The organism is Halobacillus sp. Marseille-P3879 (genome assembly GCF_900240285.1).
GTDB lineage: Bacteria > Bacillota > Bacilli > Bacillales > Halobacillaceae > Halobacillus_A.
In genome coordinates this window covers 1-49,806 of sequence record NZ_OESS01000006.1, presented here as the reverse complement: position 1 = coordinate 49,806, position 49,806 = coordinate 1, and the positions used below count along the sequence as shown (strand labels likewise).

The window sequence follows — 49,806 nt, the reverse complement described above, 5'->3', positions numbered from 1 at the left end:
GTGGTGGCGACAGCGAAGAGGTCACACCTGTTCCCATGCCGAACACAGCAGTTAAGCTCTTCAGCGCCGATGGTAGTCGGGTTTACCCCCGTGAGAGTAGGACGCTGCCACGTTAATATTAAACCTTGGAAGATTAGTTTCTTCTAAGGTTTTTTTATATTATTTTTCTTTCCTGCTTTCTAGAAAACTTTTAAAACCTCGTATAGAATTCATAGATTTGGAGATACTATGGATAAAGTCAGCTTGTCTTATTAAAGACAGCATAAGGAGGCAGAGAAATGGAAAATAAAGAATGCTGTAGTATCTGTTCGAAGCAGGCAGCCGATGGGATTTATTTATTCCGCATTTATATTTGTTCCTCTTGTGAAAAAGAAATGATTCAAACATCGGTAGACGATCCGAAGTATAAATTCTACGTTGAGCAAATGAATAAAGCTCATCGCGCGATGATTCATTCATAGATTGATATGATACCATTCCTATTAAAACAGGGGTGGTCTTTTTTTGCTGTTTTCGTGTAGCATTTAACATAGATAACGATTGGAGAAGGTGATGGTATGGAAGAGCGTAAAGCCCCGTTATACGATCGATTAATTCAACATCAAAAGGAAGAACCTATTTCTTTTCATGTGCCTGGACATAAGTTTGGTGATATTTTTCCAGCAGAAGGGAAAGAGATCTTCCAGCACATTCTTTCCATAGATGCTACGGAGGTAGAGGGGCTGGACGATTTACATGCAGCGGAGGAAGTGATAAAAGAAGCTCAATACCTGGCTTCACGTTTTTTTGGGGCTGAGGATACCTATTTTCTAGTAAACGGGTCGACTTCCGGAAACATAGCAGCAATTTTAGCCGTATGCCGTCCTGGTGATGAGGTGCTTGTGCAGCGAAATTGTCATAAGTCTGTGCTTCATGGTTTGGAACTCGCAGGAGCTAAACCGGTATTTTTTACACCAGAGTATGAAACTCGCACCCACCGTTATTCTCTGATACACAAGGAATTGATTGATGAGGCGTTGGAACACTATCCAAACACGGTTGCTGTTATTTTAACTTATCCTGATTACTTTGGAAGGGCTTATCCTATAAAAGAGGTAGTTCAGGCCATCCATCATCATGATCTTCCCGTCATTGTGGACGAGGCTCATGGGGTACATTTTTCCTTAGGAAGTCCTTTCCCCGTCTCCTCGCTTAATGCGGATGCTGACCTTGTCATTCAGTCTGCTCATAAAACTGCCCCTGCGATGACGATGGCGTCATATCTCCATAGGAAAGGGTCGAGGATCGACACTTCACGCCTTGCTTACTATCTGCAGATGCTTCAATCCAGCAGTCCTTCTTATCCTTTGATGGCCAGTCTGGATTTAGCGAGATTATTTTTAAGTACGTTCACAGAAAGCGATAAAGAGTCTCTGCTTTCCTATATAACGGCAGTTAGAGAGGCTTTTAAAGAAACGGATTATCTATATGAAGTCCTCGCTGTAGATGAAATGGACGACCCTTTAAAAATTACACTAAAAGCAAAAGAAGGTTATACTGGTTTCCAAATTGCTGAACAGTTGGAATCAGCAGGAATTTATCCAGAGCTTGCTACTTCATCTCAAGTTTTATTGGTGGCAGGACTTAAGCCAAACCTGGAGATAGAGACCTTAAAGAAACGGCTGAGACGAGTGAATTGGCGATTAAAAAGTTGCGGGGAGCATGGTACAATAAAGATAGAAATATTGAACTATCCAAAGGTCCAGTCTTTGGCTGTAAGTTATCAAGAGATGCAGCAGGAAACCCCTGAATTTGTGAACTGGTCACATGCTGTTGGAAGAATTTGTGCTGAATCCGTCATCCCTTATCCTCCGGGTATTCCTTTAATCGTAAAAGGGGAGCGGATGACTGAAGAACAAGTTAGAAGCGTGCAAGCCTTGAATAAACAGGGTGCAAGCTTTCACAACACGGCAATTAAACAGGGGACTTGGGTGTTTTAAAGGAGAATGTTTTTGTGAAGGGACTTTTTGTTACATTCGAAGGCGGCGATGGTGCCGGCAAATCTTCTATGTTAAAACTGATTGGCGAAGAGCTGAGAAGCCGAGGGTACTCTGTTCTTGAAACGAGAGAACCAGGCGGCATTGATATCGCTGAGCGGATACGCCAGGTTATTTTAGATAAAACCCATACAACAATGGATGGTCGTACCGAAGCGTTGTTATATGCAGCGGCGAGAAGGCAGCATCTTGTGGAAAAGGTGATCCCTGCTCTGCAGGAAGGCAAAATCGTATTATGCGATCGGTTCGTCGATTCGAGCCTGGCCTATCAGGGTCATGCCCGAGGATTAGGAATGGATGAAGTATACAAAATAAATAAATTTGCGATTGAGGATTGTATGCCGGAAGTAACGTTGTTCTTTAATATAGAACCTTCCAAAGGGCTTCAGCGTATTGCAGGCAATGAAGAAAGAGAAAAAAACCGGCTGGATTTAGAGGCCCTCGATTTTCATGAAAAGGTTTATGAAGCATACTTGCATTTGCTTCAACAGCATCCGGAGCGTATGAGATCGATCAACGCGGATCAACCTATTGAAGACGTGAGAGAAGCCGCTATGACTATTATACAGTCATTTATACCAAATGATTGAATTTGGTATAATAGTAAAAAAATCCTACAGGAGGTTTTTTCCTCATGAAGATGATCATTGCAATTGTTCAAGATAAAGATAGCAACCGGCTGACAGATGCCCTGGCTGAAAATAATTTAAAAACAACCAAATTATCAACTACCGGCGGTTTTCTAAGAGAGGGTAATACGACGTTTATGATCGGTTGTAATGATGATGAGGTCGATGATGCGCTGGGGATTATTCGGAAAAACTGCAGCCAGCGTGATCAGATGGTGGCTCCGATTTCCCCTATGGGCGGTAATGCGGATTCTTATATTCCAAAGCCCGTTAAAGTTGAAGTGGGCGGAGCTACAGTGTTCGTACTGCCTATTGATTCATTCTTTCAGTTTTAATAAAGGAGTCAGCTTATGAAAATCACCCAGGATGTGCGTACCCAGGTTGAAGGAACCAGGCAGCAGTCCCAATTAAATAGCAGAGGACAAAAAAACTTTGATGCCATGGTACAGTCGCAGACGAAGCAGCTCCAGGAAAATCAGCTGCATCAGTTGATGGACAGCATCACAACCCAGGGGGAAAAGGTGGCTCGTTTCCGTTCGTTTCGTGATTTGGCCAAGTATAAACGTCTTATTAAAGATTTTCTTGAGGAAGCGGTACAGTACGGCTATAACGTCAAGCAGAGTCACAGCTTTGATCTCAATGGACGTGGAAGAAAGTTAACAATCGTTGAATCCCTTGATGAGCAGTTGACCGAATTAACAGAAGCTGTAATGGATCAAGAAAAAAGGTCGATCGATCTGCTCGGAATAATTGGAGAAATTAAAGGTTTGTTAATCAACTTATACACTTAAGGACGGAAAGCTTATGCCCACATGGAAGGAAATAAAAGAAATACAGCCTTTAGTAGCCCAAATGCTTACCAATAGTTTTAAAAAGGACCGCATTTCACATGCGTACCTGTTTCAAGGGGATCGCGGGACGGGCAAGCGTGAAATGAGCACCCTGTTTGCGAAAAGTATTTTCTGCAAGAACAGAGACGGTGTTGAACCTTGTCAGCAGTGTCTTGAATGCAGAAGAATTGACTCAGGAAATCATCCTGACCTTCATTGGGTTGCTCCTGATGGACAATCAATAAAGAAAGAACAAATTCTTAACCTGCAAAAGGAATTTACCTATACCGGCCTAGAGTCTAATCGAAAAGTTTATATTATTGTCGATGCTGATAAAATGACGACAAACGCTTCAAATCGTCTGCTTAAATTTCTAGAGGAGCCGAGTCAGCAGACGACTGCGATTCTTTTAACAGAAAACAGCCAGACCATGTTAAATACAATTCGGTCGAGGTGTCAGCTGCTTGCTTTTCAACCATTAAACCCCCAAAGAGTGGAAGAGCAGCTTGAACAGGAAGGTGTAGCGCAGTCAAACGCTAAAATACTAGCTTCTTTGACAAATAATTTAGCAGAGGCGCAGGAGTTAAATAACGATGAGTGGTTTGCTAATGTAAGAAAAATAGTGATACAATTAGTTGAAGTGCTTCTTAATAAACCAAATGAAGGACTTTTATTTATCAACCATCAGTGGATGCCCCACTTTAAAGAAAGAAAGCAATTACAGATTGGCTTAGATGTCCTGATGCTTTGGTTCCATGATTTGATTCATTATAATTTGGACCGGGAACAATCCATCGTTTTTCAGCAAGAGAGAGAAAAAAGGGAACAAGCCTCGTTATACTGGTCACGTCAATCTGCTGCTCAATCTTTATCTTTAATTCTGGAGGCGAAACGAAAAATAAATCAGAACGTCCATCCGACACTCGTGATGGAGCAGCTTACACTTCAACTGCAGAGGTGATTATATAGTGATCGAAGTTGTAGGTGTCCGATTCAAACAGGCGGGAAAAATTTATTATTTTGATCCGGGCGAAAGGAACTTAACCACCGACGATTATGTTATCGTAGAAACTGTTCGCGGGATTGAATTTGGGAAAGTAGTTATTGCTAATCGACAGGTCGGAGAAGAAGATGTCGTTTTACCGTTGAAAAAAGTAATGCGTAAAGCGGATGAGAAAGACAAACTGTCTGTCGACGAAAATAAAGAAATTTCTGAAGAAGCCTATCGAGTTTGTGGAAGTAAAATTCGTGAACATAAATTGGACATGAACTTAGTTGATGTAGAATATACGTTTGATCGCAAGAAAGTTATTTTTTACTTTACGGCAGACGGACGTGTGGATTTCAGAACCCTCGTTAAAGATTTAGCATCTGTGTTCAAAACGCGAATTGAATTACGGCAGATCGGGGTACGGGATGAAGCTAAAATGCTTGGCGGCATTGGTCCCTGCGGTCGTATGCTTTGCTGTTCGACCTTCTTAGGAGATTTTGAACCTGTATCCATAAAAATGGCAAAAGATCAAAATTTATCATTAAATCCAGCTAAAATTTCCGGGTTATGCGGAAGACTTATGTGTTGCCTGAAATATGAGAACGATGAATATGAATCCGCTAAAAAAGATCTTCCTGATATTGGCGAAGCAATCGCTACTTCTTATGGTAAAGGTAAGGTGGTAGGTCTGAATATGCTGGAGCGTCTTGTTCAAGTTGAATTTCGTGAACAGGAGCGTACGCTGGAGTATTCCTTACAGGAGCTGATCGATGAAGGTATCGTTCAAACCGAAGCCACAGAATGACGGGGTGGAATCAAGCGTGAACAAGAAAGCTATATTTGAACAAGTATCTCATTTAGAAACGCAGATTGGCGAGCTTTATGAACAACTAGGTGATTTAAAGAAGCAGCTTGCTTATTTATTAGAAGAAAACCAGCACTTGTCGCTTGAGAATCATCATCTGCGTCAACGTTTAGACCATGAAAATGAAAATGCAGGGAAGGAAGATTCTAAATCGAAAAGTGAAAAGGGAGCAGTTGTCGGAGAAGGTTACGACAATTTAGCTCGCTTATACGAAGAAGGCTTTCATATATGTAACTTGCATTTTGGCAGTCCACGTGATGAAGATTGTTTGTTTTGCCTCTCCTTTTTAAACAAGAAATAAATTCAACGGGTCCAGGCCTTTCCTTTATACACTTGAGGAAAGGCTCTCTTTTTATAAAAAGGTAAAGTTATTTAATTAATTAAAGCCTTCTTTACATGTTCATAGAGAGAGCATTTGGGAAGTTTCTACAATGGAGATTTGAGCGATTTTTTTATGTTGCTCAAATAGAATTGAACTTAAATAATCGTGAAGCTTAATACATAAAGAGAGTTGGGGAATGGGGAGACCCGCAAAGCAATGTCCGGGAAGGTTCCGAGAGTTGTTCTCAATACGCCCCTTCTCCACACGAACGTAACAAAAATCAGGCTCAAAAATCCTGCCTGATTACGTTAAGTAACAAAATAGAAGACCGTTAAAATTAAAGGAAGTGCAGATTTATGGTGAAGTTGAAAGGCGATGAGCGGATCGACTTTTTATTAGCAGAAGAGAACATGAGAATTATTCAAAGCGATGAAGTATTTGCGTTTTCCATTGATGCCGTACTTTTGGCTCGATTCACCTCTGTGCCGCGCACCCGCGGGAGAATCCTTGACCTTTGCACCGGGAATGGAGTCGTCCCCCTCTTCTTGTCTAGAAGGTCTCAGGTACCTATTACCGGAGTTGAGCTTCAAGAGCGTCTTTATGATATGGCTGTACGTAATGTTCATCTCAATCAGTTAGAAGAGCAGCTCGATATGATTCACGGGGACCTTAAGGACATGGTAAAAACTTTGGGCAACGGGAAGTATGATCTCGTCACCTGTAATCCCCCTTATTTCCCAACGCCGGCAGATGATAAAAGAAACATCAACAAGCATTTAGCGATTGCCCGTCATGAAATCTATTGCTCGCTCGAAGATGTCGTAAAGGCATGCAGCCGTCTGACTAAATCAGGAGGTAAAGTATCTATGGTCCATCGTCCCGGGCGGCTAGCAGATATTATTACTTTATTCCGAAAGTATCAGCTCGAGCCAAAACGTATTCAAATGGTTCATCCTAAACGCGGAAAAGAAGCCAATGTTCTTTTAATTGAAGGTGCCCGCGATGGAAAGCCTGACTTAAAAATCCTGCCTCCTCTGTTTACCCACAAGGATAACGGAGAGTATAGTGAAGAGTTTAGGGAGATTCTATATCATGGCAAATAATCATTATGTGTATATCATCCGCTGCAGTGATCAATCGTTATATACCGGGTACACGAATGATTTACAAACCCGCCTGCAAAAACATGCGAGCGGCAAAGGTGCGAAATATACGAGAGGTCGAGGTCCGTTTATTCTTGAATACTGCCAGGTGTATGAATCAAAGACAGAAGCCATGCGTCAGGAGTACCAAATTAAGCAGTGGCCTCGCTGGAAAAAAGAGTCCTGGATTGAAGAAAAGGAAGGAGGGCTGAGACGTGAATATTCAAAAGAGCTTCTCAAATCATGAAGGAAAAGGCACTCTCTTTATCGTACCTACACCGATAGGAAATTTAGAGGATATGACTTATCGGGCGGTGTCTGTGTTAAATGGGGCCGCCGCGATCGCAGCGGAGGATACACGCAATACAAAAAAACTGCTCCATTATTTTGAGATAACAACTCCATTGGTTAGTTATCATGAACATAACAAACAAACAAGAGGTCCACAATTGATCCAGAGGCTGCAGGCAGGGGAAGATTTAGCCTTAGTGAGTGATGCAGGGATGCCGGGTATTTCAGACCCAGGGGAAGATCTTGTGCAGATGGCAGCAGGTGAAGAATTGCCGGTCGTTGTGCTTCCCGGTGCAAATGCAGCCCTTCCTGCTCTAGTTGGTTCAGGACTTCCAACAGATGAATTTCATTTTTGTGGCTTTTTGCCACGCAAGAAAAAAGACAGACTGACTGTTCTGGAAGTTTTAAAGAATGAGGAAGCCACGCTCATTTTTTATGAATCACCTCATCGATTGAAAGAGATGCTTCACCATGTCCAACAGGAGCTGGGAAACCGTCGTGCGGCTCTTGTTCGGGAACTGACGAAAAAATATGAGGAGTATGTACGGGGTACGCTTGAAGAGTTGCTTGAGTGGGTAAACGAAGAAGAAATCAGAGGAGAGTTTTGCGTTGTTGTGGAAGGGACAAGTGAGTCAGTGACAAGTGATGCCTTCTGGTGGACTCATTTATCAATCATTGATCATGTTGACTTTTATGTAAATGAAAAGGGGCTAAAGTCGAAGGAAGCTATTAAACAGACAGCGGTAGATCGGAAGATGCAGAAAAGAGAAGTGTACCAGGCTTATCATGTAAATGAAGAATAAAAAAAGCAGCCCTTACTGTTTGGAACAGTAAGGGCTTTTTGTCCGAGCATATGTCAAAGTCATTTCATTATTAATTAACCAGTTGTAAATTTATCTCTATTTATTATTTGTTGTTTAATTGACCCTGAATTTCCTGAAGCAGCATTTGTGCTCCTTCTTTGCTTAGTACAAGGTTCCCATTGGCGAGCTTCATATTCTCTTCAGACACTTCCCCGGTGACGTGACAAGTCATGTTCGGTTTATATTTCTTTAGAACAATGCGGTCATCGTCGACATAAATCTCTAATGCGTCTTTTTCGTTAATTCCTAACGTGCGTCGAAGTTCAATTGGGATGACTACGCGCCCCAACTCGTCCACTTTACGTACAATACCTGTAGATTTCATGTTTTTTTGTCTCCCCTCAATCAAAAGTTATTCGCCAAATATCGACATATGTCTCGCACTATATAGTACCAACGTTTCCCAATGCTGTCAATTCGTTAAATTTCCAAAATCTCCGCTTCAAATATACAGGTGGAGGTATAGGAAAATCGGGCGATTTAAAGGTGGAGATAGCGGGCCCGGTCAATTGACAAATTCATACTTACCAAAATTGGTTGATATATCCAACGGGGTATGTGTGTAGTTTACCAGATAATAACTGATCATGGTACAGATTTATACTGTAATTTGGCAGAATTTTTGACATTTTCGTAAACGGTTCGGTATATTTTAGAGTTAGATATGGATATACAGAAATTAAGCGAAAAGAATGGTACAATACACTGTATGAATGTTTGAAATCGAGGAGGGCACATGATGTCAGAAGAAAAAAAGACATTTTACATTACTACACCTATTTATTACCCCAGCGGTAACTTGCACATAGGCCACGCATATACGACAGTGGCAGGAGACGCTATGGCGCGTTATAAACGGCTTCGAGGCTACGACGTCATGTATCTGACAGGGACGGACGAGCATGGTCAGAAGATTCAGCGGAAAGCAGAAGATGCCGGCGTCACCCCGCAGGCTTATGTAGACGATATTGTATCCGGCATTAAAAACCTATGGGATAAGCTGGATATTTCATATGATGACTTTATTCGTACCACACAGGACCGTCATAAAAAAGTGGTAGCAAAAATCTTCGACTATTTGTTAAAAAAAGGCGACATCTACCTCGACGAGTATGAAGGATGGTACTGCACCCCTTGTGAATCATTCTTTACGGAAAGACAGCTTAATGAGGGACACTGCCCCGACTGTGGCGGTCCTGTCGAGAAAGTAAAAGAGGAATCGTATTTCTTTAAAATGAGCAAGTACGTAGATCAGCTGCTTGAATTCTATGAAAATAATCCGACATTCATTCAGCCGGAAAGCCGTAAGAATGAGATGATCAATAACTTTATCAAACCAGGACTTGAGGACTTAGCTGTGTCCAGAACCACCTTTGACTGGGGAGTAAGAGTTCCTTCAAATGAAAAGCATGTGGTGTATGTATGGATTGATGCGTTAAGCAACTACATTTCTGCATTGGGCTATGACAGTGAGAACGATGAGCTTTACCAAAAATACTGGCCCGCTGATGTACACCTTGTAGGTAAAGAGATTGTACGTTTCCATACGATTTACTGGCCGATTATGCTGATGGCGCTTGATCTGCCCTTACCTAAAAAAGTATTTGCTCATGGGTGGATTCTCATGAAAGACGGCAAAATGTCTAAATCCAAAGGGAATGTGGTGGATCCTGTTCAATTAAGCGACCGCTATGGGCTTGACGCGCTGCGCTATTACCTGCTGCGCGAAGTACCGTTTGGTTCTGATGGTGTCTTTACACCGGAAGCCTTTGTGGAGCGTACAAATTATGATTTAGCGAATGATTTAGGAAACCTTCTAAACCGTACAGTCGCTATGATTAGTAAATATTTTGACGGAAACATCCCGGAGCTTACTTTGTCCGAAGATGAATATGATCAGAACCTTGAGACCCTTGCGAAGGAGACGAAAGCTGCCGTCGAAGAATCGCTTGAAAACATGGAGTTCTCCGTGGCTCTTGCTGATTTGTGGAAGTTTGTCAGTCGTACAAATAAATATATTGATGAGACGCAGCCATGGGTATTAGCCAAAGATGAAGCTAAAAAGGATCGTTTAGGTAACGTAATGGCGCACCTGGCCGAGTCCTTACGCCATATTGCTGTAATGCTGCAGCCGTTCCTGACTGAAACACCGGAGAAGATCTTTAAACAGCTGGGAATAGCGAATGAACAAGATAAAGAGTGGGGCAGTATCGCTGAGTTTAAAGGGCTGCCAACTACTGTGCAGAAGGATGATCCTATCTTCCCTCGTCTAGACGCAGAAGATGAAGTGCAAATCATCAAAAACATGATGAAGAAGCCTGCTGCACCTGCTCAAGAGAAAAAAGAAGAAGCAAAGCAGGATCAGCCGCAGGAAGTTACGATTGATGACTTTATGAAGCTTGATTTCCGTGTTGCTGAAGTGACAAAGGTTGAAAAAATTAAAAAAGCAGATAAACTTCTAAAGCTCCAGCTTGACCTTGGAGAAGAGAAGCGCCAGGTCGTTTCAGGAATAGCGGAGCACTACGGAGTTGAAGAGCTTACAGGCAAAAAAGTGATTTGTGTCACGAACTTAAAACCTGTGAAGCTGAGAGGAGAACTGTCTCAGGGCATGATTTTAGCCGGGGAAGACGATCAGGGTAAACTGGCTTTAGCGTCCATTGACCAAACGCTTCCTAATGGAGCCAAAGTAAAATAAATTACAAACTGGGGAAAAGCGGAAATAAGCTTTTCCCTTTTTCTTATCAGAGTAAGGAGGAGTAAGATGTTATTTGATACACATGTTCATTTAAACGCTGACCAGTTCACAGAAGATTTAGAGGAAACCATTTCAAGAGCGCATGAGGCTGGTGTTCGATATATGACGGTCGTAGGCTTTGACCGAAAAACCATTCCTCTGGCCCTTCAGATTGCAGAGGACCATGAGCATATTTATGCAGCCGTAGGGTGGCACCCTGTAGATGCGGTTGATATGACGGATGAGGATTTAAATTGGATTGAGGAGCTTTCTTCTCACCCTAAAGTGGTAGCAATTGGAGAAATGGGTCTCGATTATCACTGGGACAAGTCTCCTGCAGATGTACAGAAAGACGTATTTCGACAGCAGATCCGTTTAGCGAAAAAAGTAAAAATGCCGATCATTATTCATAACCGGGAAGCCACTGACGATATTGTAGATATTTTAAAAGAAGAAAATGCGGCTGAAGTTGGAGGTATTATGCATTGTTACAGCGGTCCAGTTGAGACCGCACAGGAATGTATTGATATGAACTTCATGATTTCTCTGGGAGGGCCTGTTACATTCAAAAATGCCAAACTGCCAAAGGAAGTAGCCCAGGCTGTAGATTTAGAACATTTACTTGTCGAAACAGACTGTCCATTCCTGGCTCCTCATCCAAACCGCGGAAAGAGAAATGAACCCGCATATGTAAAGCTTGTGGCAGAACAGGTAGCGGAACTTAAGGGAGTATCTTATGAAGAAGTCAGCAGGCGAACGACAGAAAATGCGCTCAAGTTCTTTCGAATTCAGTCATAATTTCGATGACTTTTGCACTAATATTACAGGGTAGTTAACAATCTGTATAGGAAATGTAACATGCTTGTTATGTTATTTAACTAGGTAAAAGTGCATAATAAAAAGAGTCAGCAGGATGAATGCTGACTTTTTTTTAAGTGCTAGGCTATTTTAAGAGAAACGCGGACGAAGGAAAGGAGGAAGAAACGATGAAATTTATGAAAAGCGCAAAAGCAGTAATGAGTTCTGTGTTAATGTGGACTCTCATAATTTCACTGTTTACTATTACTTTTCTGGGATTCGTTACATATGAAGCCACGAAAGCTTCAGTGAAAGTGACACAGAACGGGGAAACTCAAGTGATTCGCACTCATTCCCAAACTTTTGAAGATTTATTACATGAACTTGAGATTAACCCAAAAGAAAATGATCGACTTTCCCATGATTTATCCGAGCCGATTGAATACGGCATGGATGTTGAATACATATCATCTAAATCAATCGATGTAACAATAAATGATGACACGAAACAATTTCATACAACAGCTTCCACTGTCGGGGAATTCTTTGATGAACAGGAATTTAAGTGGAAGGAGCAGGATGAAATCTCACACGACTCCGGTGATCCTATCGAAGAAGACATGGGAATCTCCATTAACAAAGCCATTCAAGTAACACTAAATGATGGAGGTAAAGAGGAAGAAGTGTGGACGACAGCTGCTACTGTGGACGAATTTTTAGAGGAAGAGAACGTTAATTTGAATGAACACGATGAGTTAAATATGGAGAAAGGTGACCATCTGCGCCAAAGTGATCTTATAGACATCACCCGAATAGAGAAAGAGACAGAAACCGTTGAAGAAGACGTAGAGTATACAGTGGTTACAGAGAAAGATGATACCCTTCCTAGTGGTGAAGAAAAAGTAGTAACCTCTGGAGAAAACGGGCAGGTAATCAAGGAGTATGAAGTCATAATAAAAAACGGGAAGGAATCTTCTCGTGAATTAGTGAACGAAGAGGTAGAGAAAGAAAGTGTCGACGAGGTTGTAGCCTTAGGGACGAAAGAGGAAACAGCAGAACCTGAGGAGGAGCAGTCTGAACCTGCAGAGAAATCTAATTCCTCTGAACCTGAGTTAGTGTCTGCCTCTGCATCAGAATCATCTAAGGAAAAAGCGCCGAAACAAGAAAGCAGTTCAAAAACAATGGAAGTAAAAGCAACAGCCTATACAGCGGATTGTGCAGGCTGTACAGGGAAAACCACGACAGGTATTGATTTAAATAAAAATCCTGACAAAAAAGTAATCGCCGTGGATCCAGCCGTCATTCCTCTTGGCAGTGAAGTGTGGGTAGAAGGATACGGAACCGCAGTGGCTGGAGATACCGGCGGTGCAATAAAAGGGAAGAAGATTGACGTCCATGTTTCTTCTGCTAGTGAAGCACAAAGCTTTGGAAGAAAAACCGTAGAAGTAAAAGTAATGGATTAGCCGTTTGTAAGCAGAGGAATGCCGTTTCCTCTGCTTTTTTTGTATGCTATGATATGGAAGATTATATGAACGACTGATGGAGGATATACGATTGAAAATTAAAGAAGTAATTGTGGTTGAAGGCCGTGATGATACGGTGAAAATTCGGCAGGCTGTCGAAGCTGATACAATTGAAACCCATGGATCAGCTATTGATAAAGATGTACTGGAACAAATTGCCCTGGCTCAGCAAAAACGGGGCGTCATTATATTTACCGATCCTGATTATCCAGGAGAGCGCATCCGCCATATTGTCACAGAGCATGTACCTGGCTGCAAGCATGCCTTCCTGCCTAAGGAGTCTGCGCGAGCGAAGCGGGACAAAGGCATAGGTGTAGAGCATGCAGCTGTAGAAGATATAAGAGAAGCTCTGAGCGGCGTTTATGAGTTGACTGAGCAGGGACCGGGAACGATAAATAAAGAAGATCTCGTAGCCTCTGGATTAATTGGCGGACCGATGTCAGGAAAGCGCCGAGAGAGGCTGGGCGTCATTCTTCGTATTGGAAAAACAAACGGAAAACAGCTGTTGAAGCGTTTGAATATGTTCCAGATCTCGCAGGAACAATTAGAGGAAGCAATGAAACAAATTGTTCAGGAGGAAAAAGATGAGAAATAAAGCGGTTGCCACACCAACTCGTACGAAAGAAATTCTTGAAACGTATGGTTTTGCTTTTAAGAAAAGCCTCGGGCAGAACTTCTTAATTGATGTAAATATCTTAACGAATATTATTGAGTATGCCGGTATTGATAGAAAGGCTTGTGCCATTGAGATCGGCCCTGGAATTGGAGCGTTAACCGAACAACTGGCTCTTCATGCCGACCGTGTGGCTGCCTTTGAAATTGACCAGCGGCTCCTTCCGATTTTAGAAGATACGTTGGGAGAGTATAACAATGTTACTGTCATTAACCAGGATATTTTACAGGCGGACGTAAGGAAGGTCATTACCGATCAGTTTAAAGAGGGCCAGCCTGTTAAGGTAGTAGCCAACCTGCCTTATTACATTACCACCCCGATATTAATGAAGCTGCTTATGGACAGGCTCCCTGTTGAGAGCATTACCGTAATGATTCAAAAAGAAGTGGCAGAACGAATGGCAGCTTCACCGAATTCTAAGAGTTACGGATCCTTGTCTATTGCTGTTCAATACTATACAGAAGCCGAAGTAGCCATGACGGTGCCTAAGACAGTGTTCATGCCGCAGCCGAATGTAGATTCCTCAGTGTTACATTTGAAAATGCGTGAAGTCCCTCCTGTACAAGTAGAAAATGAAGAATTTTTCTTCGACCTCGTACAAGCTACCTTTGGACAGAGAAGAAAGACATTGATGAATAACTTAGCCCGACACTTTAAAGAGACGATGGATAAACAGCAGATCAGGGAACGGCTTGCCTCTGCAGATATCGATCCAGGACGACGCGGAGAGTCTTTATCGATGGAAGAATTCGCTGTATTAGCCCGCAGTTTTTATGAAAAGTAACAGGTGAGCAACTCACACATAGACTAATGTAGTGCTTGTTGTGAGGTGGGATGCGGGTGTTAACACATGGAGACCTGGTAACGAGAAAATCATATAACCACGATGTTTTATTTAGGGTCTATTCTATTGAAGGAACAACGGTTAAATTAATTGGTGAACATGTCCGCCTGTCAGCGGATGCTCCACTTGAAGATTTAAAAAAAGTGACAGGGTCTGAATACGAAGAGAGAAAAACACATATAAATAAACAAGAGGCTTGTTCTTATCGTCTCTTCCGTCAGGACTACCGCCTGCTTAAGGAAAAAAGGGAGGTGGAGGCTGGCGGCGGTTATGAAGATCTGGAAGAGAAAAATAATTATTTCCAAATTTCCCCAAGAATCCTTCATATTGACGGTGATCCATTATTCTTAAAGAAATGCGTTCAATTGTATGAGCAGCTCGGTCTTCAAGTTCACGGTCAATATATTCAAGAAAAGAATATGCCTTCTGAGGTGACCGCCCTCGTAAAGAAGATCCAGCCTGAAATTGTCGTATTGACCGGCCACGACGCGTATTCGAAAGCGAAGGGGTCAGCTAGAGAATTGGAGTCTTACCGCAATTCCAAGTATTTCGTTGAAGCTGTCCGGAATTTAAGGCAGGATTATCCTCACTTTGACCACTTAGTTATATTTGCAGGAGCTTGCCAATCTCATTTTGAATCAATAATAAAAGCAGGAGCGAATTTTGCCAGCTCACCGGCACGGGTCAATATCCATGCTATTGATCCAGTATATGTAGCGGCACGGGTAGCTTATACGTCTTTTATGGATCATATTAATATTTGGGAAGTTGTACGCAACACGATTAGTGGAGAAAAAGGGTTAGGCGGACTTCAAACGAGAGGGTTATTAAGAATAGGAATGCCTTACTCCGAAGATGTCGAAAATTAGCACATTATGGCGGACTGTACAGGGATATAACGACGATTGTCTACTGAGTAAAAAAATTTTCATAAAAATTACAGAATAACCACTAAACCACGTATTATTATATTGACATTGAATTTAGCATACTGTTATAATTAAATATTTTATTTGACTTTGTCCGAGAAAAATGATATATTTATCATTAGTGAGGTGGAGTATAGTGGCTAAAACGTTAGTAGAAATCAAACAATCCCTTGAGGGACAAATTGGAAAACGTTTAACATTAAAAGCGAACGGCGGGCGCCGTAAGACCATTGAACGATCCGGGGTTCTTGCTGAAACTTATCCAGCCGTTTTTATTGTTGAATTGGACCAAGACGAGAATGCTTTCGAACGTGTATCATATAGTTATGCAGATGTACTCACAGAGACCGTCGAATTAAGTTTCGATGACTTATCGACAATGGCGATGGAGCAGTAAACCCAAGGGTTGCTGCTTTTTCCTTTTTCTACATGGCATTAATATTCCATTACTCCACATACTAACCGTGTCGTAGCTAAGTGATGGCGAAAGGAGCTGAAGACGATGGGACGCAGAAGCATGATGTCCGATTCGTTGAAAGAAGAAATCGCAAAAGAGCTTGGGTTTTACGACAAGGTCGAGAAAGATGGCTGGGGCGGTATTACAACCCGTGATGCCGGTAATATGGTGAAGCGTGCCATTCAGATGGCAGAAGAGCAAATGATGAAAAATCAACAGTAACAAAAGCAGCTCAGTGTGAAATATTCACTGAGCTGCTGTCTTTATATAGAGCCGAAACAATAGGTCCCTACCTCTCTTTATTTATAATGTGGTACAATGCTGAAAGAGATTATGACTTAAGGAGGTGGGCATGTGGTTGTTTTAGAGAAGGCACCGGCCAAAATCAATTTGTCACTTGATGTGTTACATAAAAGAAATGATGGATTTCATGAAGTGGAAATGGTGATGACTACTGTCGATCTTGCCGACCGCATTGAGCTGACACTGCTCGATAACGATCAGATTAAAGTAGTATCTGAAAGCCGCTTTGTTCCAAATGATGAGAGAAATTTAGCTTATCGAGCGGCAAAGCTTATGAAGGATTACTTTAACATAAGAAAAGGTGTACGCATATTTATTGAAAAGAATATCCCTGTAGCAGCCGGGCTTGCGGGGGGAAGCAGTGATGCTGCGGCGGTCCTTCGTGGAGTTAATAAGCTGTGGAACATCGATGCTGATCACGATAAACTTGCGGAGATGGGAGCACAGATAGGATCAGATGTCTCGTTCTGCGTGTATGGCGGAACCGCTCTTGCCAAAGGACGGGGAGAGAAGATTAAAGCTCTGCCTTCACCACCTCCGTGCTGGGTTGTGCTTGCGAAACCATCTATCGGGGTTTCTACTCAAACCGTTTATCAAAAGCTTAATACAAATAAAGCGGAGCACCCAAATACCCAGGCAATGATTGAGGCCCTGGAAAATAAAGATTTTGAAGCAATTTGTGCCAACGTTTCGAACACGCTTGAAGGCGTAACCACAAAGCTGCACCCCGAGGTAAACCAAATCAAAGAAAAAATGAGTGAGGCTGGAGCTGACGCAGTTTTAATGAGCGGAAGCGGTCCTACTGTGTTCGCGCTGGTCTCCCAGGATGCTCGAGTACACCGCATTTATAACTCCTTAAAAGGATTCTGTCCAGAAGTTCATATTGTGAGAATGTTGGGAAATCGAGAAACCACTTGCTAAAATCCGTACAAATCTGATATATTTAATAATAATATTCGGATTTTGGGGTGTCTTTTTCTATGAAAAGAAGTGAACGATTAGTCGCCATGACCCATTATGTTCTCGATCGCCCGCGTGAATTAATATCTCTTCCTTTTCTCTCAGAGAATTATAAAGCGGCTAAGTCCTCGATAAGTGAGGACTTAGGCATTGTGAACAAAATTTTTACTCAAGAAGGAATTGGCTATTTAGAAACAGTGTCCGGGGCTGCGGGTGGAGTGAAATATATCCCTGCCTTTTCTCATGCTTACAGTGAACAAGTTGTTTTGGAGCTTTGCCGGCGATTGGAGGACCCAGAACGTCTGCTGCCCGGCGGCTATCTGTTTATGAGTGATTTGCTGGGGGAGCCTGATACTATTCGAAACATCGGGCGCCTGTTAGCTTCAGCCTTCGCTGACAAAGAGATTGACGCGGTCATGACAGTAGCAACGAAAGGGATTCCATTAGCGTATGCTGTAGCTTCCTACTTAAATGTTCCGGTCGTGATTGTAAGACGTGATCCAAAGGTTACTGAAGGATCAACAGTAAGCATTAACTATGTGTCCGGCTCAACGAGAAAGATTCAAACGATGGTATTGACGAAACGTTCCTTACAAGAAGGAGCAAGAGTATGTATCATCGACGATTTCATGAAGGCGGGCGGAACGATTAACGGTATGAAAAGTCTGCTTAAAGAATTTAACGCCGAAGTAGCTGGTATCGGGGTTTTAGCTGAGGCGGAAGACGAAGAAGAAGATCGTATTGTTGATGATCACGTATCACTCGTCCAGATCATGAACGTTGATGATCGCAAGTCAAAGATCGAAGTCCATCCTGGAAACTTTCTGGAGGGGACCAGCAAAAAAAATAAATAATTTTTTTATTAAAGAGAAAGCCTGGAAGTATTGATGTAAAGGCTTTCTTTTTGTGTATCTAAAGGCTTGCAAAAAAATTAATAAATCCGTTGATAAATTTTTTTAGAAAATAAGCAGGATTTTCTGGTGGTTTGTGGAATTTGTTTAGTAAGTTCTTTTTGGGAAAAGGTGGTGAACTTAATGGAAGTAACTGACGTAAGACTGCGACGCGTAAATACCGAAGGAAGAATGCGAGCAATTGCTTCTATTACCTTGGATCAGGAGTTTGTTGTTCATGACATTAGGGTGATTGATGGCAACAATGGTTTATTTGTAGCTATGCCTAGCAAACGAACTCCTGACGGGGAATTCCGTGACATTGCCCACCCGATCAATTCGGGCACGCGTGGTAAAATCCAAGATGCTGTTCTTGAGGAGTACCATAATGCTGGAGATACGGAATCAGGAGTTGAATATGAAGAAGCGGGTGCCTCTTAAAGACCTGTAAAAAAGAAGTCTGACCTTTCAAGGGGGGTCTGGCTTCTTTTTTTATGCATTTCTGCCCGTTTTTCTGCCAATAAAATGTGAGAAGATACCCCTTTTGAAAGGTGTTTTTCGTTATGCTCCTCAGTCTGCTCGTTTAAAAGGAATGTTTGTTGAAATCATGCTGGTTTTAAGATATTATTCATAGTGGATAAATAGGATGGAGGTTGCTTCATGACCCAAAAATATGCAGTTGTATTAGCCGCTGGCCAGGGAACCCGTATGAAGTCTAAACTATATAAGGTGTTGCACCCTGTATGCGGGAAACCAATGGTTCAGCATGTGGTTGATCAATTAAATAAACTAGATTTAAAGGAATTAATTACAGTAGTAGGTTTTGGCGCGGAAAATGTGCAGGATCAGCTGGGAGATAAAAGCCACTATGTGATTCAAAAGGAGCAGTTAGGAACAGGGCATGCTGTTCAGCAGGCAGAAGACATTCTGGCTGATAAAGAAGGTGTAACGATCGTTGCTTGTGGCGATACTCCTTTATTAACAGAAGAAACATTACAAAATATGGTCGATCACCATGTGGATACGGATGCGAAAGCCACCATTTTAACGGCTCATGCAGAGGATCCGTCCGGCTATGGCCGGGTAATCCGTGGAGGTAATGGCCAGGTAGAGCGTATTGTAGAGCAGAAAGATGCTTCTAAAGATGAGCAGGCTGTGCAGGAGATTAACACAGGAACGTACTGCTTTGACAACAAGCTTCTTTTTGAATCCCTTCGGAACGTGTCTAATGACAATGCTCAGGGGGAATACTATCTTCCGGATGTTATTGAGATTCTAAAAGGCCAGGGAGAAGTCATCAGTGCTTATCAAACTTCGGATTTCTCAGAATCGTTAGGCGTCAATGATCGTGTTGCTCTATCAAAGGCCGAGAAAATGATGAAACAGCGTATCAATGAAGGACATATGCGCAACGGGGTTTCTATCATTGATCCTGATCATACGTATATCGGCCCGGATGTTACGTTTGGACAGGATGTAATTGTCTACCCTGGCTCCGTGATTGACGGCTCCTCTCACATCGGAGATGACGCCGTGGTAGGACCGCATTCAACGATTACAGACTGCCTTGTTGGAGAAGCAAGTGTACTTAAACAAAGTGTAGCTGCAAACAGCAAAATCGGAGCCCGTGTTCAAGTTGGGCCGTTTGCTCACATTCGTCCGGCCTCAACTCTTGGCGATGATGTAAAAATTGGTAATTTTGTTGAAGTCAAAAAGGCTGAATTCGGCAGCGGAAGTAAGGCTTCTCATTTAAGTTATATCGGAGACGCAGACGTGGGAACAGGTGTGAATATTGGTTGTGGTACAATAACAGTGAACTATGATGGCCATAATAAGTTTTTAACGACAATTGAGGATGATGCCTTTATTGGATGTAATTCAAACTTAGTAGCCCCGGTTACTGTTGGTAAAGGAGCGTATGTTGCAGCAGGGTCTACAATTAACCAGGATGTACCTGCAGAGGCTTTGTCCATTGCCCGCTCCCGCCAAACGAATAAAGAAGGCTACGCTGCAAAGATCCAATCGAATAAAAAAGATTAACGGAGGGTTTAAATCCATGGCAACTGGCTATAAGGATTCAGCATTGAAGGTATTTTCTCTTAACTCAAACCCTGAGCTTGCAAAAGAGATTGCTGAGAATATCGGGACAGATTTAGGAAAGTGTACAGTCACCAGCTTCAGTGACGGGGAAATTCAGATCAATATCGATGAAAGTATTCGCGGGTGCGACGTCTATGTCGTTCAATCAACATGTGCTCCAGTTAATCAGCACATTATGGAACTGTTAATTATGATTGATGCGCTTAAACGTGCTTCGGCAAGAACGATCAATATTGTTATGCCTTACTATGGTTATGCAAGACAGGATCGGAAAGCGAGAGCGCGTGAGCCGATTACAGCCAAGCTTGTAGCGAATTTACTTGAAACGGCTGGAGCGTCCCGAGTTATTATGCTGGATCTGCATGCACCGCAAATCCAGGGATTTTTCGATATTCCAATCGATCATCTGGTAGGAGTGCCGATTCTGTCTGATTACTTCGATTCGAAGAACTTTGATGATGTCGTCATCGTCTCTCCTGACCACGGCGGTGTGACCAGGGCACGGAAGATGGCCGATCGGTTAAAAGCACCGATTGCGATCATCGATAAGCGCCGTCCTAAACCTAATGTGGCTGAAGTAATGAATATCGTTGGTAACGTAGAAGGAAAAACAGCGATTATGATTGACGATATTATCGATACAGCGGGAACGATTACGCTGGCAGCCAACGCATTAGTGGAAAATGGAGCCAAGAACGTGTATGCTTGTTGTACGCACCCTGTTTTATCAGGCCCGGCGCTCGAGCGGATCGAAAACTCCAAGATTAAAGAGCTGGTTGTGACCAACACAATTCCGCTTGGAGAAGACAAAACGATCGACAAAATCACGCCACTCTCCGTTGCCCCGCTGATCAGCGAGGCTATCATCCGTGTACACGAGCGTCAATCTGTAAGCATCTTGTTTGATTAGTCCTGACTTTTGTAATGAAAAATGTTTAACTTCTGTTAGAAAAGGGAACCTGAAAATAATGAATGGTTAATTTAACTGGAGGAGATTATTTTGGCAATTACATTAAAAGCAAATCAAAGAAAAGAATTAAAGCAATCAGTGACACGTGAACTGCGGAACGAGGGAAATGTTCCAGGTGTTGTATATGGTAAAGATAAAGAGCCTGTTAACGTTTCTGTTAACAGCCTTGAGCTATTAAAAACCGTACGTGATGAAGGTAAAAATGCGATTATCTCATTAGATATTGATGAAGGATCAACAGTGAATGTTATGCTGCATGAATATCAGATCGATCCGTTAAAGGACGAGCTGATCCATGCCGACTTCTATATCGTGAACATGTCTGAAGAAATGGATGTAGAAGTTCCCGTGCATCTTGACGGTGAAGCAGCAGGAGCGAAAGAAGGCGGTGTCGTTCAGCAGCCGTTGTATGACTTATCAATCCGTGCGAAGCCAGGTGACATTCCTGATGAGATCTTAGTTGATATTTCCGAGTTGAACATTGGCGACTCCATTATGGTTAGTGATCTTAAAGCGTCTCGTAAATACGAGATTACAGAAGATGAGAATACGACCATTGTTTCTGTTACTCCACCGGAAGAAATGCCGGAAGAGCCAGACTTGGATAACGCAGATGCTGAGCCTGAACGCGTTGGGGAAGACAACGATGGCGAGGAATCGGAAGAGAATGAAAAGAACGAAGATAACTAATACTAAATATAGAACATGGGCGTAGCCGGCGGTTGCGCTCTTTTTTTACGTATACAGCATTCTGACATTTTTTTTATCATAGATTTGTTATAATAAAGCGGATATGAATGACTGAATAAAAGGAAGATTGTATATGAAGTGTATTGTTGGATTAGGGAATCCAGGTAAGAAATATGAGAAAACACGCCATAATATAGGCTTTATGATTCTCGATGAATTAGCGGAACAGAACCAGTGGACGATCTCTCAAGAGAAATTTAGAGGTCACTATACGGTAGAGCATGTAGGCGGTGAGAAGATCCTGCTTCTTAAGCCGCAGACTTACATGAATTTATCCGGTGAATCACTTCGCTTGTTCATGGATTATTATGATATAGAGGAAGAAGATATTCTTGTCATTTATGATGATTTAGATCTGCCTCCGGGTAAAATAAGACTTCGTCAAAAAGGAGGACATGGCGGTCACAATGGCATTCGCAATATAATCGATCACTTAGGCACGAAGGACTTTAATCGTTTACGTGTGGGAGTAGGACGGCCTGTAGGATCGACCACCGTGGTGGACTATGTACTCAGCTCGTTTAGTAAAGAACAGCAGGAAGCCGTTAGGGAAGCAGTTATCCAGTCAGTTAAAGCTTGTGAATCATGGATGGAGCTCCCTTTTAACGAAGTGATGAATGAATTTAACATAAAATAAGAACTGTATAAGGTTGTAGGAAGCCGGCAACAATAGTGACATGTACTGCTAACAAGGAGAGTGTATGTATGCGAATCAACTATATATGCCGGCACTGTCAACGCCAAGTAGGAAAACTGGATCGGGAAAGGATCGAGGTTTCTGAGCTTGGCTTAGAGTGTTTGTCGGAAAATGACCATCGAGAAATGATTACGTATGATTGGGAAGGGAATATGAACATAAAAACGATTTGTGATTCATGTGAAAGATCCCTTCAACAGCATCCTCATTATCATGAGTTAGACTTTTTTATTCATTAAACCGAAACGACTCCACTGGCGAGCGTTTCTGGTGGTGGAGGAGTATGTTATGGACGGTATAAAAGAGTATTTGTATCCTCAAGACGATATTCATTCCGTGGTAGAAGGCTTTCAATCGGGAATGAATGAGCAATTGGTGGCTGGATTATCTGGAGCATCGCGTAGTTTAATGATTTCATTGCTTCATGAATCGTTAGAACGACCTGTATTAGTAGTAACCCATCAGCTCATACAGGCTCAGCAGCTGTATGATGATCTAGCAGAGCTGAGCGATAAAGAAAGCGTTCATCTCTATCCGGTTAACGAACTGATTGCTTCGGAAATTGCGGTGGCAAGTCCTGAATTAAGGAGTCAGCGAATCGAAGCGCTCAGTCAATGGCTGACGCAGAAATCGGGCATTTTAATTGCCCCTGTAGCGGCACTTAAACGGATTATGCCGCCTAAATATTACTGGGAGCACAATATGCTCCCTTTTCGTGTTGGTGAAGATATTGATTTAGATGATTATTTAAAACACTTCATTCAAATGGGCTATGAGCGAACTGAAATGGTGGCAAGTCCCGGTGAATTCTCCCTTCGCGGGGGGATTATCGATATTTATCCGTTAACCTCAGAATATCCTTATCGTATCGAGCTTTTTGATACAGAGGTAGATTCTATTCGTACGTTTGATTCGGAAACTCAGCGCTCAAAAGATAAATATGATTCCGCCCATATCGGCCCGGCGACAGAAATGCTGCTCACCGAGGAAGACTTTACAAGGGCTTCCCACAAGCTTGAGGAAGCTTTGAGTCACTCATTAAAGAAATTAACCAAATCTGAAGATAAAGAGACGCTCACTTCATATATTGAACGTGATATTGAGCAGCTGCGGCAGCGTGAGCGTTTTCAGGAAATGTATAAGTATATTGGTTATTACTATGAAGAACCCGTAAGTTTATTAGATTATCTGCCGGACAATGGACTTATTGTGATGGATGAAGTCAGTCGAATTCAAGAGACAGCTGGCCGCTTAGATGAGGAGGAAGCGGAATGGCATAACAGTCTGCTTGAAGTTAATCAGATGGTCCGCGATTTGCGAATTTCATTTGACTGGCATGACACATGGGCTGCCATGAAGCAGACAAAGCTTTATTTGTCGGTTTTTATGCGGCATATTCCAAATACCCATCCACAAAATATCGTGAACATTTCCAGCCGCCAAATGCAGCAATTTCATGGACAGATGAATTTGTTGAAAACTGAAATGGACCGCTGGATGAAGCAGAACTATAGTGTGATTATCTTAGCTCCTGATGAGACAAGGGCTGAGAAGATCCACTCTGTACTGCTGGATTATCAAATGGAAGCTGTCGTGGCAAAGCAAGCTCCTAAGCTTCCCGTTAATACCCCCACCATTGTTAAAGGGAACATAAGCAGCGGCTTTGAGTGGCCCATGCATAAGCTTGCAGTCCTGACTGAGAATGAACTGTTTAAGAAGCGTACCGCTAAACCGAAGCGCCGGCAGAAAATTTCAAATGCAGAGAGAATAAAGAATTACCAGGAGCTTAAGGTTGGCGATTACGTTGTCCATGCGAATCACGGCATAGGAAAGTATATTGGGATTGAAACTTTAAAAGTCGGCGATAGTCATAAAGACTTTTTAATGGTGAAATACTCAGGCAATGACAAGCTGTTTGTTCCGATTGACCAAATTGATTTAATTCAAAAATATGTAGGATCTGAAGGCAAAGAGCCAAAAGTGTATAAACTCGGCGGCAGCGAGTGGACGAAGGTAAAAAAACGCGTCCAGTCGTCTGTCGAAGATATTGCGGATGATCTTATTCAGCTTTATGCCGAGCGGGAAGCGTCGCGCGGGCATGCTTTTGAGGAAGATGGCGAAATGCAGCGTGATTTTGAAGCAGCTTTTCCTTATGAGGAAACAGAAGACCAGGTTCGCTGTATTGAAGAGATTAAAGAGGATATGCAGAGAATCCGACCTATGGACCGCCTGCTTTGCGGGGATGTGGGCTATGGTAAAACGGAAGTTGCGATACGAGCTGCCTTTAAAGCTATTGAAAACGGAAAACAGGTCGCACTGCTTGTACCTACAACTATCCTCGCCCAGCAGCACTACGAAACCATGCAGGAAAGGTTCCAGGATTTTGGAATAAATATCGGCCTGCTCAGCCGTTTCCGGACGAAGAAGCAGCAAAAAGAGACGACTGACCGATTGAGAAAAGGGCTGATCGATATTGTTGTCGGTACTCATCGAATTCTATCAAAAGATATTCAATTTAAAGATCTGGGTCTGCTGATTGTTGATGAAGAGCAGCGTTTCGGAGTTAAGCATAAGGAAAAAATTAAGCAGCTTAAGGCCAATGTTGACGTCTTAACGTTAACAGCTACACCTATTCCTCGAACATTGCATATGTCCATGCTGGGCGTCCGGGATTTGTCAGTCATTGAAACCCCGCCCGAGAACCGTTTTCCAATTCAGACCTATGTGCTGGAATACAATCCTGTATTTATGAGAGAGGCTGTCGAGCGGGAGATGGCACGCGACGGCCAAGTTTTCTTCTTATTTAACCGGGTCGAAAATATTGAGAGGATGGCACAGGAAATTTCCGCTCTTGTTCCTGAAGCACGTGTGGCGTTTGCTCATGGACAAATGAACGAAACTGAACTTGAAAATGTCATGTTCTCATTCTTAGAAGGGGAATTTGACGTACTTGTGAGCACTACGATAATTGAAACAGGGGTAGACATTCCGAACGTTAACACGCTGATTGTATTTGATGCTGACCGTATGGGGCTCAGCCAGCTGTACCAGCTTCGGGGAAGAGTAGGGCGTTCCAACCGCGTGGCGTATGCTTATTTCACCTACCAAAAAGATAAAGTGTTAACCGAAGTGGCTGAAAAACGACTGCAGGCCATTAAGGAATTTACCGAATTAGGCTCAGGGTTTAAGATTGCTATGCGGGATTTATCCATCCGCGGGGCCGGGAATTTGCTCGGAGCCCAGCAGCATGGCTTTATAGATTCCGTAGGGTTCGACATGTACAGCCAGATGCTTAAAGATGCTATTGAAGCGAAGCGTCAAGGCAAGGAACCAGAAGCGATTCAGCCTTTCCAGACAGAGCTCGACTTAAATATTGATGCATATATTCCAGAGGATTATATAGCTGATGAGAAGCAAAAAATTGACATGTATAAGCAGTTCCAGGCTATTGAATCCGTAGAAGACATTCATGACCTGCGTGATGAATTGATAGATCGTTTTGGTGATTACCCTGATGAGGTAGAGAACTTATTCCGCGTTTCATCAATCAAGTATTATGCTAAACAAGCGCGTATCGTATCTATTTCAGAGAAGAAACGTAAGATTGAAATGATGATGGAAGCCGGACAAAGCCAGCAAATTGATGGGGCTAAATTGTTTGAAGTTGCGAATGAATTTGGCCGCATGATTCAACTTGGCACAGAGGACGGCCAGTTAAAAGTAACCATAACATGGGACCGTCAGGCTCAAGCGAAACGCTATGACGTGGTCGAAGAATTTTTGGCGAAACTTCCTCGGTTAACAAGGGAAGCAACAAGTGCATAACTTTAAGGGCGCCTTTATTAAATAGTTTAAAGGCGTCTATTTTATATAACGAGATTAAGGTTTAACGAAGCCCGCCCTAAGTACAATACACCTTAAGTGATTCTAAATTGTTAACTCGTCCAATCGATGATCCAGTAAACGAATTAAAAGTAAGACCATAAATTTAGGGAAACGCTGGTATTTCTACTGCTTCAACTGCTTTTCTATTTTTTATGCATAGGTTTTTTATGGTGTATCATACTATATTTATCACCCATTTATTCTGTATGGAAATTTTGTCAGGATAATGAAGGTTGTAGCATCATGAAAGGGAGGCAGCATTAGAATGAAAGCAACTGGTATTGTTCGTCGTATCGATGACTTAGGTCGGGTTGTTATACCTAAAGAAATTCGTCGCACATTACGCATTAGAGAAGGGGATCCACTAGAGATCTTCGTTGATCGTGAAGGTGAAGTTATTTTGAAAAAATATTCGCCGATCAGTGAGCTTGGCGACTTCGCTAAAGAATATGCGGAGGCGTTGCACGATTCATTAAAGGTTCCTGTCCTTATTTGTGATCGTGATGAATTTATTGCCGTCGCCGGCGAATCGAAGAAATCTTATTTAAACAGGCAGATTGGATCTCTTGTTGAACAGGTCCTGGACAAGCGGTCTTCAGAGTCAGAGAAGCACCCACAGCCTGTTGAGATCGTGCGTGATCAGGAAGAGGACGTTATTTCTTATATTATTTATCCTATCATTGCGCAGGGTGATCCCATTGGCTGTGTAGCCATATTTAACAAAGAAGGTTCACCGATTGAAGAAGGAGCAAAAATGGCTGTAGAGACGGCCGCTCATTTCTTAGCGAAGCAGATGGAATAAGACGAGAGCCAGGTCTACGACGAGATCTGGCTTGTTTTATGCTATAATGGAAGACAATTCTAATGTTAGACGGAAAGGGTAAACCATGGAACAAACCAATGCATCGCACCGGCTGGTAAAAGGGGCACTTTTACTTACAATGGCCGGACTGATAGGCAAAATTCTAAGCGCAGCTTACCGGATTCCGCTGCAAAACATTGCGGGCGATGTCGGCTTTTATATTTTTCAGCAAATTTATCCAGTGCTCGGTATGGCCCTTATGCTTTCACTATATGGGTTTCCGGTAGCTGTTTCTAAACTTGTATCTGAGTTGAATGATCAAGGGTATAAACTTACCCTTCGATCTTTTTACATACCAGCGTTTACCTGGTTATTTATTATATGCGGCAGTTTCTTTCTTCTGGGATTTACACAGGCCGAGCGAATTGCTTCCATAATGGGGGATGAGAAGCTCACTGCTTCGTTGAAAGCTGCCTTTTTTGTATTTCTGATACTTCCATTTGCTTCTTTGCTCCGAGGGGTTTTTCAAGGGAAAGGTATTATGGAGCCGACAGCCGTCTCGCAGGTAAGTGAGCAGGTTATCCGGGTCGTCGTCATTATTGGTACCGCAATATACGTATCGAACGCTGGAGATCTTTATCAAATCGGAATAGGAGGGGCCTGGTCTTCTATCGCGGGGGCTGTAACGGCAGCTGTCGTTCTCTTTGCTCTCTGGATTCAAAGGGAGAGGCCGGCTGTGGGTGAAAGGGCATACCCACCTTTCTATTTTGCCAGAACCATCCTTTTCTATGGGCTGTTTATTTCATTAAATTATATGCTGCTCTTATTTCTTCAACTAATTGACGCTCTTACTCTTGTACCTGGTCTGCAAACGGCGGGCTTTGCCTTAGAAGAAGCCAAAGCAGCAAAAGGAGTATTTGACAGGGGGCAGCCATTAATTCAATTAGGGACAGTACTCTCCTCTTCTCTGGCTCTGGCGTTAGTCCCGTCGGTTACAAAAGAGCGGAAATTGAAGGAGCCGTACCAGGTGGAAGGCTTCATATTCGGCGGGGTGAAATACTGCCTGTTACTCGCTGCGGCAGCAACCGCTGGACTGGTCATACTCTTTCCTTATGTGAATGAAGTATTCTTTCAGGATTCAAAAGGTACGGCTCCACTTCAGCTTCTGATGATTGTTATCCTGTTTAGTTCGTTGTCGATTACTTTTTCCTCTCTTCTGCAAGGGCTGGGGAAAGTAGCTCATACAGCAATCGTCACGGCGCTTGCTTTATTCGTAAAGTGGGGACTGAATTTATGGTGGATTCCTCAGCATGAGGAGATGGGAGCGGCAGCTGCTTCAGTTGTTACGGTCGGTTTTGTAGTAGTGTGTCATCTATTTTTATTACATAATGAATATAAGGCCGTAAATTGGGTAAGTCTTCCATGGCTCTCTATTACAGGAGCGCTTACAGGTATGGCTGTGTTTTTAGTTATCGTAAAGCCTTCGATGGCGGGAATCGATAATCGGCTTGCTTTATTGGTTTATCTACTGATTATCATAGCGTTTGGGGCAGCTGTTTATCTTTATCTGCTGATCCGCTTCAAGGCGCTTAAACGTAGGGAGTTAGAGCTGCTCCCTTTTTCAGAAGTGCTGGTTAAATTATTACCGAAAGGAAGAGAATGATGAATAGAGTTTCAGTGATCGGTCTTGGGGCTGGGGATCTGGACCAGCTGCCTTTAGGAGTATATCGACAATTGCAGCAGGTGGAGGGTGTCATTTATGCACGAACCCTGGATCATCCTGTAGTTGCAGATTTACAAAAAGACGGACTTGTCTTTAAGAGTTTTGATGAGGTTTATGAGAGTTCGAATGACTTTAACGAAGTGTATGAAAAGATTGTTTATCAGCTGGCTGAAGCGGCGCAAAAAGAGGATATTACGTATGTGGTTCCAGGGCATCCGATGGTTGCTGAACGTACGGTCCAGCTGCTGATTGAGCACTCTGAGCTGGAGGTCGATGTAAAAGGCGGGCAAAGCTATTTGGATGCTGTATTTACGGCTTTGCATATCGACCCAATTGACGGACTTCTGTTTGTGGATGCGACGTCGTTTGTACGGGATGAGCTGCAGCTTCAGCATCATGTTGTATTTTGTCAGGTATATGACTCCATGATAGCCTCCGAGGTAAAATTAATTCTGCTTGAGGATTTGCCTCCTGATTATGAGGTAACAGTGGTAACCGCTGCAGGAAGCAGCAGCGAAAAGCTGACGACCGTGTTTTTGGAAGACTTAGACCGTTCTGTTGAGGTGAATAATTTAACAAGTGTCTATGTTCCGCCTGTCGATAAAGCTCACTTAAACCATCAATTTTTCCGTCTGCGGGAGGTGATTCGGGATCTCCGTGGACCTGGAGGATGTCCATGGGATAGAAAACAGACCCATGAATCATTGAAAAAGTACTTGATTGAAGAAGCTTATGAATTCATTGATGCAGTCAATCGCCAGGATGATGACCATATGGTTGAAGAACTGGGGGATGTACTCCTGCAGGTTATGCTTCACAGTCAGATTGGAGAGGATGAGGGTTACTTTACAGTGGATGACGTCATTTCTTCGGTAACAGATAAAATGATCCGCCGTCATCCTCATGTGTTTGGCGATGCTCATGTAAATGATGCTGAGGATGTGCTCAGCAATTGGGATGAAATTAAAAAAACAGAAAAAGGAAAACAGCCGGAATCTTTACTTGGCAGTGTACCTGGTAGTTTTCCTGCTTTGCTTCAGGCTGAAGAATTGCAGAAGAAAGCCTCAAAGGTAGGATTTGACTGGGACGATGTCGAATTAGTATTAGCAAAGGTTGAAGAAGAATGGCAGGAATTTATTGAAGCGAAGCAGGCGGGTGACCGGGAAGAGATGGAGAAAGAGTTCGGAGACTGGTTATTTGCAATTGCGAACGCAGCACGTCATTATAAAATTAACGGGGAGACCGCATTACAACGGACGAACCAAAAATTTCGTGACCGTTTTTCCTCGATGGAAAGGCAAGCTGGTAAGTTAAATCGAACGTTAGATGATTATTCATTAGAGGAAATGGAGCAATTATGGGTTCAGGCGAAACAAGAAAGGGAGGAAGATAAAGCATGAGGTTGGACAAGTTCCTTAAGCTCTCAAGACTGATTAAACGTCGTACGCTTGCTAAAGAAGTGGCAGATCAAGGACGGATCAATATTAACGGTACACCGAGCAAGGCAGCGACCAAAGTGGCGGTTGGAGATGAACTGACGATTCAATTCGGCCAGAAAATATTAACCATTGAAGTGAAATCGTTACGCGAAAATGTAAAGAAAGATGAAGCCGCTTCGCTTTACGAAATTAAAAAAGAAGAACCTGTTAAACAGTAATGAAAAAGGCCCTTTAAAGCAGGGTCTTTTTGTTTTTTACAGGGCGCAGCTGATGGATTTTTACAGGTTCTAATTCCGTCCTTTATTTCATAGCTTGTACTAGAGAAGGAGGCTGTGAAAATGGAAGGGTATGATAAGAATATAAGTGGACGCAGTCATGTTCACCAGGCTGAACATAATGTAAAGGTGTGGAACCGCCGCAACCTTGAGATATCTGGCGTAAAAGAAGTGGACAGCTTTGATAGTGAAGAGTTTCTTTTGCAGACCTCAATGGGCTACCTCGTTATCCGTGGAGAAAACCTCCAAATGAAAAATTTAAATGTAGATGAAGGTGAAGTTGCTATTAAAGGACGAGTCTATGAAATGACCTATCTGGATGAAAACCATGGGGAGAAAGCTAAAGGTCTGTTTAGCAAGCTGTTCAAATGACGCTGACGACACAATTTATGACGATGATCTCTATGATCGCAGGCGGAATTTACGTAGGGGCAGCCATTGATACTTTTGAACGGCTGTTTCGTAAAAGAAACAAGAGGAGCTGGCTTGAATTCGTGTGGCAGTCTGCGTTTTGGATGACTCAGGCTGCTTTTCTTTTTTTTATATTGTATTCTGTAAACTATGGTGAAATCCGAATGTATATCTTTGTCGCCTTGTTCTGTGGGTATGCGGGTTACAGGGCATTGGTTCAGAAACTTTACAATCGCGTCCTGGAAGTAGCGATTCATATTGTTACGAGCATTTTCCGCTTTCTAAAGCGGTTATTTGACATCTTTATCGTATGGCCCCTCACAACACTAGTCATTATATCGAAAAATGTAGTAATATGGGTTTATAGAATTTTACTCAAGGGTATATTTATAGTGGTTACTGTCGCATTTTATCCTGTTTTGTTGATTTCTCGTGTCATTTGGAAGCTGTTACCGGAAAAAATAAAAAAATATTTACTCCAGTTAGCAGGATTTTACGTTACAATAAAGAATATTATAGTTAATAAATGGAATGGGAATAACAAAGACGAATAAGACAAAGATGCGTAGTAAGAACATGGACTGGAGTTCTGCACATTTATAAAGGGGGTCCAACGGAAATGGCAAATAAGTCTTCAGTTACTCGCATGGAATCTACATACGTGAAGAACTATGATGCTCAGTTGGAACGTCATGTCAGGAAAAAGAAACGTTTGATGCGAAGGATCCTGCTGTTCAGCCTTTTAATGATGATTGTTGCAGGCTCGATGGTTGTCTATCATTTCCAACAGCGGGCACTCCATGCCGAGAAAGTTGAAGAGTACAAGCAGTTACAAGCTGAGATGGACGAGCTGGAAAAAGAGGAAAAGAATTTAAACGAAGAAATTGAACTGCTAAACAATGAGGATTACGTATTGCAGATTGCAAGATCGAACTATTTCTTCTCTAAAGACGATGAAATTATCTTTAAAATGCCAAATGATGATCCATCTTATTGACACTCTTTTCAAAGCTTATATATAATAGTAAAGAAGGATATTTTTATCGAAATCTAAGGAGGAGCATTTTTTTTATGTCAATTGAAGTAGGCAGCAAGCTACAGGGTAAGGTAACGGGTATCACTAATTTCGGAGCTTTTGTAGAGCTTCCAGATGGGAAGACGGGGCTCGTTCACATTAGTGAAGTTGCCGATAACTATGTTAAAGACATTAACGAGCACCTTAGCCAGGGTGATGAGGTTGAGGTTAAAGTGATTAATGTCGGAGATGATGGAAAGATTGGTTTATCCATCAAGAAAGCAAAAGAGAATTATGGTCGCCGTGCGCCTAAGAAGCCTCGTAAACCTGCCGAGTCTTTCGAGCAGAAGATGAGTAACTTTCTTAAGGATAGCGAAGACCGCTTAGCATCACTGAAGAAGCAAACTGAGACCAAACGTGGAGGTCGAGGTGCTAAAAGAGGATAGCTTGCTGTCTAGGACAATAAGTAAAAGATGCGCGTTTATATAAAAGCAGGCCTGCTTATCAGTAGGCCTGCTTTTTCTATTATAGTAAATAAAGTGAGGTGGCTGACATGTCTGCGTTCCTATTATTTTTATTAGCAGGCTTAGCGGAGATTGGTGGAGGCTACTTAATATGGCTGTGGCTGAGAGAAGGGAAACCTTTTTATTTCGGAATCTCCGGGGCCATCCTGCTGGCTTCATATGGTGTGATTGCTACCTTTCAATCTTTTCCTGCGTTTGGAAGGGTGTACGCGGCGTATGGAGGGATATTTATCATATTGTCTGTCCTCTGGGGCTGGGGAATTGATCGTAAGATGCCTGATGTATATGACTGGACAGGAGCTGCAATATGTCTGCTCGGCGTGGCTGTAATGCTGTTAGGCCCGAGAGGTTAATTGTAATCAGCTTTTAGAAAGTTTAAAAACAATAAAAACAGTGGTGGATACAGCTTGAAGAAGCATACACTAATATATAAGGTAGAATCGGGATGAATTGATGGAGGTGGGCGCCATCGCTTCCTGGAGGAAGAACGTCTGGATTATGACAGGTGTTGTGTTAAGTGTGGGGCTTCCTCTTGTGATTTACTTTCTTATGAATTTAACGGATAGCGAAAACAACAGTGAATGGATCGGATTCTTCGGAAGTTATGCGGGGGCGATTGTTGGAGCTTTCGTTGCTTTAACTGTCAGCCGGATGCAGACAAAGAGTTCAAGAGATGACTTAAAGATTCAAATTGAAAAACAAGAACGACTCGCTGCTGAGCAGTTGGCCCAGGAAAAGCATTTACAAAGAATCGACAACAGAACATTTCTCGATTACACCATGTTCCAGGCACCTCTTTTAATGGAAGAGAGGCCTAAAGAAACTTCACGTATCTTGCTTCACGACCGCCTGCAGCTTTTTATTAACCATCATTCCAATCAGTGGCTGCGCGAGCAAATAGCTTTATTTATTAAGTTGGATTACTACGGAAGAGCACCTTGTATCCTGGATGTAACAATAAGGATGAACTTAGCATCTCCAGAGGAAAACTATACAGTAACGGTTTATAAAAATGGAATGAATAAAGAAGATCACCTCTATATACCGATAAGTATTGGGGAAGAAACAGAGCAGTTGACTAAGCTGGAAGTAACTTATACGACGTTATTTAAAGAAAAATTGAAATTTGTTAGTGATTTGATTCATAAAGTAGAACGTTACTATTCTATTAATGCTCAGAATGAAACACTTATCTATGAAAGGGAATTTAAAAATGAATCGTATATGTTCCCTGGTAATACGGAACTCACGTAATGAAAGTATGTAGTAGTACTTAATTGGCTCCTACTCCGGCATTATCAGGTATCTTTTTTCATTTATGATCCGCCTGCTTCTCAATGCTCTGCCGCTGCAAAAAAAGTAATTTCCTCTATTGGCTTTTAAAGAAATGCGCTGATACTTGCCAGATGCCAAAAAAACCGTCTTCCTCTATAAGGAAGACGGTTTTCATCGTGATGACCCGTACGGGATTCGAACCCGTGATACCGCCGTGAAAGGGCGGTGTCTTAACCACTTGACCAACGGGCCTGGTTAGTATGTAATTTTCTATGCATCCGGGCTTGTCTTATGCGAGTCGCATCTATCAAAGCCATTCAGCACTTGGTAGTAGCGGCGGAGGGGATCGAACCCCCGACCTCACGGGTATGAACCGTACGCTCTAGCCAGCTGAGCTACACCGCCATGTGGGTAGTGCTTTTAGGCACAAGAGTTATAGTACACTATGAAAAAAAACATGTCAATATAAAATAAAATTGTGAGACTAGTCTGTCAATTTCGATAAAGAATCTTGGATTATTTTGGATAAGTAACGAATCCCGTGGGTTTTATTTTGTAGAAATGACTTCCGTTTGTTGGAATTCAATCGAAGTTTTTGTTGTTGCACCTCTGTTGTTTTGACAAAATGATCCGCTTTGTTGTGTTTTAATGGGCATAACAAAAAGGAGTGGTGAATATTATGTTGGGGACGGTTATGAAACGAGCAGGTCGCGAAGCTATGTGGAGGGAGTCTTCGTTAAATCGGGGAATGGAGAAAATGGCGTTAACGGTATTTACTTTTCTATCGAATAAGGGTGTCTTCCATATGGCTCTCAGTTTGTTACTTGGACGGGCTGTCATCTTATCGTCGATGGCTCCGTTCGGTGTTGCTTTCTTAGCAGTGATCTGGTGGTTCAAGCGTCCGCTTATTCTGCCGGCAACTATGATGATGGCCATCGGTGCAGCTACATATAGTTATGGACATGCTGGATTTATTGCCGGGGCTGCAGCTTCGATTCTTCTATTAACAGGCTTGTTAAATAAACTTCACCAACCGCAGAAGTGGCTGCCGGTGATGGCGGCTCTGGCAAGCATGATCCCGCGTACGATCAGTCTCGCCTTTCTGGACCGGTGGCATCTGTACGAGCTCTTTCTTCTTATCTCAGAGGGAGTCTTAACTTTTACTCTTGTACTAATCTTTATGCAGAGTCTCCCGCTTTTATCACCGCAGCGCTATCATCCTACTTTAAAAAATGAGGAGATTGTTTGCTTCATTATATTATTAGCCTCCGTATTAACCGGGATGATCGGGTTTGAATATGAAGGTGTGGCGATGGTGGACGTGTTTTCTCGTTATTTAGTTATTTTACTGGCTTATATTGCTGGAGCAGCGATAGGGTCTACCGTGGGGGTGGTGACGGGACTTGTATTAAGCCTGTCTAATGTAGATCACCTTTATCAAATGAGCTTGCTTGCCTTCTCAGGTTTACTAGGAGGCTTATTAAAAGAAGGAAATAAACTGGGAGTAGGTGCAGGACTTTTTGTAAGTACCATATTAATGGGGTTTTATACAGGGGATGGATTGACTGCTTCATTATGGGCATCCTTCTTCGCGATCCTTCTGTTCTTTATGACGCCTGAACGATGGGTGAAGCGATTATCACGGTTCGTTCCTGGAACTGATGAACATCGACAGGAGCAACAGAAGTATTTACAAAAGGTCAGGGATGTTACGGCTGTTCGAGTGGGAAAGTTTTCTGATGTGTTCGAAGCTCTATCTAAGAGCTTTCATCATATAGAACGAAAGGAAAAGGAGGAGGATACCACCCAGGAAGTCGATTATTTTTTAAGTCATGTCACAGAAAAAACATGCCAGGCCTGTTTTAAAAAGGAGAAGTGCTGGATTAATCAGTTTGATGAGACGCACAACCTTATGACGGATCTAATGGAGGAGATCGATGAAAAAGAAGAAGTAAGCCGCATGATGCGGAAAAACGTGGATCAATATTGTGTAAAGTCCCAGAAGCTGATCGATACGATGAAGCACGAGTTATCTTTTTATCATGCTAATAAGCAGCTGAAGCAGCAGGTGCAGGAAAGCCGCAAGTTTGTCGCAGAACAGCTGCATGGTGTGTCGGAAGTGATGAACAATTTTGCGAAGGAGATTGTGAAAGAGCGAGAGCATCACGAGCAAAAAGAACACATTATTCATGAGGCCTTAGAGAGGCTCGGATTAAACGTAGCAAAGCTTGAGATCTATACGCTTGATACCGGCAATATAGATTTAGAGGTTATTTTGGAAATTGATCAATATCGGGGGGAAGGAGAAAAATTAATCGCACCGCTGCTTTCTGACATTCTTCAAGAGACCATTGTGGTTACAATGGAGGACATATCTCCATATCCCAATGGGCGGTGTTTGTTAACATTTGGTTCAGCTAAGCATTATACAATTGAATCGGGAGTCGCTCATGCTGCAAAAGGGGGAGGATTTATATCAGGAGACAGCTATTCAATGATGGAATTAGGAAGGGGGAAGTATGCCTTAGCGATTAGTGACGGCATGGGAAATGGAGAAAGGGCGCATGAGGAAAGTGTTGAAACCTTAAGACTGCTAAAGCAGATCTTACAGTCGGGTATTCAGGAATCGGTAGCTATTCAATCGATCAATTCCATATTATCTTTAAGGAGCAACGATGAGATCTTCTCCACCCTGGACTTGGCGGTCATTGATCTTCATTTAGCTACTTCGAAGTTTATTAAAATAGGAAGTACCCCGAGTTTTATAAAAAGAGGCGATCAAATCTTTTCAGTGGAATCGGGTAATCTGCCTATGGGTATCATTCGTGAAGTAGATGTAGATACGACAAGTGAGCAGCTAAAAGCAGGAGATCTGTTAATTATGGTAAGTGATGGAATCTTAGAGGGACCAAAACACGTCGAAAACGTGGAGTTGTGGTTGAAGAGGAAAATTCGCGAAATTAGACAGGAAGATCCGCAGGAAATAGCGGATATTTTATTAGAAGAAGTCATTCGTGCACAATCTGGAGGAATTGATGACGATATGACCGTATTAGTCGCACGGATTGATCATTACATGCCTGAATGGTCGGCCATCCCTTTTCAGAAAAAACAAGCATAGGGATACGTATATTCTTCCTCAGTTTCGGCGAAAATGGTCGTAACAAATGAGGAGGGAAGTTCGATGAACGCAGGTCGATTAAAGCAAATTCTGTTGTTAACCGATGGATGCTCAAACTATGGGGAGGACCCTGTGGCTGTAGCTGCACTGGCGAGGAATCAGGGGGTAACGGTCAATGTCATCGGCGTGCTCGATGACCTTCAGGCAGACGAACCGCAGGGCCTTAAAGAAGTAGAGTCGATTGCAGAAGCCGGGGGCGGGGTTAGTCAAATTGTTTATCAGAAGAATTTATCTGAGACTGTGCAGATGGTAACAAAGCAGGCAATGACTCAAACCATTCAAGGGGTGGTCAATAAGGAACTTCAGCACATACTAGGTGAAAGTAAAACGATTGAAGAACTGCCTCCAGAACAAAGAGGAGAAGTAGTGGAAATCGTAGATGATCTTGGGGAAACATGCCAGCTTGAAGTCCTCGTGCTTGTGGATTCAAGTGCCAGTATGCATCACAAGCTTCCTACGGTTAAAGAGGCCCTTGCTGATTTATCGTTAAGTCTTAATGCGAGAAGCGGATCGAACCAGTTCAGTATCTACTCATTCCCTGACCCGAAACATACCATCAAGCAAAGGGTAGAGTGGACGTCAGAATTGAGCGCGATGCATAATCTTTTTACAAGGTTGTCTAGTGGAGGCTATACTCCAACAGGGCCAGCTCTTAAAGAAGCCCTTTATGCATTTACGAATAAGTCAATTTTAAGAGATGAAGGCAGGGTGGATCCATATGAAGAAACCGGTTTTTAATGTAACCAATGGCACTCTTGTGCGCGGGAAATGGAACCATCATGCTTATCATGTCGTAAAGAAGCTTGGAGAAGGAGCTTGCGGGGCTGTGTACCTGTGTCAGAAGAATGGAATTATGTATGCGCTGAAAGTAGGGACCGAGAGCTCAAGGCTCATGCTTGAAGTGAATATGCTTAAGAAATTCAGCAAGGTCCAAGGAGTAAAGCTTGGGCCTTCTTTTGTTGATGTTGATGATTGGGCTGCTTCCAATGGCCAGACGTATCCTTTTTACGTTATGGAGTATATTAAAGGTGACTCCTTTGCCACTTTTCTTCGTGGAAAGAAAAAGGAATGGGTCGGCATTTGTGCGATGCAGCTGCTGAGTGATCTAGAGCATCTTCACCAGGCCGGCTACGTTTTCGGGGACTTAAAAACAGATAATTTATTGATTTCAGACTCTAAAGTCCAATGGATCGATGTAGGCGGCGTTACCGGCATAGGACGGGCCATTAAAGAGTACACAGAGTTTTATGACCGCGGCTACTGGGGATATGGTTCACGTAAGGCAGAGCCGGGGTATGACTTATTTGCTGTCACAATGATTATGCTTGAAACGGTATATCCTCAGCGGTTTACAGCTGAAAAGGACCCTAAAAAAACACTGCAGGATAAGCTAAAGCGCGCCCCTTTACCAAGTGAATACAAACGGGTAATTACTGCCTGCTGGCAAGGGAAATACCATTCGGCAAAAGAAATGAAAGAAGCGTTAGGCCAGATTTTAATGAAAAGAGTCCAGCCTCCTAAACAAATAACACGAAAAAGTCTCCATCACGAGGCATCGGAATGGGGAGAAATGCTTGGTGTCAGCTTTATTGCTGTCGTATTTTACGGCATCTCCGCTTGGAATTTATGGATGTAAAGGAAAGCTTTGCAGGAGGAGACTCTGGGGTGGTACGATGAGAGGAGATGTGATGGGAGGTACGCAGCAGGTGAAAGACGTGGAGAAATTTATTAACAAACATGAATTGCTTCATATGAATGACCGGGTGGTACTTGCTGTATCTGGCGGTCCAGATTCTCTCGCCCTTCTTCAATATTTCCAGCAAATTAAGCATGACTACAATCTGTCGCTTTACGTCGCTTCTGTTGATCATGGTTTGCGCGGGGAAGAATCGAGGCAGGATTTAGAATATGTCCGCTCCCTTGCCGGGAACCTGGGGGTACCGTTCTTTGGCACAAGTGTAGATGTTCCTGCATATAAGCAGGAAACCGGGATGGGGACTCAGGAAGCAGCAAGATTATTACGCTATCGTTACTTTAAAGAAGTGATGGATGAGGTGCAAGCAGATAAGCTGGCTTTTGGGCATCATGGTGATGACCAGGCTGAGACGATGCTTATGCAAATTACCCGGAGTGCGATGCCTGAAGCCATTCATGGGATGCCTGTAAAACGTCCGTTTGCTCGAGGCTCTATTATACGTCCCTTCCTCTGTTTAGAAAAAAAGCAGCTGGTGAAGTATTGTGAGCAGTATCAGATCAAACCACGTTATGATCCTTCTAATGAAGAAACGGATTACACCCGGAATGCGGTACGTAAGCATATCCTCCCTTTTATGAAAGAGGCCAACCCTAAGCTCCACCGCCACATGCAGCGGTTAAGTGAGCGTTTCACTGAAGAGAGAACCTTCATTCAAGAACAAGCGCTGCAAGTTTTAAAGAAGGTGAAAATGGAAGGTGGAAAAGGCGGGTTCACACAATTTTCAAAAACTGAGTTTCAAAAGCATCCGCTTGCTTTACAAAGAAGTGCCTTTCATCTAATATTAAACTATCTGTATGGTAATCAATTTGAAGAAATCTCCTACTTACATGAGGAGATGTTTTTTCACCTTTTAGATGAACAGAAACCTAATGCGAGTCTGGATTTTCCCAAAGGTTTAAAAATAATTCGAGCTTATGATGAGCTGACATTTACTTTTAGATCTGAAAAGGAAAATTCTCCGTTTTTTCAAACTTTATACATAGGAGAACAAGTGTCACTTCCGGATGGATCAACCATCTCGCTTACAGCGGGAGAAGACTCCCGGGAGCAGGGAAGCTGTGAATACGTTTGTGATTCTCATCACGTATCCCTGCCATTAATCGTGCGTAATCGTATGCCTGGAGATCGAATGGTACTTAGAGGAATGAATGGGTCTAAGAAGGTAAAGGATATTTTTATCGACCAAAAGATCCCTGCTCAGCTTCGCGATAACTGGCCGCTTGTCACGGATCATGATGGTCAAATCCTATGGCTGGTTGGTTTAAAAAAAGGTGAGGGATGTACCAGAGACTCTTCCGGTACATGGCTTCGATTACAATATAAAAAATAACTGAGAACGTAGGAGGAGCTTTCATGCACAACGAAATTGAGAAAATCTTAATTTCTGAAGAAGAGATTCAAAATAAGTGTAAAGAACTTGGAGCGCAGCTCACTGATGAATACGAAGGGAAATTTCCTTTGGCGATTGGTGTCCTTAAGGGAGCGATGCCATTCATGGCGGATCTTCTTAAACGAATAGAAACCCATTTGGAAATGGACTTCATGGATGTTTCCAGCTATGACGGAGGAATGCGTTCTACAGGAGAAGTTAAAATCGTAAAGGATTTAGACACTCAAGTAGAGGGCAGAGACCTGATTATTGTGGAAGATATTATTGACAGCGGCTTAACGTTAAGCTATCTTGTGGACTTATTTAAATATCGTAAAGCGAAATCAATAAAAATTGTAACGCTGCTTGATAAACCGGCAGGCCGAACATCTCATATTAAAGCCGATACCATTGGGTTTGAAGTGCCTGATGAATTCGTTGTAGGATATGGATTGGATTACAATGAAAAATATCGGAACCTCCCTTATATCGGTATTCTGAAACCAGAAGTGTATGGTGGATAATGAGATTGAATTTATATCTGCACTCAAACGTATTGGACGTAAGGGCAATTAGTTGTGTGTTTCGTTTTTTGTGTGATAACATTTACTATAGTTTTTCTCGCTTGGGAGGAGGTAGGAAATGAACCGGATATTTCGTAATACAATCTTTTACTTACTAATCTTCCTCGTAGTAATCGGCATAGTCGGTCTATTTAGAGGTCAAGGTGAGCCAGAACAAACATTAAATGTGAACGAATTTTACGATAGATTAAATAATGGTGAAATCGAAGAAATGACGATGCAGCCCACTAATGGTGTCATTCGTATCACAGGTTCAGTAGCAGGAAGTGAAGAAGGTGAAACGTTCACCGCAAACATTCCAGCTAACGAAGAAATCGTTTCTAATGTAACAGAAGAAGCTCAACAGCAAAGTATTTTAACCGTTGAAGAAGAAGAACAACCGAGTGTATGGGTGACGGTATTAACATCTATCATTCCGTTTGTGATTATATTTATCTTGTTTATCTTCTTGCTTAATCAGGCTCAGGGCGGCGGAAGCCGGGTCATGAACTTTGGTAAGAGTAAGGCGAAGATGTACAGTGAAGACAAGAAAAAGGTACGTTTTAAAGACGTTGCCGGGGCAGATGAAGAGAAGCAGGAGCTTGTTGAGGTCGTTGACTTCTTAAAAGATCCTCGTAAATTCTCAGCAGTAGGTGCACGTATTCCTAAGGGTGTTCTGCTGGTAGGACCGCCTGGGACAGGTAAAACATTGCTGGCGAGAGCCGTAGCCGGTGAAGCGGGCGTACCATTCTTCTCGATTAGTGGTTCCGACTTCGTAGAAATGTTTGTCGGTGTCGGTGCTTCCCGTGTACGTGACTTGTTTGAGAACGCGAAGAAAAATGCGCCATGTATCATTTTTATCGATGAGATTGACGCAGTCGGCCGTCAGCGTGGAGCCGGTTTAGGCGGCGGGCATGATGAACGTGAGCAAACGCTGAACCAGCTGCTTGTTGAAATGGATGGCTTTGGAGCCAACGAAGGAATCATAATGGTTGCCGCTACCAACCGTCCGGATATTCTTGACCCTGCCTTGCTGCGCCCGGGACGTTTTGACCGTCAAATTACGGTTGACCGACCGGATGTTAAAGGCCGTCAAGCAGTGCTAGGAGTTCACGCACGTGATAAGCCTCTAGCAGATAACGTTGATTTAAAAACTATTGCTCTTCGTACGCCAGGGTTCTCTGGTGCCGACTTAGAGAACTTATTAAACGAAGCGGCCCTTGTGGCAGCTCGTTCAGATAGTAAAGAAATTGACATGGTCCATGTGGATGAAGCAATTGACCGTGTTATTGCTGGTCCGGCTAAGAAGAGCCGTGTAATTTCTAAGAAAGAGCGCAATATTGTAGCTCACCACGAAAGTGGACATACTGTTATCGGTATGGTATTAGACGATGCGGATATGGTTCATAAAGTAACTATCGTTCCTCGCGGGCAGGCTGGCGGTTATGCAGTCATGCTTCCAAAGGAAGATCGATACTTCATGACGAAGCCTGAATTACTTGATAAGATTACCGGGTTACTTGGCGGACGGGTGGCTGAAGAAATTATGTTCGGAGAAGTATCAACAGGTGCTCATAATGACTTTCAGCGTGCCACCTCCATTGCCCGTAAGATGGTAACCGAGTATGGTATGAGTGAGAAGCTTGGCCCGCTTCAATTCGGCCAGAATTCAGGCGGGCAGGTATTCCTCGGCCGTGACATTCAAAATGAACAGAACTATAGTGATCAAATTGCTTATGATATTGATACTGAAGTTCAAAGGTTTATTACGGATAGTTATGATCGTGCTAAGACGATTCTCACGGAAAATAAAGATAAGCTCGAGCTTATTGCCGGCACTTTACTGGAAGTAGAAACGCTGGATGCCACTCAAATCGAGTCCTTATTTAAGAAAGGACGTCTTCCAACAGATGAAGAGCTTGAAGAAATTGCTGTCAAAAACAATAAGCAGCTTCGAGCGAATCAGGAAGAGCAGAAAGAGATTGATGAGCGTCAAGCAAATAATGAGAACGTACGAGTAAACTTGAAGTCTAAAGAAGACGAGCAGGAAACAACTGAGGATCAGGATTCATCATCTCAATCAACCACAGATGAGAGCTCCGATGACCAACAGGATAACAAGGATCGTAACGATCGCTCTTAATGAACAGAAAAGTCACATTTCCATAAAAGGGAATGTGACTTTTTCCTGTCTATACTTCTAAAGTCTTCATCACAATCCAATCTTTAATTGTGATATGATGGAAGCCGAAGGAAAAGAAACGGGAGGCTTTGCATATGATTTTCGTGCTTGATGTAGGGAATACGAATACTGTTCTCGGTGTATTCGAAAACAAGCAGTTGAACTATCAATGGCGTATTAAGACGGATCGTTACAAAACTGAAGATGAATACGGCATGCTGATTAAGTCGTTGTTTGACCATGAAGGTCTTACTTTTGAAGATATAGATGGAGTCATTATTTCTTCCGTAGTCCCGCCTATAATGTTTGCGTTGGAGCGGATGTCTCGATATTATTTTAAAAAAACACCGATGATTATCGGTGATTCGGCAATTGATCCCGGGTTACTAATGAAATACCCTAACCCACATGAAATAGGAGCTGACCGTATTGTTAATGCGGTAGGAGCGATTGAAGAGTATAAAACTCCACTCATTATTATTGACTTTGGGACTGCTACTACGTATTGCTATGTCAGCGGAAAAGGGGAGTACGTTGGCGGGGCCATTGCACCGGGTATTAATATTTCCATGGAAGCACTGTATGCAAAAGCCGCAAAGCTGCCGAAAATTGAAATTAAGAGTCCAGAACAGGTAGTAGGGTCTTCTACCGTTGAAGCGATGCAGTCTGGTGTCTTTTACGGTTATGTCGGTCAAGTGGATGAAGTGGTGCGCAGGATGAAGGAAACAGCTGAAGCGACACCAACCGTAGTGGCAACTGGCGGGCTGGCTACGCTGATTGGCGATGAATCGAGAACGATTGACGTGATCGATCCTTATTTAACATTAAAAGGGTTGAATAAAATTTATCAAAACAACAAAGATAATAAAGCATTCAAAGGAGAAGGATGATTTATGTCAGATTATTTAGTACGAGCTATTGGGTTTAACGGTCAAGTGCGCGCATACGCCGTGCAATCAACGGATACCGTTGAAGAAGCGCGCCGTCGTCAGGATTCCTGGGCAACAGCTTCAGCGGCGTTAGGTCGTACACTAACCATTAGTGCAATGATGGGAGCTATGCTTAAAGGCGAAGATAAACTTACTGCAAAGCTTGAGGGCAACGGTCCGGTTGGTGCAATTATTGCAGATGCCAACTCCAAAGGTGAAGTTCGAGGTTATTTAAAAAATCCTCACGTTGATTTTGATTTAAATAGTGTAGGTAAGCTTGATGTAGCCAGAGCCGTAGGAACGGATGGAACTCTCAGCATAGTAAAAGACCTCGGCATGAAGGATCATTTTACAGGTCAAGTCCCGATTGTTTCCGGAGAGGTTAGTGAGGACTTCACTTATTACTTTGCGAACTCTGAGCAGGTGCCTTCCGCTGTCGGAGCCGGAGTGCTTGTAGATACCGATCATTCCATATTGGCTGCAGGCGGGTTTATCGTGCAGATGATGCCTGGAGCTGACGAGGAGACGACTTCTGCCGTTGAGAAGCGGTTAAGTGAGATTGCGCCGATCTCTACGATGGTCCGTGAAGGGAAAACACCGGAAGAAATTCTTGAAGCTATAATTGGGCAGGATCAACTGCAGGTGCTTGATACCATGCCGGTACAATTTAAGTGCCACTGTTCCAGAGAACGAGTGGAAATTGCGATATCGAGTTTAGGCGATGAAGAAATTCAGCGTATGATTGATGAAGATGAAGGGGCAGAGGCGAAATGTCACTTCTGTAACGAAGCCTACAACTTTAATGAGAAAGAGTTAAAAGAATTGCAATCGAACCCTTCTTAAGCAATAGAATGAGCGAGCGAGACGAGAGATTATCGTTTCGCTCGTTTTTATTTAGGGAACAATTTTAACGAAATTGAGAGAAATGTTTGACAACAGCCTATGGATTGCGTACATTAGTATTAAATCCTATTAAAATACTTGGTTTTAGGAGTGAAATGATGAGAATTGCAAACAGTGTAAGTGAATTAGTGGGGCAGACCCCTTTAGTAAAACTGAACAACAGTGCTGATGAAAACAGCGCAGATATTTATTTAAAGCTTGAATACATGAACCCGGGCAGCTCGGTTAAAGATCGTATTGCTCTTTCTATGATCGAAGCGGCTGAAGAGTCTGGAGATTTGAAAGAGGATGACACGATCGTTGAACCTACAAGTGGTAATACAGGGATCGGTCTTGCTATGATCGCAGCTGCGAAAGGGTATCGCACGGTTCTTGTTATGCCTGATACTATGAGCCAGGAGCGTCGCAACCTTTTGCGTGCTTACGGAGCTGAATTAGTACTGACTCCTGGAGCTGATGGAATGAAAGGGGCTATCAAAAAGGCTTCTGAACTTCATGAAGAGTTCGGATATTTCATGCCTCAGCAATTTAATAACCAGGCGAATGTGAAGGTCCATGAGGAAACGACAGGCCCTGAAATTGTAGAACAAATGGGAGACCAGCTGGACGCATTCATTTCAGGTATTGGAACGGGTGGAACCATTACTGGTGCTGGGAAAGTATTAAAAGAGAAGTACCCGGAAGTGAAGATTCATGCCGTTGAACCAGAAGGCTCCCCGGTATTATCTGGCGGGCAGCCTGGACCTCACAAGATCCAGGGAATCGGAGCAGGGTTTGTTCCTGGAATTTTAAACACAGACATATATGATGAAGTCCATCAGGTAACCACTGAGGAAGCCTATGATTCTGCAAGAGAGGCAGCTAGAAAAGACGGAATTTTGGGCGGCGTTTCTTCAGGAGCTGCCATTCACGTTGCTAAGAAGGTTGCCAAACAACTTGGAAAAGGAAAGAAAGTAGTAGCTATTATTCCTAGTAACGGCGAACGTTACCTTTCTACACCTCTTTATCAATTCGACGAAGAATAATGACTCGAGCTGTGCACCTCTATAAAGGTGCACAGCTTTTTTGTTTTTAAAAGGGAGAATGGTGTAAAATAGAGAAAGAATTTATGTGCGAAAAGAGGAGTTTAAATGAGTTTTCAGCTAGTGACAGAGAGTCGAAGCTTTTCTCTGGAAGAGCAGACCCTGGTGATGGGCATTTTAAATATTACGCCTGACTCATTCTCAGATGGGGGACGTTTCAATCAATTGGACACAGCAGTCAAGCATGCTGTTCAAATGGAGGAAGATGGGGCTCATATTATTGATATAGGTGGCGAGTCAACAAGACCGGGCCATCAGCCGGTATCGGACCAGGAAGAAATCGAGCGAGTCGTTCCTGTTATTAAAGCAGTGAAGGAGCGTATTTCAATCCCGATTTCCATAGATACTTATAAAGAAGAAGTAGCAAGGCAAGCTGTCCGGGCTGGAGCAGAAATCATTAATGATGTATGGGGAGCAAAGAAGGAACCTGGAATTGCTGAAGTTGCTGCAGAACATGATATCCCCATTATTTTAATGCATAACCGGGAAGATAAAAATTATCGATCGCTAATTGAAGATATGAAAGAAGACCTGCAGAAAAGTATTAAGATTGCCAAAGAAGCCGGAGTGAAGGATCATCATATTATTCTTGACCCGGGAGTTGGCTTCGCGAAGACGATGGAAGATAATCTAGAAGTGATGAGGAAACTGGATCACTTTCATGAGCTGGGCTACCCATTGCTTTTAGGAACTTCAAGGAAGTCATTTATTGGACATGTTCTGGATCTGCCGGCAAACGAGCGGATGGAAGGAACAGGCGCCACTGTATGTTTAGGTATTTCAAAAGGAGTGCAAATAGTCAGAGTGCATGACGTTAAAGAAATCGTGCGGATGGCTAAAATGATGGATGCGATGACGAGGAGGTCAGGCTGATGGATCAAATTCAACTCAACGGTATGGAATTTTGGGGCTACCACGGACTTTTTCCTGAAGAAAATAAACTAGGCCAGCGTTTCTATGTCGATTTAGAATTAGAAATGGATTTAAAGCCGGCGGGGCATTCCGATGATATGGACCTCTCAATTGATTACGGTGAAGTATATGAAGTTACCAAAAATATTGTGGAAGGAAAAGCGCGATATTTAGTAGAAACTGTAGCCGAAAATTTAGCGGGTGAACTTCTTCATCACTTTAGTCAATTGGAAGCATGCCGGGTGAAGGTGACAAAGCCGGATCCTCCGATTCCTGGTCACTATCGCTCGGTGGCCATTGATATTTACAGGAGAAAAGAGGATGAATAAAGCTTATATTGCATTAGGCTCTAATCTTCAGGAGCGTGAACAGTTTTTAACAGAGGCCATTGACCTGATTAAGGGTCACGAACAAATCAATCTTAAAAACACTTCAAGCATTTATGAAACAGAGCCTGTTGGATATACAGACCAAAACTGTTTTTTAAATGCTGTAATAGAAGTTGACACCAGCTTGGAACCATTAGTCCTGCTTGATTACTGCCAACAGATTGAGGAAGAGCTGGGCCGAAAAAGAGTAATAAAATGGGGGCCGCGTACAATAGATCTTGACATTTTGCTCTATAATCAAGAGAATATGAAAGATGAACGTTTAACGATACCCCATCCTCATATGCATGAACGAGCCTTTGTAATGGTCCCTTTGGCTGAATTAAACCCGGGGATCTATATTCCTGCTTCAGGTGAGCGGGCTTTTGAAGTAGTCAGAGCATTTCCGGCAAGTGAACTTAATGGGATAAAACTTTGGAAGAAATAATTTTCGATAGAATATTGGCTGATACAAATACGAGGCAGCTTTGCACAGCCGTACCCGGGATTAAATGTAGGAAGGTGTAGCGGCTGGGAAATCGTATGGAAGTTCCAAAAATGGTGAACACACCTGTTATCGGCAATAGAGATGTCAATTCTTCTCGATTGTGCCTTAAAAGGGAAAAGCAGTGATAATAGAAATGCGCAAACATGCTTTCTTGTATTTAAAAGGTCTGAAAGGAAATGGAAGAGCACGCAACCGAAGCTTTAGGGATTTGCTGCTGACATTGGAGAAGCATGAAGGTTTCTTAACTGGTTGTGCGTTGACACTTTTCAAGGACTTTTCTATACTGAATCATAGTTAGAATACTGCCAGTCGCTTGCTGGCAGTTTTTATTTGTGAAATCGTTAGAAGTTTATATAAACCTTTAGAAGAATGGAGTGATGATCATGTCCGAAGAGCTCAATGACCAAATGCAGGTGAGACGGGAGAAGTTGAACTCATATAAAGAGCAAGGGCTGGACCCTTTTGGAAGCAAGTTTGAACGTACAGCACTTGCTAGTGATTTGCAGTCCCAGTATGACGAGTATACGAAAGAAGAGTTGGAAGAGAAACAATTTCCGGCAACGATCGCAGGTCGAATTATGACGAAGCGCGGAAAAGGAAAAGCTGGCTTCGCTCATATTCAAGATCTCAGCGGTCAAATCCAGCTGTATGTTCGAAAGGATGCTATTGGAGAAGACGCCTATGCCGTCTTTAAATCCGCGGATATTGGAGATATTGTTGGGGTTTCCGGCGAGATGTTTAAGACAAACGTAGGTGAACTTTCCGTTAAGGCGAATAAATTTGAAATCTTAACGAAATCCCTGCGTCCTTTACCTGAGAAGTTCCATGGTCTTAAAGATGTAGAGCAGCGTTATCGTCAACGTTACTTAGATTTGATCACAAACCCGGACAGTCGTGATACTTTTGTTTTACGTAGTAAAATTATTCAATCAATGCGCAGATACCTGGATAACTTAGGATTTTTGGAAGTAGAAACACCAATGATGCACAGCATTCCAGGAGGTGCTTCTGCTCGTCCATTTGTGACTCATCATAATGCTCTTGACATGGAGCTTTACATGCGCATTGCGATCGAACTTCATTTAAAGAGGTTGATTGTAGGCGGCATGGAGAAAGTTTATGAAATAGGCCGTGTCTTCCGTAATGAAGGAGTTTCTACTCGGCACAACCCTGAATTTACGATGATAGAACTTTATGAAGCTTACGCAGATTATCATGATATTATGAGCTTAACGGAGCACTTAATTGCTCACATTTCTAAGGAAGTGTTAGGGACAACTAAAGTTCAGTACGATGAGCAGGAAATAGATTTAGAGCCGGATTGGACCCGTCTTCATATGGTGGATGCCGTTAAAGAATACACTGGCGTGGACTTTTGGAAGCAGATGAGTGATGAGGATGCTCGATCCTTGGCCAAAGAACACGGTGTGGAAATTCAGGAAACGATGACATTCGGCCATATTGTAAATGAGTTCTTTGAACAGAAAGTAGAGGAGAAGTTAATTCAGCCTACTTTTGTTTATGGACATCCTATTGAAATATCTCCATTAGCTAAGAAGAATCCAGAAGATGCTCGCTTCACTGATCGATTTGAATTGTTTATCGTAGGAAGAGAACATGCTAATGCATTCTCTGAGTTAAATGATCCTATTGATCAACGTGAACGCTTCGAAGCACAATTGAAAGAGAGAGAAGAAGGAAATGACGAAGCTCACCTGATGGATGATGATTTCCTTGAGTCTTTAGAATATGGCATGCCACCGACAGGCGGTTTAGGAATCGGAATCGATCGTTTAGTTATGCTTTTAACGAATTCTGCCTCCATTAGAGATGTACTGCTTTTTCCTCAAATGAGAAACAGATAGCAGAAAACAAAAGCTTTCGGCTCTTTTTTAGGAGCTGGAAGCTTTTAATTTTAACATCAATCGTCAGAATTAACTTTTAATTAAATTTGCACTTGATGTGTAACTTGAACCGTGATATATTATTAAACGTCGCAACAAGAGACGCGGCATTACAGCAAAACAAAATTAATAATCACAAAAAAGTTGTTGACTTAAACTTGAATGCGTGATATATTAATTAAGTCGCCATTTTGAAGCGGCAA

52 protein-coding genes, 2 tRNA genes and 1 rRNA gene are annotated in these 49,806 nt (G+C 42.7%); 52 read left to right on the top strand and 3 right to left on the bottom strand.

Annotation, left to right across the window (positions count from 1 at the left end; genetic code table 11):
* The 12 genes from rrf to rsmI all read left to right on the top strand — a co-directional run.
* Positions 1-113, top strand: a 5S ribosomal RNA gene (rrf, locus tag C1A12_RS20785); the annotation flags it as partial.
* A 165-nt stretch (positions 114-278) separates the two neighbouring features.
* A complete protein-coding gene (locus C1A12_RS20780; protein ID WP_101847183.1) occupies positions 279-461 on the top strand; it encodes a sigma factor G inhibitor Gin in 183 nt (60 codons plus the stop codon).
* A 96-nt stretch (positions 462-557) separates the two neighbouring features.
* The gene (locus tag C1A12_RS20775; protein ID WP_101847182.1) at positions 558-1,979 is read left to right on the top strand and encodes an aminotransferase class I/II-fold pyridoxal phosphate-dependent enzyme; all 1,422 of its coding nucleotides are present in this window, start codon (positions 558-560) and stop codon (positions 1,977-1,979) included.
* Between the two features lie 14 nt (positions 1,980-1,993).
* Positions 1,994-2,626, top strand: a complete 633-nt coding sequence (gene tmk / locus C1A12_RS20770; protein ID WP_101847180.1) for a dTMP kinase — start codon at positions 1,994-1,996, stop codon at positions 2,624-2,626.
* 44 nt (positions 2,627-2,670) lie between these two features.
* Positions 2,671-3,000 (top strand): cyclic-di-AMP receptor, encoded by a 330-nt coding sequence (locus C1A12_RS20765; protein WP_101847178.1) that lies wholly within the window; start codon positions 2,671-2,673, stop codon positions 2,998-3,000.
* A 15-nt stretch (positions 3,001-3,015) separates the two neighbouring features.
* The gene (locus tag C1A12_RS20760; protein WP_101847176.1) at positions 3,016-3,456 is read left to right on the top strand and encodes a YaaR family protein; all 441 of its coding nucleotides are present in this window, start codon (positions 3,016-3,018) and stop codon (positions 3,454-3,456) included.
* Positions 3,457-3,469: 13 nt separating this feature from the next.
* Positions 3,470-4,456 carry a DNA polymerase III subunit delta' gene (gene holB, locus C1A12_RS20755; protein ID WP_101847175.1) on the top strand — a complete coding sequence of 329 codons (987 nt, stop codon included), beginning with the start codon at positions 3,470-3,472 and terminating at the stop codon, positions 4,454-4,456.
* Positions 4,457-4,463: 7 nt separating this feature from the next.
* Positions 4,464-5,291, top strand: coding sequence for a stage 0 sporulation family protein (locus C1A12_RS20750; RefSeq protein ID WP_101847173.1), 828 nt, complete (start codon positions 4,464-4,466; stop codon positions 5,289-5,291).
* A 16-nt stretch (positions 5,292-5,307) separates the two neighbouring features.
* Positions 5,308-5,652 carry a DNA replication initiation control protein YabA gene (gene yabA / locus C1A12_RS20745; RefSeq protein ID WP_101847187.1) on the top strand — a complete coding sequence of 115 codons (345 nt, stop codon included), beginning with the start codon at positions 5,308-5,310 and terminating at the stop codon, positions 5,650-5,652.
* A 377-nt stretch (positions 5,653-6,029) separates the two neighbouring features.
* Positions 6,030-6,776: a tRNA1(Val) (adenine(37)-N6)-methyltransferase gene (locus tag C1A12_RS20740; RefSeq protein WP_101847171.1), complete on the top strand. Its 747-nt coding sequence runs from the start codon at positions 6,030-6,032 to the stop codon at positions 6,774-6,776.
* Entirely contained in the window at positions 6,766-7,062 is a 297-nt protein-coding gene (locus C1A12_RS20735; protein WP_101847169.1) for a GIY-YIG nuclease family protein, read from the top strand. The genes C1A12_RS20740 and C1A12_RS20735 overlap by 11 nt, the downstream gene beginning before the upstream one ends.
* Positions 7,031-7,909 carry a 16S rRNA (cytidine(1402)-2'-O)-methyltransferase gene (gene rsmI / locus C1A12_RS20730; protein ID WP_101847168.1) on the top strand — a complete coding sequence of 293 codons (879 nt, stop codon included), beginning with the start codon at positions 7,031-7,033 and terminating at the stop codon, positions 7,907-7,909. The genes C1A12_RS20735 and rsmI overlap by 32 nt, the downstream gene beginning before the upstream one ends.
* Before the next feature lie 103 nt (positions 7,910-8,012).
* Here rsmI and C1A12_RS20725 read toward each other — a convergent pair whose 3' ends face one another.
* Complete coding sequence (locus C1A12_RS20725) at positions 8,013-8,294, bottom strand: AbrB/MazE/SpoVT family DNA-binding domain-containing protein (RefSeq protein WP_101847166.1); 282 nt, start codon at positions 8,292-8,294, stop codon at positions 8,013-8,015.
* Positions 8,295-8,708: 414 nt separating this feature from the next.
* Between C1A12_RS20725 and metG the strand changes: the two genes are divergently transcribed.
* From metG to C1A12_RS20590, 27 genes are all read left to right on the top strand, one after another.
* A complete protein-coding gene (gene metG, locus C1A12_RS20720) occupies positions 8,709-10,664 on the top strand; it encodes a methionine--tRNA ligase (protein ID WP_101847165.1) in 1,956 nt (651 codons plus the stop codon).
* A gap of 66 nt (positions 10,665-10,730) precedes the next feature.
* Positions 10,731-11,501 (top strand): TatD family hydrolase, encoded by a 771-nt coding sequence (locus C1A12_RS20715; protein WP_101847164.1) that lies wholly within the window; start codon positions 10,731-10,733, stop codon positions 11,499-11,501.
* 188 nt (positions 11,502-11,689) lie between these two features.
* Complete coding sequence (locus C1A12_RS20710; protein ID WP_101847162.1) at positions 11,690-12,964, top strand: G5 and 3D domain-containing protein; 1,275 nt, start codon at positions 11,690-11,692, stop codon at positions 12,962-12,964.
* Positions 12,965-13,055: 91 nt separating this feature from the next.
* Positions 13,056-13,619, top strand: coding sequence for a ribonuclease M5 (gene rnmV, locus C1A12_RS20705; protein ID WP_101847160.1), 564 nt, complete (start codon positions 13,056-13,058; stop codon positions 13,617-13,619).
* The gene (gene rsmA / locus C1A12_RS20700; RefSeq protein ID WP_101847158.1) at positions 13,609-14,481 is read left to right on the top strand and encodes a 16S rRNA (adenine(1518)-N(6)/adenine(1519)-N(6))-dimethyltransferase RsmA; all 873 of its coding nucleotides are present in this window, start codon (positions 13,609-13,611) and stop codon (positions 14,479-14,481) included. Before rnmV ends, rsmA begins: the two co-directional genes overlap by 11 nt.
* A gap of 50 nt (positions 14,482-14,531) precedes the next feature.
* Positions 14,532-15,410, top strand: coding sequence for a sporulation peptidase YabG (gene yabG / locus C1A12_RS20695; RefSeq protein ID WP_101847156.1), 879 nt, complete (start codon positions 14,532-14,534; stop codon positions 15,408-15,410).
* Positions 15,411-15,606: 196 nt separating this feature from the next.
* Positions 15,607-15,867: a biofilm formation stimulator Veg gene (veg, locus tag C1A12_RS20690; RefSeq protein WP_101847154.1), complete on the top strand. Its 261-nt coding sequence runs from the start codon at positions 15,607-15,609 to the stop codon at positions 15,865-15,867.
* Positions 15,868-15,972: 105 nt separating this feature from the next.
* Complete coding sequence (locus C1A12_RS20685) at positions 15,973-16,149, top strand: small, acid-soluble spore protein, alpha/beta type (protein WP_101847152.1); 177 nt, start codon at positions 15,973-15,975, stop codon at positions 16,147-16,149.
* A gap of 132 nt (positions 16,150-16,281) precedes the next feature.
* Entirely contained in the window at positions 16,282-17,151 is an 870-nt protein-coding gene (gene ispE, locus C1A12_RS20680) for a 4-(cytidine 5'-diphospho)-2-C-methyl-D-erythritol kinase (protein ID WP_101847151.1), read from the top strand.
* A gap of 59 nt (positions 17,152-17,210) precedes the next feature.
* A complete protein-coding gene (gene purR / locus C1A12_RS20675; RefSeq protein WP_101847149.1) occupies positions 17,211-18,044 on the top strand; it encodes a pur operon repressor in 834 nt (277 codons plus the stop codon).
* A gap of 180 nt (positions 18,045-18,224) precedes the next feature.
* Positions 18,225-18,521 (top strand): septation regulator SpoVG, encoded by a 297-nt coding sequence (gene spoVG, locus C1A12_RS20670; RefSeq protein ID WP_101847147.1) that lies wholly within the window; start codon positions 18,225-18,227, stop codon positions 18,519-18,521.
* A gap of 219 nt (positions 18,522-18,740) precedes the next feature.
* Positions 18,741-20,120, top strand: a complete 1,380-nt coding sequence (gene glmU, locus C1A12_RS20665; RefSeq protein WP_101847146.1) for a bifunctional UDP-N-acetylglucosamine diphosphorylase/glucosamine-1-phosphate N-acetyltransferase GlmU — start codon at positions 18,741-18,743, stop codon at positions 20,118-20,120.
* 16 nt (positions 20,121-20,136) lie between these two features.
* Positions 20,137-21,090: a ribose-phosphate diphosphokinase gene (locus C1A12_RS20660; RefSeq protein ID WP_101847144.1), complete on the top strand. Its 954-nt coding sequence runs from the start codon at positions 20,137-20,139 to the stop codon at positions 21,088-21,090.
* A gap of 90 nt (positions 21,091-21,180) precedes the next feature.
* The gene (locus C1A12_RS20655) at positions 21,181-21,840 is read left to right on the top strand and encodes a 50S ribosomal protein L25/general stress protein Ctc (RefSeq protein WP_101847142.1); all 660 of its coding nucleotides are present in this window, start codon (positions 21,181-21,183) and stop codon (positions 21,838-21,840) included.
* Positions 21,841-21,973: 133 nt separating this feature from the next.
* Entirely contained in the window at positions 21,974-22,537 is a 564-nt protein-coding gene (gene pth, locus C1A12_RS20650) for an aminoacyl-tRNA hydrolase (protein ID WP_101847140.1), read from the top strand.
* A 68-nt stretch (positions 22,538-22,605) separates the two neighbouring features.
* Positions 22,606-22,836: an anti-sigma-F factor Fin family protein gene (locus tag C1A12_RS20645; RefSeq protein ID WP_101847138.1), complete on the top strand. Its 231-nt coding sequence runs from the start codon at positions 22,606-22,608 to the stop codon at positions 22,834-22,836.
* Positions 22,837-22,885: 49 nt separating this feature from the next.
* Positions 22,886-26,422, top strand: a complete 3,537-nt coding sequence (gene mfd / locus C1A12_RS20640) for a transcription-repair coupling factor (protein WP_101847136.1) — start codon at positions 22,886-22,888, stop codon at positions 26,420-26,422.
* A gap of 325 nt (positions 26,423-26,747) precedes the next feature.
* A complete protein-coding gene (gene spoVT / locus C1A12_RS20635; RefSeq protein ID WP_101847134.1) occupies positions 26,748-27,284 on the top strand; it encodes a stage V sporulation protein T in 537 nt (178 codons plus the stop codon).
* 85 nt (positions 27,285-27,369) lie between these two features.
* A complete protein-coding gene (locus C1A12_RS20630) occupies positions 27,370-28,947 on the top strand; it encodes a polysaccharide biosynthesis protein (RefSeq protein ID WP_101847132.1) in 1,578 nt (525 codons plus the stop codon).
* Positions 28,947-30,407, top strand: coding sequence for a nucleoside triphosphate pyrophosphohydrolase (mazG, locus tag C1A12_RS20625; protein WP_200816634.1), 1,461 nt, complete (start codon positions 28,947-28,949; stop codon positions 30,405-30,407). The genes C1A12_RS20630 and mazG overlap by 1 nt, the downstream gene beginning before the upstream one ends.
* A complete protein-coding gene (locus C1A12_RS20620) occupies positions 30,404-30,664 on the top strand; it encodes an RNA-binding S4 domain-containing protein (protein ID WP_101847128.1) in 261 nt (86 codons plus the stop codon). Before mazG ends, C1A12_RS20620 begins: the two co-directional genes overlap by 4 nt.
* 120 nt (positions 30,665-30,784) lie before the next feature.
* A complete protein-coding gene (yabP, locus tag C1A12_RS20615) occupies positions 30,785-31,093 on the top strand; it encodes a sporulation protein YabP (RefSeq protein WP_101847126.1) in 309 nt (102 codons plus the stop codon).
* Positions 31,090-31,686 carry a spore cortex biosynthesis protein YabQ gene (gene yabQ, locus C1A12_RS20610; RefSeq protein WP_101847125.1) on the top strand — a complete coding sequence of 199 codons (597 nt, stop codon included), beginning with the start codon at positions 31,090-31,092 and terminating at the stop codon, positions 31,684-31,686. Before yabP ends, yabQ begins: the two co-directional genes overlap by 4 nt.
* A gap of 65 nt (positions 31,687-31,751) precedes the next feature.
* Positions 31,752-32,129: a septum formation initiator family protein gene (locus tag C1A12_RS20605; RefSeq protein WP_101847123.1), complete on the top strand. Its 378-nt coding sequence runs from the start codon at positions 31,752-31,754 to the stop codon at positions 32,127-32,129.
* A gap of 74 nt (positions 32,130-32,203) precedes the next feature.
* Positions 32,204-32,593: a S1 domain-containing RNA-binding protein gene (locus C1A12_RS20600; protein WP_101847121.1), complete on the top strand. Its 390-nt coding sequence runs from the start codon at positions 32,204-32,206 to the stop codon at positions 32,591-32,593.
* A 107-nt stretch (positions 32,594-32,700) separates the two neighbouring features.
* Positions 32,701-33,024 (top strand): YnfA family protein, encoded by a 324-nt coding sequence (locus tag C1A12_RS20595; protein WP_101847119.1) that lies wholly within the window; start codon positions 32,701-32,703, stop codon positions 33,022-33,024.
* Positions 33,025-33,124: 100 nt separating this feature from the next.
* On the top strand, positions 33,125-33,925 hold the full coding sequence (locus C1A12_RS20590) for a hypothetical protein (RefSeq protein WP_101847118.1): 801 nt from the start codon (positions 33,125-33,127) through the stop codon (positions 33,923-33,925).
* Between the two features lie 201 nt (positions 33,926-34,126).
* Here C1A12_RS20590 and C1A12_RS20585 read toward each other — a convergent pair.
* Together C1A12_RS20585 and C1A12_RS20580 are read right to left on the bottom strand one after the other, a co-directional pair.
* Positions 34,127-34,198: transfer RNA gene (locus tag C1A12_RS20585), tRNA-Glu, on the bottom strand.
* 79 nt (positions 34,199-34,277) lie between these two features.
* Positions 34,278-34,351 (bottom strand) — tRNA-Met (locus C1A12_RS20580).
* A gap of 274 nt (positions 34,352-34,625) precedes the next feature.
* Between C1A12_RS20580 and spoIIE the strand changes: the two genes are divergently transcribed.
* The 13 genes from spoIIE (at position 34,626) to lysS (ending at position 49,564) form a co-directional block, all read left to right on the top strand.
* On the top strand, positions 34,626-37,067 hold the full coding sequence (gene spoIIE / locus C1A12_RS20575) for a stage II sporulation protein E (protein WP_101847116.1): 2,442 nt from the start codon (positions 34,626-34,628) through the stop codon (positions 37,065-37,067).
* Positions 37,068-37,130: 63 nt separating this feature from the next.
* On the top strand, positions 37,131-37,865 hold the full coding sequence (locus tag C1A12_RS20570) for a VWA domain-containing protein (RefSeq protein WP_101847115.1): 735 nt from the start codon (positions 37,131-37,133) through the stop codon (positions 37,863-37,865).
* Entirely contained in the window at positions 37,846-38,763 is a 918-nt protein-coding gene (locus C1A12_RS20565; protein ID WP_101847113.1) for a protein kinase, read from the top strand. The genes C1A12_RS20570 and C1A12_RS20565 overlap by 20 nt, the downstream gene beginning before the upstream one ends.
* Positions 38,705-40,213 (top strand): tRNA lysidine(34) synthetase TilS, encoded by a 1,509-nt coding sequence (tilS, locus tag C1A12_RS20560; RefSeq protein ID WP_235001699.1) that lies wholly within the window; start codon positions 38,705-38,707, stop codon positions 40,211-40,213. Before C1A12_RS20565 ends, tilS begins: the two co-directional genes overlap by 59 nt.
* Before the next feature lie 23 nt (positions 40,214-40,236).
* Complete coding sequence (hpt, locus tag C1A12_RS20555) at positions 40,237-40,776, top strand: hypoxanthine phosphoribosyltransferase (RefSeq protein WP_101847111.1); 540 nt, start codon at positions 40,237-40,239, stop codon at positions 40,774-40,776.
* Between the two features lie 118 nt (positions 40,777-40,894).
* On the top strand, positions 40,895-42,958 hold the full coding sequence (gene ftsH / locus C1A12_RS20550; protein ID WP_101847110.1) for an ATP-dependent zinc metalloprotease FtsH: 2,064 nt from the start codon (positions 40,895-40,897) through the stop codon (positions 42,956-42,958).
* 134 nt (positions 42,959-43,092) lie between these two features.
* Positions 43,093-43,887 (top strand): type III pantothenate kinase, encoded by a 795-nt coding sequence (locus C1A12_RS20545; protein ID WP_101847108.1) that lies wholly within the window; start codon positions 43,093-43,095, stop codon positions 43,885-43,887.
* 3 nt (positions 43,888-43,890) lie between these two features.
* Positions 43,891-44,769 carry an Hsp33 family molecular chaperone HslO gene (gene hslO / locus C1A12_RS20540; RefSeq protein ID WP_101847106.1) on the top strand — a complete coding sequence of 293 codons (879 nt, stop codon included), beginning with the start codon at positions 43,891-43,893 and terminating at the stop codon, positions 44,767-44,769.
* A gap of 155 nt (positions 44,770-44,924) precedes the next feature.
* Positions 44,925-45,854, top strand: coding sequence for a cysteine synthase A (cysK, locus tag C1A12_RS20535; RefSeq protein WP_101847104.1), 930 nt, complete (start codon positions 44,925-44,927; stop codon positions 45,852-45,854).
* 105 nt (positions 45,855-45,959) lie between these two features.
* Positions 45,960-46,784 (top strand): dihydropteroate synthase, encoded by an 825-nt coding sequence (gene folP / locus C1A12_RS20530; RefSeq protein ID WP_101847103.1) that lies wholly within the window; start codon positions 45,960-45,962, stop codon positions 46,782-46,784.
* Positions 46,784-47,152 carry a dihydroneopterin aldolase gene (gene folB / locus C1A12_RS20525; RefSeq protein ID WP_101847101.1) on the top strand — a complete coding sequence of 123 codons (369 nt, stop codon included), beginning with the start codon at positions 46,784-46,786 and terminating at the stop codon, positions 47,150-47,152. Before folP ends, folB begins: the two co-directional genes overlap by 1 nt.
* Positions 47,145-47,639: a 2-amino-4-hydroxy-6-hydroxymethyldihydropteridine diphosphokinase gene (folK, locus tag C1A12_RS20520; protein WP_101847099.1), complete on the top strand. Its 495-nt coding sequence runs from the start codon at positions 47,145-47,147 to the stop codon at positions 47,637-47,639. Before folB ends, folK begins: the two co-directional genes overlap by 8 nt.
* 443 nt (positions 47,640-48,082) lie before the next feature.
* The gene (gene lysS / locus C1A12_RS20515; protein WP_101847097.1) at positions 48,083-49,564 is read left to right on the top strand and encodes a lysine--tRNA ligase; all 1,482 of its coding nucleotides are present in this window, start codon (positions 48,083-48,085) and stop codon (positions 49,562-49,564) included.
* Positions 49,565-49,806: the final 242 nt, after the last annotated feature.

Bases quoted from the DNA above. Each gene is read 5' to 3' on its own strand.
- C1A12_RS20780 (WP_101847183.1), top strand. From the start codon at position 279: ATGGAAAATAAAGAATGCTGTAGTATCTGTTCGAAGCAGGCAGCCGAT.
- C1A12_RS20775 (WP_101847182.1), top strand. From the start codon at position 558: ATGGAAGAGCGTAAAGCCCCGTTATACGATCGATTAATTCAACATCAA.
- C1A12_RS20765 (WP_101847178.1), top strand. From the start codon at position 2,671: ATGAAGATGATCATTGCAATTGTTCAAGATAAAGATAGCAACCGGCTG.
- C1A12_RS20760 (WP_101847176.1), top strand. From the start codon at position 3,016: ATGAAAATCACCCAGGATGTGCGTACCCAGGTTGAAGGAACCAGGCAG.
- holB (WP_101847175.1), top strand. From the start codon at position 3,470: ATGCCCACATGGAAGGAAATAAAAGAAATACAGCCTTTAGTAGCCCAA.
- C1A12_RS20740 (WP_101847171.1), top strand. From the start codon at position 6,030: ATGGTGAAGTTGAAAGGCGATGAGCGGATCGACTTTTTATTAGCAGAA.
- C1A12_RS20735 (WP_101847169.1), top strand. From the start codon at position 6,766: ATGGCAAATAATCATTATGTGTATATCATCCGCTGCAGTGATCAATCG.
- C1A12_RS20725 (WP_101847166.1), bottom strand. From the start codon at position 8,294: ATGAAATCTACAGGTATTGTACGTAAAGTGGACGAGTTGGGGCGCGTA.
- metG (WP_101847165.1), top strand. From the start codon at position 8,709: ATGTCAGAAGAAAAAAAGACATTTTACATTACTACACCTATTTATTAC.
- C1A12_RS20715 (WP_101847164.1), top strand. From the start codon at position 10,731: ATGTTATTTGATACACATGTTCATTTAAACGCTGACCAGTTCACAGAA.
- C1A12_RS20710 (WP_101847162.1), top strand. From the start codon at position 11,690: ATGAAATTTATGAAAAGCGCAAAAGCAGTAATGAGTTCTGTGTTAATG.
- rsmA (WP_101847158.1), top strand. From the start codon at position 13,609: ATGAGAAATAAAGCGGTTGCCACACCAACTCGTACGAAAGAAATTCTT.
- yabG (WP_101847156.1), top strand. From the start codon at position 14,532: ATGCGGGTGTTAACACATGGAGACCTGGTAACGAGAAAATCATATAAC.
- C1A12_RS20685 (WP_101847152.1), top strand. From the start codon at position 15,973: ATGGGACGCAGAAGCATGATGTCCGATTCGTTGAAAGAAGAAATCGCA.
- purR (WP_101847149.1), top strand. From the start codon at position 17,211: ATGAAAAGAAGTGAACGATTAGTCGCCATGACCCATTATGTTCTCGAT.
- spoVG (WP_101847147.1), top strand. From the start codon at position 18,225: ATGGAAGTAACTGACGTAAGACTGCGACGCGTAAATACCGAAGGAAGA.
- glmU (WP_101847146.1), top strand. From the start codon at position 18,741: ATGACCCAAAAATATGCAGTTGTATTAGCCGCTGGCCAGGGAACCCGT.
- C1A12_RS20660 (WP_101847144.1), top strand. From the start codon at position 20,137: ATGGCAACTGGCTATAAGGATTCAGCATTGAAGGTATTTTCTCTTAAC.
- pth (WP_101847140.1), top strand. From the start codon at position 21,974: ATGAAGTGTATTGTTGGATTAGGGAATCCAGGTAAGAAATATGAGAAA.
- C1A12_RS20645 (WP_101847138.1), top strand. From the start codon at position 22,606: ATGCGAATCAACTATATATGCCGGCACTGTCAACGCCAAGTAGGAAAA.
- mfd (WP_101847136.1), top strand. From the start codon at position 22,886: ATGGACGGTATAAAAGAGTATTTGTATCCTCAAGACGATATTCATTCC.
- spoVT (WP_101847134.1), top strand. From the start codon at position 26,748: ATGAAAGCAACTGGTATTGTTCGTCGTATCGATGACTTAGGTCGGGTT.
- C1A12_RS20630 (WP_101847132.1), top strand. From the start codon at position 27,370: ATGGAACAAACCAATGCATCGCACCGGCTGGTAAAAGGGGCACTTTTA.
- mazG (WP_200816634.1), top strand. From the start codon at position 28,947: ATGAATAGAGTTTCAGTGATCGGTCTTGGGGCTGGGGATCTGGACCAG.
- C1A12_RS20620 (WP_101847128.1), top strand. From the start codon at position 30,404: ATGAGGTTGGACAAGTTCCTTAAGCTCTCAAGACTGATTAAACGTCGT.
- yabP (WP_101847126.1), top strand. From the start codon at position 30,785: ATGGAAGGGTATGATAAGAATATAAGTGGACGCAGTCATGTTCACCAG.
- yabQ (WP_101847125.1), top strand. From the start codon at position 31,090: ATGACGCTGACGACACAATTTATGACGATGATCTCTATGATCGCAGGC.
- C1A12_RS20605 (WP_101847123.1), top strand. From the start codon at position 31,752: ATGGCAAATAAGTCTTCAGTTACTCGCATGGAATCTACATACGTGAAG.
- C1A12_RS20600 (WP_101847121.1), top strand. From the start codon at position 32,204: ATGTCAATTGAAGTAGGCAGCAAGCTACAGGGTAAGGTAACGGGTATC.
- C1A12_RS20595 (WP_101847119.1), top strand. From the start codon at position 32,701: ATGTCTGCGTTCCTATTATTTTTATTAGCAGGCTTAGCGGAGATTGGT.
- C1A12_RS20590 (WP_101847118.1), top strand. From the start codon at position 33,125: ATGGAGGTGGGCGCCATCGCTTCCTGGAGGAAGAACGTCTGGATTATG.
- spoIIE (WP_101847116.1), top strand. From the start codon at position 34,626: ATGTTGGGGACGGTTATGAAACGAGCAGGTCGCGAAGCTATGTGGAGG.
- C1A12_RS20570 (WP_101847115.1), top strand. From the start codon at position 37,131: ATGAACGCAGGTCGATTAAAGCAAATTCTGTTGTTAACCGATGGATGC.
- C1A12_RS20565 (WP_101847113.1), top strand. From the start codon at position 37,846: ATGAAGAAACCGGTTTTTAATGTAACCAATGGCACTCTTGTGCGCGGG.
- hpt (WP_101847111.1), top strand. From the start codon at position 40,237: ATGCACAACGAAATTGAGAAAATCTTAATTTCTGAAGAAGAGATTCAA.
- ftsH (WP_101847110.1), top strand. From the start codon at position 40,895: ATGAACCGGATATTTCGTAATACAATCTTTTACTTACTAATCTTCCTC.
- C1A12_RS20545 (WP_101847108.1), top strand. From the start codon at position 43,093: ATGATTTTCGTGCTTGATGTAGGGAATACGAATACTGTTCTCGGTGTA.
- hslO (WP_101847106.1), top strand. From the start codon at position 43,891: ATGTCAGATTATTTAGTACGAGCTATTGGGTTTAACGGTCAAGTGCGC.
- cysK (WP_101847104.1), top strand. From the start codon at position 44,925: ATGATGAGAATTGCAAACAGTGTAAGTGAATTAGTGGGGCAGACCCCT.
- folP (WP_101847103.1), top strand. From the start codon at position 45,960: ATGAGTTTTCAGCTAGTGACAGAGAGTCGAAGCTTTTCTCTGGAAGAG.
- folB (WP_101847101.1), top strand. From the start codon at position 46,784: ATGGATCAAATTCAACTCAACGGTATGGAATTTTGGGGCTACCACGGA.
- folK (WP_101847099.1), top strand. From the start codon at position 47,145: ATGAATAAAGCTTATATTGCATTAGGCTCTAATCTTCAGGAGCGTGAA.
- lysS (WP_101847097.1), top strand. From the start codon at position 48,083: ATGTCCGAAGAGCTCAATGACCAAATGCAGGTGAGACGGGAGAAGTTG.